Genomic DNA, 57,671 nt, shown 5'->3' on the forward strand with positions numbered 1-57,671 from the left:
GCCCCCGCCTGCCCCACCGCGCCCTTGCAAATCCGGCAATATCGAATGGGGACAGAAGGTATTTATCCCGGAATTATTACCCCAGCCGCAACGATCTTTCGCCGAAATCCACGTTTACCCTAGGGCGGCCGACGCCTACGATGTAATCAACCGCTTACGACATGGTGTCGAACGCGGAAAGCCAAGACAAACATCGGAGGTCATCATGAAATCGCTCGTTTCCGCAGTCGTTGCCGCTGTCGCCCTGTCCGCCTCGTTCGGCGCATTCGCCCAAAGCACCGTGACCCGCGCCCAGGTGCGCGACGAACTGGTCCAGCTCGAAAAAGCCGGCTACACGCCGGGCCTGTCGAGCCCGCACTACCCGGACGGCATCCAGGCCGCACAAGCCCGCGTGCGCGCCGCCGACAATACCGGCTACGGTGCGCAACCGGCCGCGACCGTCCAGGGCGGCGCACCGGCCGCCAAGGCGCAAAGCCCGCGCGACTCGGTCTACTTCGGTCATTAAGCCTGCCGCTGCGCGCCCCGCGCGCAGTCCGCACATGCAACGAGCCCGTCCGTGACGGGCTCGTTGCGTTTGCATCGCGTGTTTTATCGGCCCGCGGTCATCGACGGTCACCGGCTGCCGCCCGATGCGACGCGGCCGGCCTCGGCCGGGTCCGTCGCGGCGGCGCCGCCGACCAGGTCCTGATAGCGCACGTACGCGCACTGCGCGGACGCCTTCGCCGCATACATCGCCGCGTCGGCCTTGACGAGCAGCTCCTCGGCCGACGAGCCGTCGGCCGGAAACTCGCTGACGCCGATGCTCGCACCGACGGCCACACGCCGGTCGCCGAACTCCAGCTCCTCGGCCATCACGATCTGGATGCGCGACGCGACATCGCCGATCATCGCCGGTGACCGCACATCCGCAATCAGCACGATGAATTCGTCGCCGCCGAGCCGCGCGACCATGTCGCCGTTGCGCAGCGCGAGGCTCAGCCGCTTCGCGACCGCGACGAGCGTGCGGTCGCCGGCCGAATGCCCGTGCTGGTCGTTGATCTGCTTGAAGCGGTCGAGATCGACGAACATCACGGCCAGCCCTTCGCGCACCGCAGTGGCATGCCGGATCGCGGCATCGAGATGCTCCATGAACAGCAGGCGGTTCGGCAGCGCGGTCAGCGGATCGTGGCCGGCGAGGTGCGTGAGCTCCTGCTGCTTCGCGCGCAGCATCGCGACCTGCGTGCGGATCTCGACACGCATGCTGTCGAAACAGCGCGCGAGCACGCCGATCTCGTCGGCACGTCCGACCGGCAGCCGTTCGGCGGCCGGATCGTCGAACACGTGCGTCGCGGCACGCGCGAGCGCCTGCAGCGGCCGCGTGATCGCGCTCGCGAACAGGATCGCGAGGATCACCGCCATCAGGCTCGACACGAGCACCATCCGGACGATCCGATCGCCGAGCACGCCGGCCGGCGCCAGCACGTCGGCAAGCGGACGCGCCATCCCGAGCACGACGAAACGGTTGCCCTCGTCGTGCCCGAACGGCGTGCGCGCGAACGCGAACATCTGCCCCGGCGCCGCGTCGGGCTGCTCGAGGCCATTGAGCGTCACGCTCGTGCGCGCGCCGTCGAACAGTTCGCGCGTGACGGCAAAACGGTCCTGCATCAGCACGCGCCGGCCGCGATCGAAGCCGAACGTCTGCGCCGGATCGGGATGCACGAGGAAATCGCCCCACTCGTTCGCGAGATACACCGCATAGTCTTCCGGCAGATCGCGTTCGAGCCGGTCGAACACGCGCGGCAGTTCGACATCGACGACAAGCGCGCCGACCGTCTGGCCCGACGTGTCGACGACCGGCGTGCCCACGCGCACGATCGGCAGCCCTTCGGCCGCGTGCGAACCCGTCTCGTGGTTGATCGCGATCGGCGACACGTAGATATGGCCGGGCGCCGTCGCGAGCGTATCGAATACGTAGGAAAACTGTCCTTTTTCCTGGTACGCGCTTTCCGGCAGCACGACGATGCCGTGCGCATCGCGATCGACGCGAATGCGCTCGAGCCCGAATTGCCCGCTCTCGATCAGGCGAATCTGCAGGTATTCCGGATGATTTTTCATGAAGCTGTAATACACCTGCTCGAGCCGCGTGTGTCGCGCGCTGTCCGGATTGTCGCTGCCCGCGACGAGCGCGGACGACGGCAACTGCGCGAGCACGAGCGCATCGGCGGCGACGTCGGACAGCGCGGTCGTGAAGCGCTGCCCGAGCAGCTGGGTCGACATCAGCAGGCTGTGCTGCGCTTCCTGCACGAGCATCGTGCGGTTCGCGTGATACGCGTAATAGCCGGTCGTGCCGGACGCGATCACGCCGATGCACGCGAACAGCGCCGACAGCTTCGACGTGAGCCCGAGCCGGATCATTTGTCGAACCGCTCCGGCCGGTCGCCCGACACGATGCGGCTCCACAGCGATTCGCGCCGCTCGATGTCCTCGACGGGCTGCAGCCACACGAGATGCTGGCTCCCGGTGTCGAGGCCCGGCGGCCGTTCGAGCGTATTCGCGAGCCCCTGGCGCTCGGTCAGCAGCGCGCCGATCGCCGGTTCGAGCATGTAGTTGATCCACGCGAACGCGAGCTCGTCACGCTGCGCGCCGCGCGTGACGGCCCAGCAGTCGAGCCACGCAAGCGCGCCTTCGTCCGGAATCACGTAGCCGACGTCCGCGCCGGCGCGACGCAACAGCTCGACCTGCTGCGTGCCGTAGTTGCCGAACATCAGCGCCGCGCGATGCCGGACGAACAGCGCGGTCGCCTCTTCGGGGAGCGTGTAGTACGTCAGCAGGTTGCGGCGCAGGTCGATCAGCTTGCGCGCGACGGCGAGCGTCTGCGCGGGCGACAGGCGAAACGGATCGGGATAACCGAGCGCCAGCGCCGCGAACGAGAAATTGTGCTGCGCGCTGTTGAAGTCGAGCACCTTGCCGCGATAGCGCGGATTCCACAGCTCGCGCATCGAGCGCGGCGCGGCCGGAACCTGCTTGCGGTCGTAGATCAACCCCATCGACGAATACGTGAACGGGATCGCATAGGTCGCGCCGTCCTGCACGAGCCCGCCGATCGTCGCGAGCTGCCGGAAGTTCGGCAACTGCCGCCGCCGGTTCGGGATGCGCGCGAGGTCGATCGGCGCGAGCAGGCGTTCGTGCGCATAGCGCTGGATCTCGGCCGTGTTCGCGGCCAGCACGTCGTACGGCGGCGGCGCCGCGCTGTGCATCCGCGCCCACAGCGCTTCGTCGGAATCGACGAACGTCACTTCGACACGCACATGAAACCGCGCCTCGAATGCGCGGACGACGTCGCGATCCGCATAACCGGGCCAGGCCAGCACGCGCAGCACGCTGTCGTTGACGGTTTCGGGAGAGTCGGCGAAAGCCGGCAGGCCGGGCGCCAGCAAGCCCAGCGTCAAGATGACGAGCAGCACGCGCACGGCGCCGCGGGCGCGCGTACGCGCGCCGATTCCCCTGATGAAACGGACCCCGTATGAATCGCCCGGCTGCATTCGACTATCCTTTTTCGAGTCGATGCGATATCCCGCAACAAGACCATAAAAAATATGGGCGCGCAATTGGAAATAGCCGCACGCGGCAGGCGTCGCGCATGCAGACGGCGACGTGCGCGACGCAGCGTCGATCCGATCTCGTTGCGGGCGCAGGAACGCGGCAAGCCGGGCGAGGAATGATCGGAAGAATGTGCGTTGCCGGACGTTGGCCGGTCCGCATCGCGATGACGGTTGCGATGACGACGCCCCGCATGCGTCGCACGAATGCCTGCGACCGTCGACGCCGATTGCGCCGGTCCGCCTCCGTCCGCGGGAATGACCGTCAGCGCCACGCCTGCGTGAACTTCGCGATCTGCTGCTTCGTCACTTGGCTCCCGAGCTACCTGCTGCAGTCGCGCGGCTTCTCGCTCGCGTCGCTCGGCACGTGGCGCATGCTGCCTGCGCTGCTCGCGACTCCCGGCGGCCGGGCTCGGCGGATATGTGCCGGGCAGCTTGTTCCGGTGCGGCCACGGCACCCTCGCCGCGCCGCCCGCGCTTTTCTTTTCGGGCCGTGCATCGGACAATGACCCGCGCCCGCCGGCGCGGCGCCACTCCGGCCCGCGCGCGGCGAAGGCGCCCCCGTCCACGCCGATGAAACGCTACGAAACCCTCGCCCACACGATCGCCGACGACATCCGCAACGGCAACCTCGCGGTCGGCACGCGCCTGCCTTCGCTGCGGCAACTCATCGCGCAGCACGGCGTGAGCCAGTCGACGGTGTTTCGTGCGTACTACCTGCTCGAACAGTGGGGGCTGATCCGTGCGCGCGAACGCTCGGGCTACTACGTCGCGCCGGGCGCAACGCCCGAAGCAGGCCCGGCCGCGAAGCGCCGCGCGAGCCGTGCCGGCGCGTCGCGCAAGGTCGACATCAGCAGCCTCGTGTTCTCCGTCCTCGACGCGGCGACGCAGCCCGGCATCGTGCCGCTCGGCTCCGCGTTCCCGTCGCCGCACCTGTTTCCGCTGCAGCGCCTCGCGAAGTCGCTCGCGCAAGCCACGCGGCTCGTCAGCCCGTGGAGCACGGTCGTCGACCTGCCGCCCGGCAACGAGGCGCTGCGTCAGCAGATCGCGCGGCGCTATCTCGCGACGGGCGTGTCGCAGCCGATCGACGAGATCGTCGTCACGAACGGCGCGCTCGAAGCGCTGAACCTGTGCCTGATGGCCGTCACGCGGCCCGGCGACGTCGTCGCCGTCGAGGCGCCCGGCTTCTATGCGGCGCTGCAGGCGATCGAGCGGCTCGACCTGCGCGCGGTCGAGATTCCCGTGGATCCGCGCACGGGCCTCGATCTCGATGCGCTCGCGAACGCGCTCGACCGGCACGACATCCGCGCGTGCTGGTTCATGACCAATTTCCAGAACCCGACCGGCGTCACGCTGTCCGCCGAAAAAAAGCGCGCGCTCGTCGACCTGCTCGCGGCGCGCGAGGTGCCGCTGATCGAGGACGACGTCTACGGCGAACTGCATTTCGGCCCCGACTATCCGTTGCCGGCGCGCGCGTTCGACCAACAGGACCTCGTGATGCACTGCAGTTCGTTCTCGAAGACACTCGCGCCCGGCTACCGGATCGGCTGGGCCGCCGCCGGCCGGTTCGCGGAGAAGGTGCAGCGGCTCAAGCTGATGACGACGCTGTCGGCAAGCATTCCCGCGCAGGCCGGCATCGCGAACTATCTCGAGCACGGCGGTTACGACCGCCATCTGCGCAAGCTGCGCGGCGCGCTGCACACGCAGCTCGACCGGATGGACGATGCGCTGCGGCGCTGGCTGCCGGCCGGCGTCGAGTGGGCGCGGCCCGAAGGCGGGTATTTCCTGTGGCTCGCGTTCCCCGAAGCGATCGACGCGATGGAACTGCATCGCCAGGCGATCGCGCGCGGCATCAGCTTCGCGCCGGGGCCGCTGTTTTCGGCAACGCACGGCTTCGAACGCTGCGTGCGCGTGAACTTCGGCCATCCGTGGAGCCACGACATCGAGCGCGCGATCCGCGTGCTCGGCGAACTGGTCGCGCAGCCGCCGGTTCGCAAGGCCGGTTGAAGCGCGCGATGGGCACGATGCGCGCCGCCGGCGCGCGGGCCACGGCCATGCAGCCAATCCGCGCGCGGGTTACATTGCCGGTCTCGCCGCTTTTTCAAGAATTCCCATGAGCCAACTGCCCTACCTCGATCATGACGCGCTGTTGAAACTGACGGCCGATGCGGCGCATGTCACGCAGCCTTGCACGTGCACGAAGACCTCGCTCGCCGGATGGACGAGCCTGCCGCTGTCGCTGCCGGAAGCGCAACTGACCGAAGTAGCCACGCTCGCGCCGCCCGGCGATACCGGGCCGACCTATGCGGAATATCATCCGGCCGGTACGCGCTACGCGTCGGACGAGGCACCGATCGCGCTGCGTCATTTCCCGTACAACCGCTGCAACGTCAGCCGCTGCCGCTCGTGCGGCCGCCTGTTCCTGCGCTATCAGGAAGGCGGCGGCTACTTCATCGACCAGCGCATCCGCGCGCTCGATCCGGCGCTCGTCGTCGACGCCGACGCCGACGCATAAGACACATCAACCGGCCATGGGCATGCACGACGCATGCCCGGCCCGCCGCGCTGGCCACGCACCCGCCATCTGCTGCGCCCTTTTCGTCCCTATCTGCTGCTTGTCCCGCCGCACCGCGTTCCCTACGCTGTCTTCCGTTGCCCGACATCCGTCGCAACGCCCCTTCGAGCCATGCGCATGCCGCGCCGCGGCTCCTCTCGCGTATCACGTCATGTATCGATATACCGAATTCGACCGGGCGCTCGTGCTGAGCCGCGCCGCCCAGTTTCGCGACCAGCTCGAACGCTGGCAGCACGGCACGCTGAGCGAAGACGCGTTCCGGCCGCTGCGCCTGCAGAACGGCTGGTATGTGCAGCGCCACGCGCCGATGCTGCGCGTCGCCGTGCCGTACGGCGAGCTGTCGAGCGCGCAGCTTCGCGTGCTCGCACGGATCGCGCGCGACTACGACGTGCCCGACGACGCCACCTACCGCGCCGCGAGCGATGCGCAGGCGCTGCTCGGCACGCTGCGCCTGCCGACCCGCAGCGCGCACTTCACTACGCGCACCAACGTGCAGTTCAACTGGATTCCGCTCGCGAAGGCGGCCGACGTGATGGACCTGCTCGCGACCGTCGACATGCACGGCATCCAGACGAGCGGCAACTGCATCCGCAATATCTCGTGCGACGAGCGCGCGGGTGTCGCGCCTGACGAGATCGCCGATCCGCGCCCGTTCGCCGAAGTGATGCGCCAGTGGACGACGCTGCACCCCGAGTTCGCGTTCCTGCCGCGCAAGTTCAAGATCGCGATCACCGGTGCGACCGAAGACCGCGCGGCGACCGACTGGCACGACGTCGGGCTGAAGCTCGTGCGCGACGACGCGGGCGAACTCGGCTTTCGCGTGAGCGTCGGCGGCGGGATGGGCCGCACGCCGATGATCGCGACGCTGCTGCGCGCGTTCCTGCCGTGGCGGCACGTGATGAACTACATCGAGGCGATCGTCCGCGTGTACAACCGCTACGGGCGGCGCGACAACAAGTACAAGGCGCGGATCAAGATCCTCGTCAAGACCGAGGGGCAGCGCTACATCGACGACGTCGAGGAGGAGTTCCGCCAGATCGTCGACCATGACGGCGGCCCGCACACGATTGCGCAGGCCGAATTCGATCGCGTCGCCGCATCGTTCGTGCCGCCGCGGCTCAAGCCGCGCACGCTCGACCTGCACGACGCGAATGCGCGCTTATCCGCGCAGGCCAGCCGTCATCCGGCATTCGCGCGCTGGCTCGCACGCAATGTCGCCGATCATCGCGATCCGGCGCTGCGCATCGTCACGCTGTCGTTCAAGCGCCGCCTGCAAGCGCCCGGCGACGCGTCGCCGGACCAGCTCGACGCGCTCGCCGATCTCGCCGACCGCTATTCGGCCGGCGAGGCGCGCGTCACGCATACGCAGAACGTCGTGCTGCCGTGGGTACATGTCGACGACCTGTTCCTGCTGTGGGAAAACGCACGCGCGATCGGTCTCGCCAGCGCGAACGTCGGGCTGCTGACCGACATGATCGCCTGCCCGGGCGGCGACTTCTGCGCGCTTGCGAACGCGCGCTCGATCCCGATCGCCGACGCGATCGCCGAGCGCTTCCAGGATCTCGACCTGCTGCACGACGTCGGCGACATCGATCTGCACATCAGCGGCTGCATCAACTCGTGCGGCCACCATCACAGCGGCCACCTCGGCATCCTCGGCGTCGACAAGGACGGCGCGGAGTGGTACCAGGTGACGCTCGGCGGGTCGGACGGTTCGATCGCGAGCGGCCCCGCGCAGCCGGGCAAGGTGATCGGCCCGTCGTTCTCGGCGGACGAAATCGTCGATGTCGTCGACGCGATCGTCAACGCGTATCTCGACGCGCGGATCGAGGCGAACGGCCGCAGCGAACGATTCATCGACACGGTGCGCCGCATCGGCGCGGAACCGTTCAAGGCCGCCGCGAACGACGCGCGCCACCAGGCGGAGCACGCATGAAACCAGCCAGCGACAACGCAAGCACGAACGCACGCATCCGGCTGCTGACGCCGGCCGAACACGCGGGCGATACGCAGGAACACGACGATTCGACGCTGACGATCGGCAACGACGAGGAACTGCCGCCGCTTGCCGCGCGGATCGCACAGGCTTCACGCATCGACCTGCAGTTCCCGTCGTTCACCGACGGCCGTGCGTACAGCCAGGCATACCTGCTGCGCAAGCGCTTCGGCTTTGCCGGCGACCTGCGCGCGACCGGCGACGTGCTGGTCGACCAGTTGCTGCTGATGGAACGCACGGGGTTTTCGAGCGCGGTGCTCGGCGACGACACGGACATCGCGGCCGCGCGGCGGCAGCTCGACCGGTTTCCGGGCTTCTATCAGCGCGATGCGAGAACGGCAACGCCGCCGCACGGCACGGCGACGCAGGCTTCAAAATGAAACGGGCGGCACGCTGGCCGCCCGTACGATGAACCGGAAGCAAACCGGCCGGCGCCCGCCGCGAAGCGCGGGCACCGGCGTTCAGCGCGCCGCCACCGGCTTGCCGAACCCGCCGAGGATCTTCTTCTCGAGCGCGATGTAGTCGCGGCCGAAGTGGTGATCGCCCTGCGTCTTGATCACGTCGGCGCCCGTGTTCACGAGCGCCGGACACATCGTGTCCTTCTCTTCCGCGCCATAGAAGCACTGCACGAGCTGCGGCGGCACCTTCGCGATTTCCGGCGCGACCTTCAGCGCGTTGTCGCTCGCGGGCATGCCGAGCCAGCCCGTCACGCGGATCTGGAAATCGGCGGACGGCGCGAAGCCGAGCAGCGACATCACCGCGACCTTGTCGCGCAGGTCGGCCGGCAGCCGGTTGTACGCGAACGGCATCACGTCGGCGCCGAACGAATAACCGACCAGCGCGACACGGTTCGCATGCCAGCGCGCCATGTACGTGCGCATCACGCGCGCGAGATCGCGGCTCACCTGCGCGGGCGGCTTCTCGCTCCAGAAATAGCGCAGGCTGTCGATGCCGACCACCGACACGCCGTCGCGCTGCAGCGCCTCGGCGATCGTCTTGTCGAGATCGCGCCAGCCGCCGTCGCCCGAGATCACGATCGCGAGCCGATCGCTGCCGCCCTTGGCCGGCAGCTCGACGAGCGGCAGGTCCGACACGTCGAGTTCGTCGCCGCTGCTGCTGTTGTCACGCAGGTGCGACGCGACGAGCGACACGAGTTTCGTGGTATCGCCCGCGGCAGCCGTTTCGACGAAGCCCGGCATCGCGCGGCGCACGATCGTCGGATCGGGCGGGCACGGCTTGAAGCGCGGATCGAGCTTCGGTGCCGGGGCGACCGATACGACGCCGGCGATCGTGCTCTCCGGCGCCATCGCCAGGATCTGCTTCGCGATCGCACCGCCCCGGCCCACGCCCGCGACGATCGGCGTGAAATAGCGCGACGACTGCGCGAGGCGTTCGAGCTGGTGGCTGACCGCCTCGGCGTCGCCGTCGAGGTGATGGCAGGTCTCCTGCTTCGCAGCGAGGTTCGTCGCATAACGCTCGGAATCGACGCCGACCGTCATCGCACCGGCCTTCGCGAGCGCATCGGCGGCCTGCTGATCGGCGGCATTCCAGCCGGCCTCACGCGAGAACAGCACGACGAAGCCGCGCAGCGGCCCGCTCGGCCTGGTCACGGTGACGGGCCCATAGCGGCCGCCCGACACGGTTTCGGCCTTCACCGCGGCCGGTTGCGCAGCGCACACGGCGCCGGCCAGCATCATTCCCGCGCAGGCGGCTGCCGCCCGCGCGATTCTGTTCTTCGACATCATGAACGCCGACCTCCAGCCAGCAATGACAGATCCGCAAGCGTGACGAACACGCCGACCGAGCCCGAGGCCGCGAGGTAACGCGGCTCCCAGTGCGGTTCGAACTTGCTCTTGAAAGCGCGCAAGCCTCGGAAGTTGTAGAAGCGGCCGCCGAAGCGCCAGACCATCAGCCCGAGCCGGTGCCACGGCGACGGCATCTTCGCCGCCCCCATCCCCGAGAACGGCGCGATGCCCAGGCTCAGCTTGCGGAAACCCGCTTCCTTCAGATGCAGCGCGAGCTGCGTAAACAGATATTCCATCGCGTACGGCGACGCGTCCGGCAGATGGCGCATCACGCCGACCGTCGCCTCGGTGTTGAGGTCGGTCGTCATGAACGTGACGAACGCGATCGGCTTGTCGGCCTGCCGCACGAGCATCACCGACTGCGTCGCGAGATAACCGTCGTGGAACGCGGCAACCGAGAAGCTCTTCTCGCGCGCGTCGCGGCTGTCGAGCCAGCCGTCCGAGATGTCGCGCAGCGCCGGCAGCGCGAGCGGCACGTCGCCCGGCGCGATCACCTCGACCGTCAGTGCGTCCTTGTCGCCGCGGCGCAGCGCGTAGCGCAGGTGCGAGCGGTTCGAGCCCTTCAGGTCGAACTGGTCGAGCGCGATATGCGCTTCCTCGCCGAGCTTCATCAGCGTGAGCCCCGCGTCGAGATACAGCGGCAGCGCGTTCGCGCGCACCTGGTAGAACGCCGCGCGGCCGCTGTGCGCGTGCGCGAGCGCAATGAACTTGCCGATCAGCGCCGGCCATTCCTCGCGCGGCCCGACCGGGTCGTGCAGCGCGGCCCACGTGCGGCCGTACTTCGCGTACATCAGGAACGCCTGGCGCGATTCGGAGAACAGAAACGACTTGTCGCCCATCAGCGCGAGGCCCGCATCGCTGCATTCCTGCGCGCGGATGATCCGTTCGGCATCGAACAGATCCTGCGGCGCGGGCTTCACGAAACGGCCGGGCGCCGGGCGCAGCAATTGCCACAGCGCGAACATCGCGACGAACACGCCGGCCGCGAGCGTCGCGCGCAGCGCACGCGGCGCGCGCGCGTCGAACGAGAAATGCGACCACAGCTCGCGTGTGTACGGCACGTCGCGGAACGCGAAGAACAGCACCCACACGGCCAGCATCAGCACCATCGTCACCGACACGAACCAGCTCACCGTGAAGCGCTCGGCGAGCAGCGACGAATGACGGTTGAAGCGGCGGCGGCTGACGAGCAGCAGCACCAGCAGCGTGCCGAGCACGCCGGCCTCGACGAACGCGAGGCCCTTCGCCAGCGACAGCGCGAGGCTCGCGAGCGTCAACGCGAAGGTCATCCACCATGCGCCGTCGAGGCGGCGCAGCAGCCCGCGCGCGACGAACAGCAGCGCGACGCCGAGCACGCTGCAGATCACCTGCGAGCCTTCGAGCACCCACAGCGGCACGAGGTGGCGCAGGATCGCGATCCGGTGCCAGAACGCGGGCGTCGCGCTCGAGATCACCAGCATGCTGCCGACCGCGAACGTCACGAGGCTCAGGAACAGCGGCGCGAGCAGCGACACGCGCGCGGCCTGCCGCGTCACGAGCCGGCGCCTCAGCGCGCGGCCCTCGAAACCGGCCAGCAGGCCGGCCGACAGCACGAGCGGCACGCCGAAATAGATCGCGCGATACGCGATCAGCGCGGCGACCATCGCGTGCGCGGGCACTTCGCGGCCGAGCGTGAAGACCATCGCGGCTTCGAACACGCCGATCCCGCCCGGCGTATGGCCGATCATCCCGAGCAGCAGCGCGGCCGCGTACACGGTGATGAAGGTCGGGAAGCCGACCGGCGCGGCCGGCAGCAACACCCACAGCGTCAGGCCCGCGGCGACCACGTCGAGCACCGCGTAGACGACCTGCGCGACGAGATCGCGCCGCGCCGGCACGTCGAACGACAGCCACTTGAAGCGCGTGACGACCGGGCGCGCGGTGTTGCCGCACATGACGACCAGCGCGGCCAGCACCACGAGCAGCGCCGCGCCGCCCCAGGTGAGCACGCCGGGCGCGACGTGCAGCATCGCGGCGAGCGCCTCCGGCACGCAGACCATGCCGACCGCCGTCATCAGCACCATCGCAAGCGCCAGCGTGCCGCTCGTGAATACCGTCATCCGGCCGATCTGCGCGGGCGTGACGCCCGACACGCCGTACACGCGCGCGCGAACCGCGCCGCCCGTCAGCGCGCCGAAGCCGGTCGCGTTGCCGAGCGCGGATCCGGCGATCGCGCCGATCCACAGCGCGGCGCGCGGCACCTTCGCGCCGACATAACGCAGGCCGACCGCGTCGCGGGCGACGAGCGCGAGATAGCTGAGGGCCGTCGCGGCCAGCGACGCGCCCCATTCGCCGACGGACATGTGGCGCAACTGGCGGATCACCGACCGGTAGTCGACGGATTCCGACAGGTGCTGGAAAACGACGATCAGCAGCAGGCCGATGCCGAACGCGAGCAGCGGCGACAGCACGCGCTCGTTGCGAACCAGCGCCGAGACACGGGCGATCGCCGCCGCGGCACGGCCCGGCGACCCAGGGTGGCGGGAAGACATAGGTTGTTCAGTGGTGGTGCATAGCGAGTCGCGGCGCGGGATGGCCCGGCGGCGACATATCTGGTTGTTCTGCGTGGGCGGTCGGCCGAAGACGGAGGCAGGTGGCGCCTGGATCAGAACTTACGAGTATACGGAATTTATATTACAGAATCTTTCAGGTCCGCATTGTGGGGTTTTGTGGCACGCGGGACGCGTCAACATCGCATCAAAATCATGCGACCGATCAACGCAAGGTGCGCATCATACCGGGAACCGGGGCGGTTTTTTCATCTGATGAATGACGGACCGCGTATTTGGGGGAATTTCTCCCGGCCGGGCTGCGCGGGCGAGCACGAAATCACCGGCGGGCCCCTCGCGCAGCCACGACGCCGGCAACCTCGGCACGACGCACTGCCCGATCCCCATCGTCACGGTCCGGCTCGCCGCTTCGACCCCCGGCGGCGGAAACGCGTTGCAGAACGGCCATCCCGGCAGCCCGGATCGCCGCCGGCTGGCCGGCCACCGTGCCGGGACAGCAAGCCGGCACGGCTGCGTCAAGCCGCTCCGCCTGCGCTCAATACACGTCCCGCATATAGCGCCGCGCCTTCGCGAGCCGCGCGACGTAGTCGTTCGCGTCGTCGTCCGACATCCCGCCGTGCTCGGCGACGACCGCCTTCAGCGCCGTATCGACGTCCTTCGCCATCCGCGACGCGTCGCCGCACACGTAGAAGTGCGCGCCTTCCTCCAGCCATGCGAACAGCTCGGCGCCCTGCTCGCGCATCCGGTCCTGCACGTAGATCTTGTCGGCCTGGTCGCGCGAGAACGCGAGATCGAGCCGCGTCAGGAAGCCGCTGTCGTGCATCGCGCCCAGTTCGTCGCCGTAGTAGAAGTCGGTCTGCGCGTGCTGCTCGCCGAAGAACAGCCAGTTGCGGCCGCGCGCGCCGCGCGCCTGCCGCTCGTGCAGGAAGCTGCGGAACGGCGCGACGCCGGTGCCCGGGCCGACCATCACGATCGGCACGTCGCCGTTCACCGGCGGCCGGAAATGCGCGGACTTCTGCACGAACACGGGCACGCGGCCGTCGTCCGCGCGATCGGCGAGAAACGTCGACGCGACGCCTTTGCGCGCGCGCCGGCCGTTGTGATAACGCACGGCCGACACGGTCAGGTGAATCTCGCCCTGGTGCGCGCTCGGGCTCGATGCGATCGAATAAAGGCGCGGCTGAAGCCGCTTCAGCATCCCGACCAGCTCGGTGCCCGACAGCTCGACCGGAAACTCGTGCAGCACGTCCGCAAGCTGCTGCCCCCACAACCATTGCTTCAGGTCGCCCTTGCGCTCGTCGCCGAGCAGCGACTTCAGCGCGCCGTTCGCGCTGCGCGACGCGATGAACGCGAGCGTATCCGGATGCGGGCGCGTGATGTCGAAGTGGCGCGCGAGCGCATCGCCGAGCCGCACGTCGCCGACACCCGCCACCGACACGGGCGCGTCGGCCTTCAGCGCGGTGACCGACAGCAACTCGTCGACCAGCTCCGGGCAATTGGTCGGCCACACGCCGAGCGCGTCGCCGGTTTCGTATTCGAGGTTCGCGCCTTCGGTCGACAGCGACACATAACGCGTGTCCTTCGCGGCGCCCGGACGGTTCAGCCGCAGGTTCGCGACAAGCTTCGACGGCGCCGGATGCGCCTTCGACGGCAGCAGCCCCGACGGGCTCATTCCGCCGGACGGCACCGCGTGCAGCGCGGCATCGGCCTCCTTGATCCGCGCGACGACGCGTTCGAGCCACTGGTCCGCATCGTTCTGGAATTCGACGTCGCAATCGACCCGCGCGCACAGGCGCGCCGCGCCGAGTTCCGCGAGCCGCGCGTCGAGCCGGCGGCCGTGGCCGCAGAACTGGTCGTAGTTGCGATCGCCGAACGCGAGCACCGCGAAGTGCACGCCGTCGAGGCGCGCGGCGCTGCCGGCCTGCAGCGCGTCCCAGAATTCGCTGCCGTTGTCGGGCGCGTCACCGTCGCCGAACGTGCTCGTCATCAGCAGCACGTATTGCGCGCCCGCGAGCGACGCGACCGGATAGTCGGACATGCACGCGGTGCGGATCTCGAAGCCCGCGTTCATCAGCTGCGTCGCGTAATCCTCGGTCAGCGATTCGATGTTGCCGGTCTGCGACGCCCACAGCAGCACGACCTTCGGGCGCGTGCGCACGATCCGCACGCCGCCGGGTGCGGCGGCATCGGCCGGCAGTGCCGGTGCGGCGGCAACCTGCGAACTCGCGGGCAGCGAACGGCTGAACAGGCCCGCGAGCATCCCGTCGAGCCAGAACCGCACCGGCGGCGTGAGCGGCGCGCCGGCCGGCAGCACCGGCACGCCGCCCTCGCGCCGGCCGGCGCTCGCCTTCAGCCCGCTGACGAGGCCGGCCACGTACAGCCGCTCGGTGTCGGTCAGCGGCGGCGGCCCGAGGTCGGTCACGCCGAGCGCGGCCGCGAAAGTGTCGATGTCTGCCATGTCGGATTCCTGTGAAGCAGTGGCCTGCACCATCGCCGAAGCGGGCCGTGCGTCGGCGGCGCATGCATCGGGTTGCGCCGTCTCGTCGTCGGCGGACGCGAACGCGTCGGTCTCGACGCGCCGCAGCGCGACCGCGCAATATTTCAGTTCGGGTTGCTGCGATTCGGCATCGATCGCATCGTTCGTCACCGCGTTGATGCACAGGTCGTCGCCGTACACATCGTTCCAGTGCATCGGCGCGAAGCAGTTGCCGCGCCGCACGCGCTCGGTCACGACGGCCGGCAGCACCGCGCGGCCGCGCGCCGAACGGACCTCGACGCTGTCCTTCGCGGCGATGCCGAGCGCGCTCGCATCGTCCGGGTGAAGCTCGACGAACGGGCGCGGGTTCAGCTTGTTCAGCATCGCGACCTTGCCCGTCTTCGTCATCGTGTGCCATTGATGCTGCAGCCGCCCGGTGTTCAGCACGATCGGGAACGTGTCGTCGGGCAGCTCGGCCGGCGCGACGTGCGGCCGTGCGAAGAAGCGCGCCTTGCCCGACGGCGTCGGGAACGCGAGATGCGGCGCATCGCGCCCGTCGGCCGCCGTGCGCGGCGTCTGGCTCACGCCGTCGTTCAGGTAGCGGATCGGGTGCCGCTCGCGCGCGGTGCCCGGCGCGACCGGCCACTGCACCGGGCCGTCGCGCAGCGCCGCATGGCTCGCGCCGCGCAGGTCGTAGCCCGTCGCCGGATTCGAGAAACGCACGATCTCGTCGAACACGTCGGCCGCCGACGCATAGTCGAACGCGTCGCCGAAGCCCATCGCGCGCGCGACTTCCGCGACGATGCGCCAGTCGGGCAGCGCATCGCCGGGCGGTGCGACCGCCGCGTGCATCAGCGTCATGTTGCGCTCGGAGTTGACCATCACGCCGTCGCCCTCGGCCCACAGCGCGCCGGGCAGCAGGATGTCCGCGTAGCGGTTGGTCTCGGTGTCGAGGAACGCGTCCTGCGCGATCACGAGTTCCGCGGCCTGCAGCCCGGCGATCACGTTCTGCCGGTTCGGCACGGTCGCGACCGGATTCGTGCAGACGATCCAGCACGCCTTGATGTCGCCGGCCGCCATTCGCGCGAACAGGTCGACGGTGCCTTGCCCCGTCTCCTTGCGCAGCGTGCCGGCCGGCACGCGCCACAGGTGCTCGACGAAGCGCCGGTCGTCGTCGGACAGCACCGAGCGCTGGCCCGGCAGCCCGGCGCCCATGTAGCCCATCTCGCGCCCGCCCATCGCGTTCGGCTGGCCGGTCAGCGAGAACGGCCCGCTGCCGGGGCGGCAGATGCGGCCCGTCGCGAGATGCAGGTTGCAGATCGCGTTGGTGTTCCACACGCCGTGCGTGCTCTGGTTGAGCCCCATCGTCCAGCAGCTCATCCACTCCTGCGCGTCGCCGATCCATTGCGCGGCCGTGCGCAGGTCGGCTTCCGCGAGCCCGGTGATTTCCGCGACGCGCTCGGGCGTGTAGTCGGCGAGGAACGCCGGCATCGCGTCCCAGCCTTCCGTGTACGCGTCGATGAACGCGGCATCGGTGCGGCCGTTCGCATGCAGCAGGTGCAGCAGCCCGTTCGTCAGCGCGAGATCGGTGCCTGGGCGGATCTGCAGGAACAGGTCGGCCTTGTCGGCCGTGCCGGTGCGGCGCGGATCGACGACGATCAGCTTCGCGCCGGCCTTCACGCGATCCATCATCCGCAGGAACAGGATCGGGTGGCAATCGGCCATGTTCGCGCCGATCACGAAGAACAGGTTCGCGCGGTCGAAGTCCTGGTACGACCCGGGCGGGCCGTCCGCGCCGAGCGACTGCTTGTAGCCGGTGCTCGCGCTCGCCATGCAGAGGCGCGAGTTCGACTCGATGTTGTTGGTGCCGACGAAGCCCTTCGCGAGCTTGTTGACGAGGTATTGCGCCTCGATCGACATCTGCCCCGACACGTAGAACGACAGCGCGTCGGGGCCGTGCGCATCGAGCACCGCGCGCAGGCGGCGCGCGGTCTCGGCGATCGCGTCGCGCGCCGGCAGCGGCACGAGGTCGTCCTCGCGCGCACGCCGCACGAACGCGCGGTCGAGCCGCCCGGAGCGGCGCAGCGCGACGTGCGCCGACGATCCCTTCGTGCACAGCCGCCCGAAGTTGGTCGGATGGTCGGAGTCGCCGGATACCTTGACGACTTCGTCATCCTCGACGTGCAGCACCATCCCGCAGCCGACGCCGCAGTACGGGCACACGCTCTTGACGGGGGTGGCGGTCATGCGCGCTCCGGGGCGGTCAGGCCGCGATCCACACGAAGCCGTCCTCGACCCGCGACGGATACGCGCTCACCGACTGCTCGGGCGCTTCGAGACATTCGCCGGTGCGCAGGTCGAAATGCTGCTTGTACAGCGGCGACGCGACGACGACGCGCTCGCCGAGGCTGCCGATCAGCCCGCGCGACATCACGGCCGCCTGCGACACGGGATCGACGTTGTCGATCGCGAACACGCCGCCGTCGGCGTGCGCGACGTGAAATACCGCGACCTGCTCGCCGTTGACGAGAGCGCACACGCCGGTGTTCGGCACGATGTCGTCGAGCGGGCACACGCGGGTCCAGGACAGCGGAAGACGATCGTTCATGATGGGCTCCTTGGAAAAGACGCTGGTGTCGGTCAGGGTCAAACGGTTGCGGATTCGGTCACGGCCTGCGTCGCGCTTTCGGCGACGACGGGAATCGTCACGGGCTTGCCGCGCACGCGCTCGTCGGGCGTCGCGGGGCGAATCTGGCCGCGCGTCTCGACGAACGCGATGTTCGCGTCCGGCGCATCGCTGTTCACGAAGTGGCGGAAGCGCTTGCGCGTGTCGGGATCGGTGACGGCCTTCTTCCATTCGCACTCGTAGGTGTCGACCACGTGCTGCATGTCGGCTTCGAGTTCGGCCGCGATCCCGAGCTTGTCGTGCACGACCACGTCGGCCAGGTAGTCGAGCCCGCCTTCGAGGTTGTCGCGCCATACGCTCGTGCGTTGCAGCCGGTCGGCCGTGCGCACGTAGAACATCAGGAAGCGGTCGATGTAGCGCATCAGCGTGGTGCGATCGAGGTCGGACGCGAGCAGCTCCGCGTGGCGCGGCTTCATCCCGCCGTTGCCGCACACGTACAGGTTCCAGCCCTTCTCGGTCGCGATGATGCCGACGTCCTTGCCCTGCGCTTCCGCGCACTCGCGCGTGCAGCCCGATACGCCGAACTTGATCTTGTGCGGCGCGCGCAGGCCCTTATAGCGGTTCTCGAGCTCGATCGCGAGGCCGACCGAATCGTCGACGCCGTAGCGGCACCACGTCGAGCCGACGCACGACTTCACGGTGCGCAGCGCCTTGCCGTACGCATGCCCCGATTCGAAGCCGGCCGCGATCAGCTCTTCCCAGATCGACGGCAGTTGCTCGACACGCGCGCCGAACAGGTCGACACGCTGGCCGCCGGTGATCTTCGTGTAAAGCCCGTACTTCTGCGCGACCTGCCCGACCGCGATCAGCCCTTCCGGCGTGACCTCGCCGCCCGGCATGCGCGGCACGACCGAGTACGTGCCGTCGCGCTGGATGTTCGCGAGGTAGTAGTCGTTCGAATCCTGCAGCCCCGCATGTTCCTTCTTCAGCACGAACTCGTTGAAGCACGACGCGAGGATGCCCGCGACGGCCGGCTTGCACACGTCGCAGCCGAGCCCGCGGCCGTGTTTCGCGAGCAGTTCGTCGAACGTCGTGATGCGCTCGACGCGGATCAGGTGGAACAGCTCCTGGCGCGAATGCGGGAAGTGCTCGCACAGATGGTTGTTGACCGCGAGGCCCTGCTTCTTCATCTCGGCCTTCATGATCTGCGTGACGAGCGGCACGCAGCCGCCGCACGACGTGCCGGCGCCCGTGCACGACTTCAGCGCACCGAGGCTCGTCGCGCCGTCGGCGACCGCCGTGCAGATCTGCGATTTCGACACGTTGTTGCACGAGCAGATCTGCGCGCCGTCCGGCAGCGCATCGACGCCGATCGCCGGCTTCGCCGCACCGTCCGACGACGGCAGGATCAGGAATTCGGGCGACTCGGGCAACTCGATGCGGTTCAGCATCATCTGCAGCAGCGTGCCGTATTCGGCCGCGTCGCCGACCATTACCGCGCCGTGCAGGAACTTGCCGCAGTCGGACACCACGAGCTTCTTGTAGACCTGCCGGCGCTCGTCCGCATACTGGTACGTGCGGCTGCCGGCCGTCGTGCCGTGCGCGTCGCCGATGCTCGCGACGTCGACGCCCATCAGCTTCAGCTTGGTGCTCATGTCGGCGCCGGCGAACGCGGGTGCCTCGTTCGCGTCGCCGCCGAGCTGCTTCGCGACCACGCGCGCCATGTCGTAGCCGGGGGCAACGAGGCCGTACACCATGCCGTTCCACGCCGCGCATTCGCCGATCGCGTAGATGTCGGCGTCGCTGGTGCGGCATGCGTCGTCGATCGCGACGCCGCCGCGCGGGCCGACGTCGAGCCCGCATGCACGCGCCAGCTCGTCGCGCGCGCGGATGCCGGCCGAGAACACGATCATGTCGGCATCGAGGTGCGTGCCGTCGGCGAACGCCATCCGGTGCGTGCCCGCTTCGCCATCGACGATCTCGAGCGTGTTCTTGCCCGTATGCACGGTCACGCCGAGCGCCTCGATCTTCGCGCGCAGCATCCGGCCGCCGCCGTCGTCGACCTGCACGGCCATCAGCCGCGGCGCGAATTCGACGACGTGCGTGTCGAGCCCCATGTCGCGCAGCGCCTTCGCGCATTCGAGGCCAAGCAGCCCGCCGCCGACCACGACGCCGCGCTTCGCGTGCGTGCCGCACGCCTGCATCGCTTCGAGATCCTCGATCGTCCGGTACACGAAGCAGCCGGCGCGATCGTGCCCCGGCATCGGCGGCACGAACGGGCGCGAGCCCGTCGCGAGCACCAGCTTGTCGTACGCGAGCGTTTCGCCCGATACGAGCGTGACCGTATGCGCGGCACGGTCGATCGATGCGACGCGCGCGTTCAGGCGCAGGTCGAATTGCGGATGGCGCTCGAAGAAGCCGGGTTCGACGAGCGACAGGTCGTCCGCCGACTTGCCCGCGAAGAAATCGGACAGGTGCACGCGATCGTAGGCCGGGCGCGGCTCCTCGCCGAGCACGGTGACCTGCAGCGCCGCCGACGCGCCCGCTTCCGCCGCGACGCACTCGAGCAGCTTGTGGCCGACCATCCCGTGACCGATGACGATGAGTTTCATGATGACGTTTCCTTCGCTCGATCAGTTGGCGGCGTTCGCGGCGGCGGCCAGCGCGCGGTCGCGCAGCTCGGCCTCGCGAGCCTTGTGTTCTTCGGTGAAGCGCACGGCCATCGCGCACAGCGCGGTCGCGGTGACGGCGAGCCCGAGCAGGCTCAGCGTGTGCTGCACGTCGCCGATACCCTTCAGCAGGAAGGCCGCGGCGACCGCGCCGACGTTGCCGCCCGCGCCGACGATCCCCGCAACGCCGCCGAGCGCCTTGCGGTCGATGAACGGCACCAGCGCGTAGGTCGCGCCGCAGGCCATGTGCGTGAACAGGCCGAAGGTCAGCATCGCGACGAGTGCGATGCCGACGCTTTGCGCATGCGAGAACCAGATCAGCCCGAGCCCTTCGCCGACGATCAGCGCGCACAGCAGCGCCGCGCGCACGTCGAGGCTGCGGCGCGCGGCGATCTTGTCGGACAGCCAGCCGCCGAGCGCGCGGGCGAACAGCGCGAGCAGCCCGAACATGCCGGCCGCGAGGCCCGCATCCTTCAGCGACAGGCTGAAGTGATCGACGTAGTACAGCGCGGCGATGTTGTGGATGAACACCTCGACGCCGAAACACGCGCCGTACGTGACGAACAGCATCCACACGCGATAGTTGCCGCATGCAGCGACGAAGCTCGCCCAGCCGCCCTTCTTGCCGCTGTCGACCGTGATGCCCTCCTTGCGCAGCGCGATGAAGTCGCCTTGCGGGCAATCCTGCGTGAAGCGCCAGTACGCCCACGCCATCACGAGCATCGCGACGCCCGGCACGACCAGCGCGACACGCCACGACGAGCTTTCGCCGAAGCCGAGCATCAGGCCGGCGGCGACCAGCAGCGGCATCAGCGCCTGCGTCGCGCCCGCGCCCGCATTGCCCCAGCCGGCCGTCGTCGCGTTCGCGGTACCGACCACGTTCGGCGCGAACATCACCGACGTGTGGTACTGCGTGATCACAAAGCCCGCGCCGATCGCGCCGATGCCGAGCCGGCAGATCAGGAACGTCAGGTAGTCATGCGCGAACGGCACGGCGAACACGGGAATCGCGCCGAGCAGCAGCAGGCCGGCATACACGCGGCGCGGGCCGAAGCGGTCGCACAGCGGGCCGACGAGCAGCCGCACGGCGATCGTCGCGGCCACCGCGGCGATGTTGATGTTGGCGACCTGTGCCGCCGTCAGATGAAATTCGCGTGCGATGAGCGGCATCAGCGGCGCGCAAGCGAACCACGCGAAGAAGCACACGAAAAACGCCATCCACGTCAGGTGGAACGCGCGCATCGGCGCGGTGCGGAGGCTGAAGAGATCGATACGGGTAGCTTTGTCGGTCATGTCATCCGCCAAACGAAAAACGGCGTCCTGCGCACCCGGTCTCGTCGAGACCCGATGCGTAGGACGCCGTTGCCCATGAAGCCCGTTGCCGGGCGCGTATGTATTCGGTACTGCGGACGAATCGCCATTGACGCGTCCGAACCAGCTTACGCAAACGCCGTGCCATGTCGGCCCGAATCGCGCCGGCATCCCCGCTGCGCAAGGCTCGCCAGCCAGCATGCGCCGCGATCCGGCACGCGGCGCACGATGCGTCGTGAAGCAGCGAAGCACAGATGTGGTGCGCTGCAGCACTGTCGCCGTGCGACATCGCGGTGCGCGCTGACGGGGCACGATGCACGCCGATGCGGCATTGCATCTGCCTGCGCGCCGCTGCCGCGCGCACGCGCGCGGCCGTCACACGGTCGTCGCGCCACGCTCCCGCCGTGCATCGCGCCGGTTGGCCCGGATATTGCTGAACCTCGTCCATTACACCGGCAACGGCGCCGGTGGGCAGTTCCCGCAAAACCATGCCCGTCATTCACGGCGGGCCCGTCAGGACAACGGCGTCCCTCCCGTGCGCGGCACGGCCGGATGCCGGACTGTTTCTACCGCCCGCCGCCGCCGCGCAGAAAACGCGCTATCGACGGCCGCACGCACGCGGCACTGGAACACGACATGACGACAGGCAAAGTCACCTTGCTGGGCGCCGGCCCCGGCGATCCCGATCTCCTCACGCTGAAGGCCGTGAAGGCGCTGGCCACCGCCGACGTGCTGCTGCTCGACGACCTCGTCGCGCCCGGCATCGCCGAACTCGCCCCGCGGGCGCGCGTGATCCGCGTCGGCAAGCGCGGCGGCTGCCGCTCCACGCCGCAGGCGTTCATCGAGCGGCTGATGCGCCGCTACGCGTTGCGCGGCGCGCACGTGGTGCGCGTGAAAGGCGGCGACGCGCTGCTGTTCGGGCGCGCCGGCGAAGAACTCGCGACGCTGCGCGCCGCCGCGATTCCCGTGGAGATCGTCAACGGCATCTCGTCGGGATTCGCGGCCGCCGCGAGCCTCGGCATCTCGCTCACGCACCGCGAGCACTGCCAGGGCGTCACGTTCGTCACCGCGCACCGCCAGGACCACGGCGAACCCGACTGGTCGCGGCTCGCGGCGACCGGCACCACGCTCGCGATCTACATGGGGATGAGCCGCGTCGACAGCATCGCGGCGGGCCTGCTCGCCGCGATGCCGGCATCGACGCCGGCCGCGGCCGTGCAATGGGCCGGCACGCCCGACGAGCGCCGCTGGACCGGCACGCTCGGCACTCTCGCGCGCGGCATCGACGACGCGCGGCTCGGCAGCCCGGCCGTGATCCTCGTCGGCGGCGCGATCGGCGAGGCGGCCGTGCAGCACGAGGATGCCGCGCGCGACGCGGCGCTGGTCCGGGCCGCGTAGCATGCGCTGCATCACGCGGCGCCGGCCGCCCGCCTCCTCCGAATCCATTGGTCGCGTTCGCGCCGGCCGCCGGTCGCGCACGCGCGGTATCGGCGCCGCGTCCCGGCTCGGCCGTCACGCGGCGTTCGCGCGTCGCGCCGGCCTTCCGCCGCGCCCGCTCGCCTCATGAGTTCGTCCGCCTTGTCCGCCCGCCTGCGCGTGCTGCTCGTCACCGACACCGACAAGCCGATCGGCGAACTCGGCGACGCGCTCGCGCGCCTCGGCTACGAGATGCTGAACGACGTCGCGACGCCCGCGCGCCTGCCGGCGGCCGTCGAGGAGCAGCGCCCCGACGTCGTGATCATCGATACCGATTCGCCGTCGCGCGACACGCTCGAGCAGCTCGCGGTGATGAACGCGACCGCGCCGCGCCCCGTGCTGATGTTCAGCCACGACGGCGACCAGGCGCTGATCCGCGCGGCGGTCGGCGCGGGCGTCAGCGCGTATCTCGTCGAAGGATTGTCGGCCGAGCGCCTCGCGCCGATTCTCGAAGTCGCGCTCGCGCGCTTCTCGCACGACGATGCGCTGCGCCGCCGGCTCGCCGACGTCGAGCGCGAACTCGCGGAGCGCAAGCTGATCGACCGCGCGAAACGCGTGCTGATGGACCAGCGCAGGCTGTCCGAGCACGATGCGTATGCAGCGCTGCGCAAGCGCGCGATGGATCAGGGCCTGCGCATCGTCGACGTCGCGCGGCAGTTGCTCGATGCGTCACCCCAGCCATGACCGCCATGAATACTTCGCCCCCCGCCGCGCCGGAACGCGCGCATCTTCGCCTCGGGTTCGTCGCGCTGAGCGACGCGGCCCCGCTGATCGTCGCGCAGCACCTGGACCTCGGCGCGGCGCACGGCCTGACGCTCGAACTGAACCGCCAGCCGTCGTGGGCGGCCGTGCGCGACAAGCTGCTGAGCGGCGAGCTCGACGCCGCGCACGCGCTGTACGGGCTCGTCTGCGGGCTGCAGCTCGGCATCGGCGGCCCCCAGGCGGATATGGCCGCGCTGATGGTGCTGAACCGCAACGGCCAGGCCATCTCGTTCTCGCGCCGCCTCGCCGACGCGTACCACGACAGCGGCAGCGTGCGCGACGCGCTCGCGACGCTCGGCCGCAAGCCGCTGCTCGCGCAGACGTTCCCGACCGGCACGCACGCGATGTGGCTGAACCACTGGCTCGCATCGCACGGCGTCGATCCGCTGCGCGACGTGCGCAGCGTCGTGATCCCGCCGCCCGAGATGGTCGCCGCGCTCGCGAACGGCGAGCTCGACGGCTTCTGCGCGGGCGAACCGTGGCATGCGGTCGCCGAAGCGTGCCAGGCAGGCCGCACCGTCGCCGTCACGAGCGAGATCTGGCCCGATCATCCGGAGAAGGTGCTCGCGACCCGCCGCGACTTCGTCTCGTTGTATCCGGCCACCGCACGCGCGCTGATCCGCACGCTGATCGATGCCTGCGCGTGGCTCGACAGCGCCGCGCACCGCCGCGAGGCCGCCGACTGGCTCGCGTCGCCCGACGCGATCGGCGTGCCGGCGCGGCTGATCGCGCCGCGCCTGCTCGGCGACTACGGCGCGGGGCCGTTCGCGGAGCCGCCGCTGCCGATCCGCTTCCACGACGGCGGCGCCGTGAACCGGCCCGATCCGCTCGACGGCCGGTGGTTCCTGGCCCAATACCGGCGCTGGGGCATGCTCGACGGTTCGCACGACGACGCGGGGATCGCCGCGGCGATCGCGCAGACCGCGTTGTATGATGCTGCGGTCGCCGAACGCGGCGCAGCGGGCCCGTCGCAAGCGTGATGCGCGCCATGTGACGCAGTTGGCGCGCGCTCCAGGGCCGCGCCATACCGATCCGGGCCACCCGGCGGCTTTCCGCATGCGCGGCCCGGACGACACCGCATTGCCACTCCGTCCCCGCTCCGAATCGATGCCGAAACGAACGCGCGCGCCGCTCGACGTGCTGCTCACCGAAATCCGCGCGTGCCGTGCATGCGAAGCCGAGCTGCCGCTCGGCCCGCGGCCGGTCGTGCGCGCGCATCGCGACGCGCGGATCCTGATCGTCGGGCAGGCACCGGGCGCGCGTGTCCATGCAAGCGGCATCCCGTGGGACGACGCGAGCGGCAAGCGGCTGCGCGGCTGGCTCGAGGTCGATGCCGATACCTTCTACGACGAGACGCGCTTCGCGATCGTGCCGATGGGTTTCTGCTACCCGGGCCGCGGCGCGAGCGGCGACAACCCGCCGCGCCCCGAATGCGCGCAACTGTGGATCGACCGGCTGCTTGCCGAGTTGCCGTCGGTCCGGCTGACGCTGCTGATCGGCCAGTACGCGCAGCGGCATTTCCTGCGCGACACGCGCAAGGCGACGCTGACCGACACCGTCCACGCATGGCGCGACTACGGCTCCGGCGTGCTGCCGCTGCCGCATCCGTCGCCGCGCAACCAGGCGTGGTTCAAGCACCATCCGTGGTTCGACGCCGACGTCGTGCCCGAACTGCGCCGCCGGGTCGCGCCGCTGGTTGCGGGTTGATCGCCCGGCCCGGCACATCCGCGCCCATCCCCGCCGCGCCCGGTTCGCTGTACCATCGCGGCTCTACCGCGTCACGAACCGCAGAATCCTTCATGCCATCCACCGCCCCGCCGCGCCTGTACGGGATGCCCGAACGCAGCGACCGGCTCGATTTCTACATCCGCGACCAGGCGTCGCGCCAGGCGATCACCGAGCCGCACCGGCACGCGTATTTCCAGATCCAGTTCAACCTCGGCGGCGACACCGAGCAGCGGATCGGCGGCGTCACGCGGCCGTTTCCGCGCGGCGCGCTCGCGTTCGTGCTGCCGCACCGCGAGCACCTGATCCCGCATCCGGAAGGCGCGCACTTCATCGTGATCAACTTCAGCCAGGCGTTCCTGCGCGCCGATCTCGACGTCGATCCGCTCGATCTCGAGGACGTGCCCGCGCACCGCTTTCCCGAGCTGACGCCGTTCCGCTTCCAGGAGCATCTCGACTTCATCCTGACCGGCGACACGTACGACGAAGCGCGCCGCCTCGCGCTGTGCATGCTCGACACCGATCGCGTGCGCACCTTCGGCTCGACCACGCTGCTGCGCGGCTACCTGCTGCAGCTCATCGGGCTCGTCTGCACGCAGTACGCCGGCGCGCTCGACAAGCTCGCGCAGCGCGGCGCCCAGCGCGCGGGCCGGCGCGACGCACTCGCGCGCGTGCTGCGGCACGTGCGCGCGAACCTGACCCGCGAGGACCTGACGCTCGCCGCGACCGCCGAGGCCGCGTTCCTGTCGCCGAACTATCTCGCGCACCTGGTCCGCAAGGAAACCGGCAGCACGTTCACCGATCTCGTGACCGAGCGCCGGATCGCGCTCGCGCAATCGCTGCTGGCTCACACCAGCCGGCGCATCGCGGACATCGCGCGCTCGGTCGGCTTTCGCGACGAAGGATATTTCGCGCGGCGCTTCCGCGCGCGGGTCGGCGTGTCGCCGAAGGCATACCGCGACGCGAACGCCGCATTGCCGGACGGCGACGACGCACCGGCAACCGCCGACGCGTAGTTTTGTCCCGGTAAAACGCAGTTGCGTCGCATCCGGCCGCACGCGCGTCGGGTATCGTTGCACGCATGCCGGCCCGTGCGCCGCACGGGCGCCGGCATCCGTCTACCCACCGAACGAGGCCATCCGATGTCCGCCTATGTCATCGACGCTGCCGAGCGTCCTTCCGTCGAAGTCGAGCAGTCGTCCGCGCGCTTTCCGGTGCGCCGCGTGTTCTGCGTCGGCCGCAACTACGCCGACCACGCCCGCGAAATGGGCGCCGATCCCGACCGCGAGCCGCCGTTCTTCTTCACGAAGCCGGCCGACGCGATCGTCCCGGCAAGCGGCACCGTCCCGTATCCGCCGCTGACGAGCGATCTCCATCACGAAATCGAACTGGTCGTCGCGATCGGCAAGGACGGCCGGTCGATCGACCCGGCCGACGCGCTGTCGCACGTGTGGGGCTACGGCGTAGGCGTCGACCTCACGCGCCGCGACCTGCAGGCCGAAGCGAAGAAGCTGAGCCGCCCGTGGGACTGGGCGAAGGGTTTCGACGCGTCAGGCCCCGTGACCGCGCTGCGCGCGGCGACGGCCACCGGCCACCCGGCCGCCGGCCGCATCTGGCTCGCGGTCAACGGCGAAACGCGCCAGCAAGGCGATCTCACCGACATGATCTGGGCCGTGCCCGACGTCATCGCATATGTGTCGCGCTCGGTCGAGCTGAAGGCCGGCGACCTGATCTTCACCGGCACGCCGGCCGGCGTCGGCGCGCTGCAGCCGGGCGACCGCGTGACGGGCGGCGTCGACGGCGTCGCGACGTTCGAGTTCGTCGTCGGCGCGAAGCCGTAACGGATCTAAAAGGCACGCACGCGGGCCGATGCAGCGCCCGTTGTGCGTTGTGCGTTGTGCGTTGCGGCTCTGGCCGGCCGCACCGGCATTCCGGTTGCTCAGTCGTAGCGGCGCAGGAATGTGTCGGCGACGGCCGGCGGATTCAGCGCTTTCGCCGATTCGTTTTCCAGCGCCTCGGCTGCGTCGTCGTCGCTGATCGACACGAACAGCGTGATGGCGTCCCTTGCTTCGCCCGTGCCGAACAGGCCGTCGCGATCGAGCAGCCGCAACGCCTCGATCATGTCGGCGTGGAGTTGCCGGGAGAACTCCGCGAACCTCGACCGGACAAACGTCGGGCTCAGCACTTCGTCGGCCAGCTTGCCGCAGATCGCGTTGAACGGCGACGCTTCCGCCGCCGCGTACGCCCATTCGGGACAGCCCCACACGTACCACGGATCCGGATCGTCGTCCGCGACCGCCTGTTGCGCGCGGACCCGGCTCAGCCCTTCGACCGAATTGGCCGCCGGCACCACCGTCATCGCGCCGCTGTCCGTATAGAGCGCGAACGCGTAGAAATGCTCGTCCGGGTGCAACGCCCGCAGCGCCTTGAACGTCGCCCTCGCGGCGTCGGCAATTTCCCGCTGGAAATCAGAAAAGTCGATCATCGCATCCTCGTCCAGTCGCCCAGTCGCCCTTCGCGCGTCGGGGAATACGGCTCGCGGATGGTTCGTCGTCTCCCGGCGTTCGATGAATTGTCCGCCAATCGCGCGCGGCGCGGTAGCGGGCCGCATCCGCGTTCACCGTCCGGCGTCCCGCGCGTCGAACACGCGCACGCAGACGGCGGCCGCCAGTGCAATCGCCGCCGACAGCAGCATCATCGCGAGCGGCGCATAACCCGCGTTGCCGGCGGTCAGCACGGCGCCCGTCAGCGACGACAGCGCGGCGCCGCCGGCGATCGTCATCGCACCGGCCAGCCCCGACGCGCCGCCCGCCAGCTCCGGCCGCACCGACACCGCACCGGCATGCGCGCCGGAATTGGTCAGCCCGTTGCCGATGCCGACCAGCACGCACGGCCCGAACCACGCGATCGCATGCGTCGCGCCGCCAAATACCAGCGCGAGGCCGATCAGCGGCCCCGCGCACGCGACGACACGACCGCACAGGATCGTCGTCGCCAGCGCGTAGCGGCGTGCGAAACGCGCGGCCAGAAAGCTGCCGCACACGAAACCGGCGGTGATCGTCCCCATGTAGAAACCGATCTCCGCCGGCGCGATGCCGAACAGCGTTTTCGCGGCGAGCGGCGCGCCGGCCAGGAACGCGTAGAACGAGCCCGTCGAAAACGCCATGCAGAGCGCATAGGCCCAGAAACGGCGGGCGCGGAGCAGCGCCGGATACGCGCGAAGCTGCCGCCCGAGACTCGACGACCGGTTCGTGTGCGTTTCGACGAGATCGAACGCGCACCAGCCGAACAGCGCGATGCCGGCCGCGCCGAGCAACCAGAAGCTCGCGCGCCAGCCCACCGTCTGATCGAGCACGCCGCCGAGCGTCGGGCCGAGCATCGGCGCGAACGCGGCCGCCATCGCCGCATAGCCGATCCGGCTCGCCGCGCGGCTGCCACCGCCGGTGTCGCGGATCGTCGCCATCGACACCGGATAGACCGACGTGATCGCCGCCTGCATCAGCCGGCACGCGAGAAACACGCGGATATCGGTCGCCATCGCGCAGCCGAGCGAGACGAGCGCGAACACGCCGACGCTCGTCAGCACGATCGGCCTTCGCCCGAACCGGTCCGACAGCGGCCCCATCACGAACTCGAGCGATGCCGCCACCGCCGCGTATCCACCGAGCGACAGGGCGACGAGCGCATAGTCGGCGCGCAGGTCGTGCGCGATCGCCGGCAGCGACGGCAGGAACAGGCTCAGCGGCAGCACCGAGAACGCGCACAGCAGGATCAGCGTCGCGTGGTGCGGCGATGCCGCAGCGGAATCGATCGGCAGGTTCGGTTGCAAGCGAATGTCCTCCGCGCACGCGCCGCGTGGGGGTGCGCAATGGAAAAAAGTTCTTCGCGGATTTCTGGGGGGCGTGAGAAAGACCGTCTGCGGTCGGCCACTTTCAGTCGTTCGCTCGCGCCCGCGAATGGACACTCAAATGTCTGCTTCGGGCATAGCAGCGGCCCCTCCAACAGCTGGCTGATCAGTCGCAAGTAAGCAGGCAGGGACGATATCGACGCTTGCAGGCGCTTCGCATTGCGGGGCGCCTGTGCAGCAACCTGTCGATGCGTCGCTCACAAATGCCGCCGCCGGGTCCGGCGTGACTTTCCTCGAGGTGTTGGGGGACTAGAAAAACTTGACAATGAGAGCACATGCTCCTACTCTTTGCCTAAGAGAGCATATGCTCTCACTTTCGAACGGAGAGAAATGATGAACAAGCCTGAGATTCTTGTAAGTGGTGCAACCGGACGCACCGGGGGTATTGCTATTGACGAACTGCTCAAGATGCACAAACGCGTGCGGGCCTATGTGCGCACAGATGACGATCGGGCGGCGGCTTTGAGGCAGCGCGGTGTCGATGTCGCAGTCGGGGACTTCACCGACATCGACGACATTCGGGCTGCGATGGAAGGCATCCGATCAGCGTATTTCCTTCATCCGATCGCGCCGGGAATCATCGGGGCCGCGGCCTATTTCGCGCAGGCAGCAAAGGAAGCGGGCGTTACGGCGATCGTCAACATGTCGCAGATTTCCGCGCGCCGGGAGTCCATGAGCCACGCGGCACAGGATCACTGGGTCTCCGAGCAGGTGTTCGATTGGTCGGGTGTCGCGACTACGCATTTGCGCCCGACCTTCTTTGCCGATTGGCTCGTCTATCCGCATTTTGCACGGGAGATATGGGCCACGAAGAAGATCGAATTTCCGTTTGGCAACGGTCGTCACGCGCCCATCGCCAGCGACGATCAGGGACGCGTGATCGCCCACATCCTCGCCAACCCCGAAGGCCACGAAGGCAAGACCTACACGCTTCACGGCCCCGCCGAGATGAACCACGTCGAGATCGCAGCTGCGATGAGCGAGGTTCTCGGCGCGCGGATCGAATACGCGCCGACTTCCATCGAGGAATTTCGAATCAAGATGGAAACCCTTTACAAGTTTCCGCCGTTCCTCACGCAGCATCTGGTCGAAGTCGCTCAGAACTATCGCGACGGCATCTTCTCGGGCACCAACGACGCCGTCGAGAAGATCACCGGAAAGCCGGCGCTGTCGGTTCAGCAGTTCGTCGAGAAGTATCGGGCCGCATTCGTGTGAACACGTCCTTGACACGAACCGGGAGGTCTAAAAATGTCACGCAGCCAACCTGAGCAGCACCCGTTTCTCGATGATCTGACAGTCGACGCCGAGCTGGTCAGCTCGGTGTTGCGCGCGCCCGTCGTCGGGCGCGACGAAATCCGGCTCGCCGTCGACGCCGTCGGGACCTTTTACGTCTCACAGACACCAACGTTTGCTCAAGCCGTCGGCTCGCGGTCTTTTCTCGAATACGAGGCGGTTCTGACGAGCGGCGAGACGTTGAGCGCAGTCGTGGTCGTCGATCGCAACGCCGACGGCTCGGTGCCGCGAGTCAGTGTGCGGATGAGCCCGCTTGGCGCCGTACTGACTCTCGCGACCCATCTGCGGGAGTCGCTTTCGAAGCAGTTGCCGGAACACGTCTTTCTTTGAATCCGGCACCCGCGCGCTCGTGGATGGAGTCGACACTCCCCCGGCACGCGACTTTTGAAAAAGGAGCTTGTCATGGATATCAAGAACGCCACCGTCTTCATTACCGGTGCCAATCGCGGCCTGGGCCTCGCTTTTGCACGCGAAGCGCTTCGGCGCGGTGCGGCGAAAGTGTACGCAGGTATGCGCAACACGAGCGGTTTCGACGAGCCGGGCATGGTGCCGGTCAGGATCGATGTCACGGATCCGGCGTCGATTGCCGAGGCCGCGAAACTGGCGGCCGACACAACTTTGCTGATCAACAACGCGGGCATTGCCGCTCTGATCGACGGGCCGCTGGCGGCCGACGTGCAAGCGCAGTCCGCCCGCTTGTTCGATACCAACTACTACGGCGTGGTGCGCGTCACGCAGGCCTTCGAACAGATACTGGCGGCCCAGCCGCATGCCGCGATCATCAACGTGCTTTCCGACATCGTGTGGCTTCCGCGGCCCTATCTGACACCGTATGCCGCGTCGAAAGCCGCGGCCTGGAGCTACACGAACCAGCTTCGCTTTCACCTGCGCGAGCGTGCCATCCAGGTTCTGGGCCTGCACGTCGGGTTCGTGGATACCGATCTGACCAACGGCATCGACGTGCCTAAAGCCAGTCCGGAGGACGTCGTGCAACAGACCTATGACGCGCTCGCCGCCGGCAAGAGCGAGGTTATGGCCGACAAGGGGACAGCGGTGCTGAAGAGCACGCTCGCGTCCGAGATACCCGGCTATATCACACCGCCTGCAGGGATTTGAACACCGCAGATGACACGGGTCGGTTTCGGCACCGAGACATGAGGCGCGTAGGTTGCCGCACACCAGCGCTGTCGCGCGCGGCTTTCATTCAAGGATACTGCCGTATCCTTCGCGCGACGCGCGCGTAGTGCGCGACCTTAACCAGAATCAGGAGTAGAACAGATGTTGCCGGTCAACCAGCCACTTGGAATCGATCAATGCAACTGCTTCGCCGTGAGGAAAGCGAGCAGGCAGATCTCCCGACTCTACGATAGCCATCTTGCGCCCGCGGGTCTGCGCATCACGCAATTCCTTACCCTGGCCGCCCTTGACGAGGTGGGAAGTACCCCGGTCAATGCCCTTGCCGAACGGCTCGATATCGAACGAACGGCGATGGGGAAAATGGTTGGCTTCCTGGAGCGCGACGGCTTCGTCACGATCAGGCCTTCGCCCACGGACGGCCGAAGCCGCCTTATCGAGCTCACCGAGGATGGGCGGCGCCTGCACGAAAGGGCCGCCGCTCTCTGGCAGGAAGCGCAACGGGAGTTCGAGCAACTGAACGGTGTGGACAATGTTGCGGCGTTGCGGGAGAGGTTGAAAGGCGTGGTAGTCGGCGACGTGTCGATGCGTTCGTCGGAAGACTAAGCCTTTAGATGCATTGCGACAACAACATGATTCGTGAACCCGGTCCTGATTCGAGGAAGGGCTACGCTTCACGACCTGGATTTCTCCCCGACTGTCCGAGTGGTAGCGATGCTCGCATTTTTGGCCGTCAATGGAAAGTGAGGACGCGATGCAGTTGATCCATGACTGTTTCGTGGTGCATTTGAGTCGTTGATCTTTGACTGCCGTGAGCGGCTCTTGTGGGTCGGCAAGCGACATCCACTGAATTCCACGAAGCCCCCCAAAAGCCCCCGAACGAGTCGGGGGACGCATGGATGCCGGCGCGGCGCCGCTACCAGCCCCTGCGCCTGCATACAACTACGATAAAGAACGCCGCTTTCACACGGGACGGCTCCTGAATGCCTGACCGTCTGCCAGCGATACTGGACGATGCCAGGCGCACGACGCCAGCCACGTCAACACCCTACCGCACCCGCACCGACACGAACTTCCGCGCGTTATTACGCTGGATCAGCAGCGCGATCACGGTGCCGTTCGCTTCGAGCGACTGCACGTCGTCCGGCGTCTCGAGCAGCGTGTCGTTGATCTCGAGCACGACATCGCCCGGCTGGATGCCCGCCCTCGCTGCCGGGCCGTGCACCGCGTCCACCATCATCCCGACCGCGAGCCCCGTCGAGCGGCGCTCGTCGTCACTCAGCGCGTGCATCGTCAGCCCCAGGCGATCGCCGCCTTCGCCCGCCGCCACCCCCGGCCGCACAGCGGTCTTCGGCGCAACCATGCCGACTGTCGTGCCCGCGCTGCCGGCCGCGTCGTCGGCGCCCGTGATCGTCAGCATCACCGGCGCGCGCTTGCGAATCACCCGCAGCGACACCTTCTCGCCGGGCGACAGCGCGGCGGCCAGGTCGTTCAGTTCGGCCGAGCGGCCGATCGGCTTGTCGCCCAGCTTCACGATCACGTCGCCGGGCTTCACGCCGGCCGCGGCGGCCGGCGAACCGGGCACGACGCCGTTGACGAGCGCGCCCGCCGGTCGCGGCAGCCCGAACGCCGCGGCCAGCCCGATGCCGACATCCTGCACGTCGACGCCGAACGCGTTGACGGACGACGCGCCCTGCGCCGGCGCCGGCGCCTGAGCCTGAGCCTGAGCCTGAGCCTGAGCCTGAGCCTGAGCCTGAGCCTGAGCCTGTTGCGCCTGCATCTGCGTCTGTAGCTGCGCGCGCACCTTTGCCGCGAACGCGATCGGGATCGCGAACGTCATGCTCGCGTAGCGGTCGGCGCCCGTATAGACCTGCACCGCGATGCCGATCACGTCGCCCGCGCGATTGAACACGGGGCCGCCCGAGTTGTCGGGATTCGGCGCGATATCGGTTTCGAAGAACGGAAACGCGCTGCCGTCCGGCAGCCGGTGCGACGTCGCGCTGACGATGCCGGCCGTGACCGTGTTGCCCGATCCGTCCGGCGCGCCGATCGTCATCACCGGTTCGCCCGCACGCACCTTCGCCGAATCGCCGATGCGCACGAACGGCAGCTTCGTTGCGCTGACACGCAACACGGCGACGTCGCTTTGCGGATCGACGGCCAGCACCGTCGCCTTGAATTCGCGGCGGTCGGTGAGCCGCACCGTCACGTCGGTCGCATCGTCGACCACGTGCGCGGACGTCAGGATCAGGCCGTCGGCACTGACAATGAAGCCCGAGCCGCTGCCCGATACCGCGCGCAGCGCCGTGTCGGGCGGCGGCGCCTGCGAGCCCTGCGCGGGCGCCGGCGCGCCGCGCCGGAAGAACGCGGCGAGCGGATCGTCGGGATCGAGCATCGCGAAGGACGGCCCGCCGGCCTGCTGGTCGGGCGCGGCGGTCATGATGGTCACGACCGCCGGGCCGTAGCGGTCGACGATCGCCGGAAAATCGACCGGCATCGCGTAAGGCGCGGCGGCCGGCCTTTCCTTCATGGCAGGTTTGACGGGCGGTGCGACGGTCCCCGCAATGGCGGCTGGCGGCGGTAGCAAGAAACCGGCAAACACGCCCCCGATCAACGCAGTGCGAAGCACGGCGCGAGCAAGCGTCTGGCGAACCACGGTGCACCTCCCCCGGCAGTCGCGGCGCCGACTTGCGCGAGACGCGCAGGCACCCGACAAGCACCGGTACACGCATCCATTTATAGTCCACGCGGCCCGATGAAACATACGAATCGAAACCCGCATGCCGGGTGATTCAGCGGCCGCGGAGCCGCGACGGCGTTCGTTTCGAACAAAGCGCGCGATTCGTCAATCCGCACAAGTCCGGCGACCGTTCAATCCCCGCCGACCCGCTCCGCGATCACCGACAACGTCCGCAACATCGGCTCGAATGCATCGGCCGACGTATTGCCGAAACCGAGCACGAGCCCGTTGGCCGCCGACTCCGCATGAATCGAAAAACCCGACAGCGGAAACGGTCCGATGCCATGCGCGCGCGCTGCGTCGACGATCGCGCGGTCGCGGTAGCGCGCCGGCAGCCGCAGCGCGAGATGCAATCCGCACGGCCCGCCCTCGACCTGATGCGGCACGCTCAGGCTGCCGTCGAGCGCGGCGAGCAGCAACCGCCGCCGGTCGCGATACAGCCGGCGCATTCGCCCCAGATGCCGGCCGTATTCGCCGGTCTCGATGAAATCGGCCAGCGCGAGCTGCACGTGGCGCGTGCCGCCGCGCAGCATCTCCGGCAACACCGTCCGCACCGCGGCCAGCAGCGCCTCGGGCAGCACCAGAAAGCCGATCCGCAGCGCCGGAAACATCGTCTTGCTGAACGAGCCGAGGTAGACCACCGGCGAATCGGGCGCGAGCCCGTGCATCGCGCCGATCGGCTCGCCGGTGTGGCGGAATTCGCTGTCGTAGTCGTCCTCGATGATCCACGCGCGATGCCGGCGCGCGGCATCGATCAGCGCGAGCCGGCGCGAGATCGACAGCACGGCGCCGGTCGGGAACTGGTTCGACGGCGTCGTATAGACGAGGCGCGGCGTCCGCTCGCGCCAGTCGTCCTCTTCCGCGCGCAGCCCTTCCGCGTCGACCGGCATCGGCACGACATCGAGGTCGGCCGCCTGCATCGCGGTGCGCGCGCCGCGATAGCCGGGCTCCTCGACCCACACCGTCTCGCCCGGGTTCGTCAGCAACTGCGCGCATAGCGCAATCGCGCCCTGCGCGCCTTCGGTGATCACGATCTGCTCGGGATCGCAGCGCACGCCGCGCGTCACGGCCAGGTGCCGCGCGATCGATTCGCGCAGCGCGCGTTCGCCGAGCGGATCGCCATAGGCGAGCAAGTCGCGGGCGGCACGGCGCAGCGCGCGGTCGATCGCGTGCCGCCACGCATCCACCGGGAAATGCGACAGCGCGGGCACGCCCGGCCGGAAGCCCTCCGATTCGCCGCTGCCGACGAGGCTCGGGCGAATCCGTCCGAGCCGCTGCGCGACGGCCGGCGGCGCGGCACGCCGGCGCGGCGGCGCCGGTCGCGAAAGCCCGACCACGCGCGTTCCGCGGCGGTCGGACTGCAGGAAGCCTTCGGCGACGAGCTGCTCGTAGACGGCGGCCGTCGTGTTGCGCGACACGCCGAGCGTCTCGGCCAGCGCGCGCGTGCCGGGCAGCCGCGTGCCGGCCGGCATCGCGCCGCCGAGAATCGCGTCGCGCACGCGGCGCAGCAACTGGCGCTGCAGCGAAGGCGCGCCCGGCGTGCGCGCCAGCGGCGCGTCGAGCGGCAACAACGGACAGTCGCCGGAAGGCAAGGCAGTCGTCATCGGAACATCGCAGCGTGAAAGTGTCGGAGCACGGCGCACGGCTAGTGGCGCCCGGATCGTGGCACCATAAATTTGCCGATCTGTGGCGCTTTTCATGGTACCTCAGCCCGACTACGATCGTCTGCATGCCGGCATGTCGCCGGCCGCCAACCGAAGCGAGATCGACCTTGTCCACGCTCACCAACGCCTTCCGGCAACCCATCGGCCACCCCGTTCCCGACTGGTCCGCACGCCCGCGCCCCGAGCGCATCGTGCTCGAGGGCCGCTACTGCCGGCTCGAGCCGCTCGACGCCGAGCGCCACGCGGCCGACCTGTATGCGGCCTACGCGCAGGCGCCCGACGGCAGCGACTGGACCTATCTCGCGCACGGGCCGTACGCGGACGAGTCGGGCTACCGCGACTACGCGCGCGGTGCGCAGGCGAGCGCCGATCCGCTGCACTACACGGTGATCGACCTCGCCACGGGCCGTGCGGTCGGCACGCTCGCACTGATGCGCATCGATCCGGCCAACGGCGTGATCGAGGTCGGCTCCGTCACGTTCTCGCCGCTGCTCAAGCGCACGCCCGTGTCGACCGAAGCGCAGTACCTGCTGATGAAGTACGCGTTCGACACGCTCGGCTACCGGCGCTACGAATGGAAGTGCGACGACCTGAACGCGCCGTCGCGCAAGGCGGCCGCGCGGCTCGGCTTCCGCTACGAAGGCACGTTCCGGCAGGCGATCGTCTACAAGGGCCGCAGTCGCGACACCGCGTGGTATTCGATCATCGACGGCGAATGGCCGGCGGTGCGCGCCGCGTTCGACGCGTGGCTCGCGCCGGAGAACTTCGACGCGCAGGGCGAGCAGCGCCGGTCGCTCATCGCGATCCGCCACGCGCAGGCGAACGCGCGCGACGCGGCCGCCCGCACGAACGACGCGACGCGCGTCACGGTGCGCCCGCTCGTCGCCGCCGACGAAGCTGCGTGGCGCCCGCTGTGGCAGGGTTATCAGAAGTTCTACGACACCGCGCTGAGCGATGCCGTATTCGCGAAGACGTGGGCGCGCCTGATGGACCCCGCCGAGCCGATGTTCGTGCTCGGTGCATTCGACGCATCGGGCGCGCTGGTCGGGATCGTGCATTCGATCTACCACCGCTCGTGCTGGACCGAAGGGCCGTACTGCTACCTGCAGGACCTGTACACGGCGCCCGACGCACGCGGGCAAGGCGCGGGCGGCGCGCTGATCGAGGCCGTGTACGAACGCGCCCGAGAAGCCGGCGCGAGCCGCGTGTACTGGCTCACGCATGAAACCAACACGACCGCGCGCGCGCTGTACGACAAGCTCGCGAATAACGCGGGGTTCATCCAGTATCGGCACGATCTGAAGAAGTAACGCGGCTCAGCGGCCGGCCGGCGTTCAGTCGAGAACGCCGGCCGGGTCCCGTGAAGCGTCGTCCTCGGGTGCAACGTCCGCCCGCGCCGCGCCGGCCGCGCCCGGCACCGACGCCGGGCAGATCATCTCGTCGCCGTTCGCGGGCACGGGCCGCCGCACCGGCCGGAACACCGGCTCGCCGGGCTCGATCGGCCGCCCCGAGATCGCACAGCGGCCCGGCTGCGACGCGACGCGCAGGCGCCAGCGCTGCTCGCCGTAATGGCAACGGCCGCTCTCGACCCAACGAATCAGCAACCCGTCGTCGCCGGCCTCCAGCACCGTGACGAACAGTTGCGGGCGCAACGGCGACACCGCGGCCGCGGCATGCTCCGGACCCGGCGCGCGGCCGCTCGTCACGAGCGGATGCGCGACGCCGCCGCCGTGCGGTGGCATCGCATCGCGTTCGCCGAATGCAGGCGCATCGCACGACACATCTTCTTCGCAGATCAGGCTTTCCATGGTGTTCGGCATGCTTGACGGCTCGCCGGCACGACATTCGCGACGGCGGCCCGGCAACTGCGCGCCGGCAGCGTGGCAGCATCGGCCACGACAGGCGATTCGGTCATTTCCCCCTCCGTTGGGGCCGCCGCGTGCAACGGGATGTCCCACGCGGCCGCGATCGGACTGGCGCACATGATACAAATTGAAGTTAACTTCAAGTAAAGGAAAAGTTGCGCAACGATGCGTTTCGCCGATCGCTGTAATGGGCCGGCACGACAGCGACGGCTCCTGATCCAGGCTGTCGGTTGCCGTTCGTCTCGCGATTCGTCTCATTGCGCTGAGACGAACGTCCCAGCGTCTCACCCGGCCCGCGACTTCGCAGTCGCAGCAAACTTCCCGCACGACTCCCGCCATATCGCTTCCTGCAAACGCGTAGCGCAATAGTGCGTCGCACACTTCCAACCCTCTCCGACCACCCCGCACCGCACCGATTCACGCTGGCCCCGTTCCTGCATACCGTTCGATCGCGCAATCGCGCGACGGGCGCACCGGCAGCCATGCCTCACGCCCGACGACAACCTGACGGAGACAGCAACGTGAGTACACCGGCACCGACCACCGCCCGCAGCATGAAAGCCGCCGTCTGGCGCGGCCGCCACGACATCCGCGTCGAAGAGGTTCCCGTTCCGGAGCGCCCGCCGGCAGGCTGGGTCACGATTCGCGTGCACTGGTGCGGGATCTGCGGCTCCGACCTGCACGAATATGTCGCGGGGCCCGTGTTCATCCCGGTCGATGCGCCGCATCCGCTGACGGGCCTGAAGGGCCAGTGCATCCTCGGCCACGAATTCAGCGGCGAGATCGCCGAACTCGGCGCGGGCGTGACGGGCTTCGCGGTCGGCGACCGCGTGACGGCCGACGCATGCCAGCATTGCGGCACATGCTGGTATTGCAGGCACGGGCTGTACAACATCTGCGAGAACCTCGCGTTTACCGGACTGATGAACAACGGCGCGTTCGCCGAATACGTGAACGTGCCGGCCGAACTGCTGTACAAGCTGCCCGACAACTTCCCGACCGAAGCCGGCGCGCTGATCGAACCGCTCGCGGTCGGGCTGCACGCGGTGAAGAAGGCCGGCAACATCGTCGGGCAGACCGTCGTCGTGGTCGGCGCGGGCACGATCGGCCTGTGCACGATCATGTGCGCGAAGGCCGCGGGCGCCGGGCGCGTGATCGCGCTGGAAATGTCGGCCGCGCGCAAGCAGAAGGCGCTGGAAGTCGGCGCGAGCGTCGTCATCGATCCGAAGACGTCCGACGCGATCGCGGAAGTCAAGGCGCTGACGGGCGGCTACGGCGCCGACGTGTCGTTCGAGTGCATCGGGCACACGGCCACCGCGAAGCTCGCGATCGACGTGATCCGCAAGGCCGGCAAGTCGGTGATGGTCGGCATCTTCGAGGAACCGACGTCGTTCAACTTCTTCGACATCGTGTCGACCGAGAAGGAAGTGATCGGCTCGCTCGCGTACAACGGCGAATTCGCGGACGTGATCCGCTTCATCGCGGACGGCCGCATCGACGTGCAGCCGCTCATCACCGGACGCATCGCGCTCGGCGACATCGTCGCGCACGGCTTCGAGGAACTGGTCAACCACAAGGACCGGAACGTGAAGATCATCGTCCGGCCTGCCGTCGCCTGACGGCGCACGCGGCCGCGGCAACGATTCGCGCCGCGGCACGCGTGCCGGTGTTCCTCCCGCAAGCGTCGCCCCGTACATGAGTGACGCAAACGTTTGCCGAACAACTCCCCTCCAGCGCCCTCTTCCCTGCTGTCGTCATCCGAAGCGGATTTCAAGCCGCTCTCCGGTCGCACGCGACGATTCAAAACATTCGCAATCCAAACCATTAGCCGCAACACCCCACCCGTCGAACCGGCGATCAGGGTTTCCTCGGGTCACGCGCGATTCATCCGGTATCGACAGGAAGGTGGCGCAAGGCGATCCTGTGCAACGCGCGATCCGGCTTCCCGGCCGGGATCGTTGCCGCCGCGTGACGGCGAAACACCTGTTGAACCTCACGGCGCAACGGCGCCGACAGGCCGAGAATACGGGCCTCCCCGGGATAGCTTGCAAACATGATGTGTCATGAATCTGTCATTTAATCGGGAATACGCAAACAACGTTCGATCGCTGACGATCCAGCAGAAGACGCATATCGGCTTCGCGCTCGTCACCACGCTACTGGCCTTGCTGTGCGGCACGATCGTCTGGGGAAGTTTCCGGCAATACCGGCAGGAAAACGCCGACCTGCAAGGCTTCGAATTCATCCACGGCGCGATGGTCGCGGCCAACATGATCTCGGCCGAGCGCGGCCCGACGAACGACCTGCTGGTACGCCTGCAGCACGACGAAGCGACGGAAGTGCGCAACCTGCTCGCCGCGCGTGCGCGATCCGACGACGCGCTCGAACACTTTCGCGCCGGCATCGGGCAGGCGAGCGCACTCGACGAGCGCGAGCGCGGCAACCTGCTGCACGCGCTCGACGCGATCCGGGTCACGCTCGCCGACGCGCGCGCGGAAGTCGACGCACTCGACGCGCGGCCGCTCGCATCGCGCACCGTTCACGATATCCAGCACGCGCAGGCGCACCTGTTCCGGGTCGTCGATACGGTATCGTTGCTGATCGACGGCGCGATGACCGATACGGCAATGCGCGACCCGCGCACGTCGGGCGCGATCCTGCTGGCGCGGCTGCTGAGCGATCTACGGGAATACGCGGGGCGCACCGGCTCGCTGCTCATTGCCCCGACGTTCGCGCGGCAGCCGCTCGACCGCGCGCAGTTCGCGGACATCATGCGGATGCGCGGACGCATCGAGCAATTGCGCGCGCTGATCGGCGGCGCGATCGGCACGCAGCTCGACGATGCCGACGTGGCGCACGAGTATGCACAGCTGAACGCGGCGTTCGACACTCATCTTCTCCCGCTCGTCGACACGATCGTCGCGAACGGCCGGACCGGAACCTACCCGATGAGCGCCGCAGATTTTTCCAGGACGATCGTCCCGTATTTCCGGCCGTGCGAACTGCTGCGCGACCGTGTCATCGACGTTGCCCGGCGTCGTGTCATTTCGGACCGGAACACGGCCCGGATCAAGGTTGCGATGTCGGCGTTCGCGACGGCGCTCAGCATCGCGATCCTGTTCTCGCTCGCGCGCGGCACGCAGCGGCTGCTGTCGAAGCCGCTCGATACGCTCGGCCGCCGGATCATCGCGCTCGGCAACGGCGATACGGCGCACGTCGCGATGCCGCGCGGAATCGCGCCCGAGATCACCCGCATCCACGAAGCGCTGGAGACCTTGCGCAACGCTTACGTACGCCGCGACATGCTCGAGCGCCAGCGCAACGACATGCTGACGCTGTTCTCGCACGACATGCGCGCACCGCTGACGTCGCTGATCATCCTGATCGCCACGCAGGAGCAGCATGTGGACGACGCGCAGAAGAAGCGGCAGTTCGCGAGAATCGGCAAACTCGTGCGGCACACGCTGGCGATGGCCGACGGTTTCGCGCAGCTCTCGCGTGCGGAGGCCAGCGAATACGAGCGCGTGCCGGTCAACCTCGCCGACCTGATGAACGAGGCGCGCGACGCGGTGTGGCCGCTCGCGCACCAGAAGCTCATTTCGCTGGACGACGTGCCGCGCCGCGACGACGCGATCGTGCTCGGCGACCCGGCCCTGCTGTCGCGCGCGCTGATCAACCTGCTGGACAACGCGATCAAGTACAGCGCGTCGCGGACGAGCGTCGAATGCCGGGTCGAGCCGAGCGCCGACGGCAAGACCGTGCGCTGCACGATTCGCGACAGCGGATGCGGGATCAGCAGCACGGACCAGACGCGGCTGTTCGAGCGCTACCGGCGCTTTCGCACCGCCGGACAACCGGAAACCGGCGGCGTCGGGCTCGGCATGGCGTTCGTCAAGGCGGTCGTCGAACGGCACGAAGGCGAGATCCACGTGCATAGCGTGCTGCTGCACGGCACCACGGTCACGATCACGCTGCCGGCCGCGGCCACTGCATGACGAACGCGCCGACGGCAAACGGCCGTTGCGACGCCGCAATCCGGCGCGATTCTTCGATATACTGGACCGAACCCTTTTCGGGGCAACCGCGGGCAACCATGCCCGTCACGCGTTCGCCCCAACCTGCGTGGAATTGCGTACCGTGAAACCGCGAGCCGGCCTGATTCTCGAACTCTTCGTCAACCTGTTGCTGCCCTGGGTTGCGTACCGGGTCGCACATCCGTATTTCGGCGAAACCGGCGCGCTGTACGCGTCGGCGGTTCCGCCGATCGTCTGGTCGATCGTCGAATTCGTCCGCTCGCGCCGCGTCGACGCGGTGGCGGCCATCGTGCTGCTCGGCATCGCGCTGTCGATCGTCGGAATGGCGTTCGGCGGCAGCCCGCGCACGCTGCTGATGCGCGAATCGCTCGCGTCGGGCACGATCGGCGTCGTGTTCCTGCTGTCGCTGTTCCGCGAACGCCCGCTGATCTTCTATCTCGCTCGCGCCACCGTGGCCCGCGAGATGGACGGCGGCGCCGCGCACTTCGAATCGGTCTGGGCCGCACAGCCGGGGTTGCGGCAGATGCTGCGGCGGATGACCTTCGTGTGGGGCGCCTTCATGACGCTGGAGATGCTGCTGCGCTGCTGGATGGTCATCACCTGGCCGGTCGAGCGCGTGCTGGTCGTGTCGCCGATCATCGGCTACACCGTGTTCGGCTGCCTGCTGATGTGGACGTTCTGGTACCGGCGGCGGATGCGCGTGCGCAACAGCGTCGACATCCGGTCCGGCGACGGCGTCACCGAGGTCGCCGGACGCTGACGGCCGCGCGGCCGGCGCCGGCCCGGCGGCCTGTCACCGCGACTGCTGTATGATGCGCGGCGTCTTGTCCGACCTATGCCTTTCCTGTCATGTCCCTTTCGCTCCTTCCGTGCGCCACGATCTGGCTCGCCCTGTTCGCGGCCGCCGCTTTCGCGTGGCATCGCCCTCAGCACGGCCTGAGCCTCATCCTGGCCGCGCTCGGCTATGCCGGCGCGCTGGCGTTCGGCAAGCTCGAGCCGGTTGCGCTGGCATCGCTCGCGCTGCTGGCCGCGGCCGCGTGGGGCGTGTCGCCCGCGCGCCCGCTCGCGGTGCGGATCGCCGCGCACGCCGTGTTTGCCGCGCTCGCGATCGCGCTGAGCCTGCACCTGATCCCCGGTTTCCACAATCCGCTCGTGATCGCCCCGACGCGTTTCACGCCGGACGCCGTGCCGTTCACGATGTACCTGAATCTCGACAAGCCGCTGGTCGGCCTGTGGCTGCTGTGGGTGCTGCCGTGGGTCGCCCCCGACGTCGCGCTGTCGCGCGCGCTGCGCACGGGCGCGGTGGCGGCCGTCGCGACGGCCGCCACGTGCCTGGCCGGCGCGCTCGCGTTCGGGATGGTCGGCTGGGCGCCCAAATGGCCGGCGTCGGGCTGGCTGTGGCTCGTGAACAACCTGTTGCTCGTGACGCTCGCCGAGGAAGCGCTGTTCCGCGGCTACGTGCAAGGCGGGCTGACGCGCGCGCTCCGCGCGTTCGCATGGGGCCCGTGGGTCGCGCTCGCGATCGGCGCGGTGCTGTTCGGCGCCGCGCACGCGGCCGGCGGCTGGCAATGGATCGTGCTCGGCACGGTGGCCGGTATCGGTTACGGCCTCGCGTGGCGGCGCGGCGGGTTGCTCGCCTCCGCGCTCGCGCATGCGGGGCTGAACGTCGTTCACTTCGGCCTGTTGACCTACCCGATGCTCGCCGCCGCGCGTTGACCGCGGCGCGCGGCGCCGCCCGGCGAGATACCGCGCTCAGTTGAACCCGGCGATCGCGTGCGGCACGTACGGGCCTTCAAGCGTGGCGATTTCGTCGTCGGTCAGTTTCAATTCGAGCGCGCCGAGCGCATCATCCAGTTGCTGCGGCTTCGAGATGCCGACGATCGGCGCGGTGACGCCGCGCTTTTGCGCGACCCACGCGAGCGCGACCTGCGCGCGCGGCACGTTGCGCGCGGCGGCGATCGCGGCGACGGCGTCGACGACCGCCTTGTCCGCATCGGCCGTCGCGTCGTACAGCCGCTGGCCGACGTCGTCCTTCTGCTGCCGTTCCGACGATTCGTCCCAGTTGCGCGTCAGCCGGCCGCGCGCGAGCGGGCTCCACGGAATCACCGCGATGCCCTCGGCTTCGCACAGCGGCAGCATTTCCCGCTCTTCCTCGCGATACAGCAGGTTCAGATGGTTCTGCATGCTGACGAAGCGGGTCCAGCCGTTCTGCTTCGACGTGTACAGCGCCTTCGCGAACTGCCACGCGAACATCGACGATGCACCGATATAGCGCGCCTTGCCGGCCTTCACCACGTCGTGCAGCGCCTCGAGCGTCTCCTCGATCGGCGTGCCGTAATCCCAGCGATGAATCTGGTAGAGGTCGACGTAATCGGTGCCGAGCCGCTTCAGGCTCTGGTCGATGTCGGTCGTGATCGCCTTGCGCGACAGGCCCGCGCCGTTCGGCCCCGGCCGCATCCGGTAGAACACCTTGGTCGCGATCACGACGTCGTCGCGCTTCGTGAAATCGCGCAGCGCGCGGCCGACGATCTCCTCCGACGTGCCGTCCGAATACATGTTCGCGGTATCGAAGAAGTTGATGCCGGCTTCGACCGCCCGCTGGATGATCGGGCGGCTCTCCGCTTCCGGCAGCGTCCACGGGTGCGTGCCGCGCAACGGCTCGCCGAACGTCATGCAGCCCAGCACCAGTTTCGATACCTCCAGCCCGGTCGACCCGAATTTCACGTATTCCATCGCACGCCTCGTCATTGAAGTTGAGCTTGCGGCCGGAGGCGCGCCACCGTTCGGCGCGCAGGGCGCGAACGGTGCGCCGCGCATCCGCCAGACGTCGCATGTTATCCCGCGCCGCGCAAACGCGCAGGGCGCGCACGCCGGCACGCCGAGCGCCTCGGGCGCCCGGTCGCAACGCGGGAAAGGACGGGCGGGTTACTTGACCTGGTCGGCGATCGGCTGCAGGAACGCGGAGAAGCCGGTCAGCATGATCTGCACGCCGATGCACAGCAGCAGGAACGCCGACACGCGCATCGCGACCTTGGTGCCTTCGGTGCCGAGGTAGCGCGACAGCAGCGCGGCGCGGCTGTAGGTCTGCCAGATCACCACCGCGACGAGCACCGACACGGCGATCGATACGATGCTCGACAGCATGAACTCCGACAGCTTATGCGTGCGGTTCGCATTCAGCGCGATCGCGGTCGAGATCGAGCCGGGGCCGACCGTCAGCGGCACGGTCAGCGGGAAGAACGCGCGCGTCATGATCGCGTTCGCGTCGATCGGCTTGACCGGCGTGTCGCCGCCGCCCGGCACGTCGGGCTCGTTCAGCATCTGCCAGCCCGCCACGGCGACCGCCAGGCCGCCGCCGATCCGCAGCGCCTCCATCGAGATCCCGAAGAAATGCAGCACGGGCGTGCCGGCGAAGAACGCGACCATCAGCACGATGAACGCGTTGAACGCCACCTTCCTCGCGAGCAGGTCGCGCTCGTGCTCGGTGAGCGCCTCGGTCCGTTCGAGAAACAGGAACGCGATGCCGATCGGATTGATGATGCCGATCAGGCCGGTGAAGCCGAACAGGATCTCGGAGATAAGGCGGTTGACGATCATCGGGCGAAGAATCGGTCGGGGCTGGGCCGGCAGCGCGCCGGGGGTCACGCATTGTAGAGCAAGCGCCCGCGCCCGAGACGCAAAATGCGGCCGGGCGCGCTCCGCCGTCGATCGTCGCGATTTGCCCTTACTCGGCGCCCGCTTCCCATGCCGGCGGCCGCTTCGCGAAGAACGCGGCGAAGCCCTCCTTCGCCTCCTGCGTCGCCCGCACGCGGGAGATCGTCTGTGCGGTGAACGCCGCGCGCTCGTCCGACGGCGGATACTCGCCGATCGCATCGAAGAAGCGCTTGATCTCCGTGAGCGCGTTCGGGCCGTTGCGGCCCAGTTCCGCGAGCGTCCGTTCGAGCGCTTCGTCGAGCGCATCGAGCGGCACGGCCTGGTGGATCAGGCCGATCGCGACGGCTTCGCCGGCGGCGAGCTGCGTCGCGGTCAACGCGAGCCGGCGCGCCTGGCGCTGGCCGACCGCCTCGACCAGATACGGGCCGATCACGGCCGGCAGGATTCCGAAACGTGCCTCGCTGACCGAAAAGCGCGCATGGTCGCTCGCGATCACGATGTCGCAGGCCGCGCACAGGCCCACGCCGCCGCCGAACGCGTGGCCCTGCACGCGTGCCACCGTCGGCTTCGGGCACTGCCGGATCGCGCGCATCATCGCGGCGAACCGCTCCGCGTCGCGCAGGTTCGCGGCCGCATCGTTCGCGCTCGCGCGCTGCATCCACTGCAGGTCGGCGCCCGCGCAGAATGCGCGGCCGTCCGAGCGCAGCACGATCGCGCGCACGTCGTCGCGCCGGCCGAGCGCCGTGAATGCGTCGGTCAGCTCGGCGATCATCGTCTCGTCGAACGCGTTGAGCACGTCGCCGCGCTGCAGCACAACGGTCGCAATGCCGCGCGCATCGACCGCGACGGCCAGGGTCTTCAATTCATCCATCGAACAGGTTTCCTCGGGTAGAACGGCAAACATCGGAATCAGGCGGCCTGGCGGCGGTCGATCACGCGCCGGGCCTTGCCGGTCGAGGTAGCCGGAATGCCGCCCGCCGCGAGCACCGTCACGCCGGACGACACGCCGACCATCGTCTTGATCCGGTGCTGCAACTCGCGCGCGAGCGCCGCGCGATCGCTTTCGGTAACCGACGCCGCAGCCTCGGAGCGCAGTTCGACCGCGATGTCGAGCCGGTCCATGTGACCGTCGCGCGACAGCGTGATCTGGAATTGGCCCGACAGCGCCGGCAGCGCGACGACGATCTCCTCGATCTGGCTCGGGAACACGTTCACGCCGCGCACGATCAGCATGTCGTCGGAACGGCCCGTGATTTTGGCGAGACGGCGCATCGCGCGCGCGGTCGGCGGCAGCAGCGCGGTGAGATCGCGCGTGCGATAGCGGATCACCGGCATCGCCTCCTTCGTCAGCGACGTGAACACGAGCTCGCCCTGGCTGCCGTCGGGCAGCACTTCGCCCGTGACGGGATCGATGATCTCCGGATAGAAGTGGTCTTCCCAGATCACCGGGCCGTCCTTCGTCTCGACGCATTCGCACGCAACGCCCGGGCCCATCACTTCCGACAGCCCGTAGATGTCGAGCGCGTCGATGCCCACGCGCGTCTCCACTTCCTCGCGCAACGCCTGCGTCCACGGCTCGGCGCCGAAGATGCCGATCTTCAGCGACGACTCGGCCGGGTCCATCCCCTGCCGCACCATCTCGTCGATCAGGTTCAGCATGTACGACGGCGTGACGAGGATGATCTTCGGCTCGAAATCGCGGATCAGTTGCACCTGCTTCTCGGTCTGCCCGCCCGACATCGGCACGACCATGCAGCCGAGCCGCTCCGCGCCGTAGTGAATCCCGAGGCCGCCCGTGAAGAGGCCATAGCCGAACGCGTTGTGCAGCGTGTCGCCCGGGCGGCCGCCGGCCGCGCGGATCGAACGCGCGGTCACGTTCGCCCACGTGTCGATGTCGCGCGCGGTGTAGCCGACCACGGTCGGCTTGCCCGTCGTGCCGCTCGACGCGTGCACGCGCACGACCTGCTCGCGCGGCACCGCGAAGAGCCCGAACGGATAGTTGTCGCGCAGGTCGTTCTTCGTCGAGAACGGGAATTTCGCGAGATCGGCGAGCGTCTTCAGGTCGTCCGGATGCACGCCCGCCGCATCGAACGTGCGCCGATAGTGCGGGACGTTGTCGTACGCGTGGCGCAGCGACCACTTGAGGCGCTCGAGCTGCAGCGCCTGCAGTTCGTCGCGGCTGGCGGTCTCGATCGGTTCGAGGGCGGCGGCGGGATGCGTCGGGTGAGTCATCGGGGTGCTCCTCCAATGGAGTGATGTCGTTATCGTGTTCGGGGTAATCGGAGTGGCCGGGGCCGGCGGCTACGACCGGAACGTACGGCCGGCCGCATGCAGCGCGGCGATGCGCGGCGACACGCGATAGCGGTCCTCGCCGTAGCTCGCCGCCAGGTTCGACAGCACGCGAAACACGCGGCCGATGCCGATCGCGTCGGCCCACGCGAGCGGGCCGCACGGGTAGTTCACGCCCTTCTCCATCGCGAGATCGAGATCGGCGGGCGAGCACACACCCTGGTTCACCGTGTCGGCCGCCTCGTTCGCGAGCATCGCGACGGTGCGCATCGCGATCATCCCCGGCACGTCCGCGACGCCGACGACGCGAAAGCCCGCCTGCTGGAACAGGCCGACCGCGTCCGCATAGGCGGCATCGCCGCACTGGAGCGCACGCGTCAGCGCGACGAGCCCGGCCTGCGCGTAATCGCGCGCGAGGTCGACGAGCACGAGATCGGCCACGCCCGTTTGCGCGGCGCGCGCGGTCGCCGTGCGGCCGTCGGTCAGCGCGATCGATGCGCGGCCGGCCGTCGCGAGCAGGTCGTCCAGATGCGCGCCGGCCCGCCGCGCGAGTGCGACACGTTCGGCGAAGCGCGCGTGCAGCGCGGCGGCCGGGCCGTCCTGCGCGTACAGCGTGGCATCCGCCGGCGCATCGCGCGGCGGCTCGAGATCGGGTGCGGGCGGCGTCGCGCCGTCCGCATACGAATAGAAGCCGCGCCCCGACTTGCGCCCGAGGAAACCCGCGTTCACGAGTTCCTGCTGGATCAGCGACGGCGTGTAGCGCGGGTCGTTGAAGTACGCGCGGAACACCGATTCGGTCACCGCGAAGTTCACGTCATGGCCGATCAGGTCCATCAGCTCGAACGGCCCCATCCGGAAGCCGCCGGCCTCGCGCATCACCGCATCGATCGACGCCGGCGCGCCGCCCTGCTCGTTCAGCACGCGCAGCGCCTCCGCGTAATACGGCCGCGCGACGCGATTCACGATGAAGCCCGGCGTCGATTTCGCCATCACGGGTTTTTTGCCCCACGCGGCCGCGGTCGCATACAGGACCTGCGCAACCTCGGGCGCGGTGGCAAGCCCGCTGACCACCTCGACGAGCGCCATCAGCGGCGCCGGGTTGAAGAAATGCAGGCCGGCGACGCGCTGCGGCACGCGCAGCCCCGCCGCGATCGACGTGATCGAGATCGACGACGTGTTGGTCGCCAGCAGGCAAGCATCGTCGACATGGCGTTCGAGCGTCGCGAAAATGTCCCGCTTCACGTCGAGCCGCTCGGCCGCTGCCTCGACGATCAACGCGGCGCCCGCCAGATCGGCCAGCGCGCGCACCGCGCGGATCCGGTTGCCGGCCGCGTCGGCCTGTGCCGGTTCGAGCCGGCCTTTCTCCGCGAGCCGCGCGAACTGCGCGCGGATGCCGGCCAGCGCGTTGTCGCACGCCGCTTCGTTCAGGTCGTACAGCAGCACCGTATGACCGGCCGCCGCCGCGACCTGCGCGATGCCCGCGCCCATCGCGCCGGCGCCGATCACGCCGACGACGGCCGACGGCGCCAGCGCGCCCGAGTTCACCGAATGTGCAGAGGAAACAGCCATCGCTTGCGATCCGTCATGAAGTGGAAGTGCGAGCGATTATAAACCGACCGGTCGGTAGATTTATGTCAGGGCGAGCCCGAATTTGTCGTGCAAGAGACCGTTACGGAAACTGCAAAGACAAAAAATTGAAGGGTTGGGGCACTTTTTGCAAACCGAAAGGTCAATGAAAGCGTTCGAATATGAGATTGCGGCCCCCAAACGCCTGATAAAATTCGACAACTCGACGGATTTCAGGGGGAAACCGCGTGTCACGCCGCCACCGATGTCCATCGTCCGGTGCCCTTCCGGGGTCGGAACCGAGCGTCCGGCCGGCGCGCCGTCACGATTATTCGCCCCGCCATCGGCGGCCAGCCGCATCGAACCGTTTCACCCAGCGACGGGCTCCAGCCCGCCCGCGCCCCTCGCCGCCTCATCGCGGCGAACTCGAGGCAGCGCCATTACGCGCGGCCACCCTTCGGTTTCATCATCCTCGTTCGGCGGATAGTACGGCCGGGCTTCGTCACCCCGTGACGGCGCGTCGCGCGCCGCCACTCGCATAAGGAAACCCTCCATGCCGCTCTCGTCCAACCAGCTCCCGCGCTGGACCCTCGTGGCCCCGCTTGCCGCATGGCTGGTCCTCGCGCTGTCGCGCGTCGTGCCGGCCGAAGGCCTCGTCATCGCGGTGTTCGCCGCCGCGCTCGCCGGCGCCGTGTTCGCCGCCGTCCACCATGCGGAAGTCGTCGCGCACCGCGTCGGCGAACCGTTCGGCACGCTCGTGCTCGCGGTTGCCGTGACCGTCATCGAAGTCGCGCTGATCGTGTCGGTGATGCTCGGCGCGGGCCCCGAGAAATCGGGCCTCGCGCGCGACACCGTGTTCGCCGCCGTGATGATCATCTGCAACGGCATCGTCGGCATCTGCCTGCTGGTCGGCGCGTGGAAGCACGGCGAACAGGACTTCCAGGGGCGCGGCGCAAGCAAGGCGCTCGCGGTGCTGGCTTCGCTGTCGGTGCTGTCGCTCGTGATGCCGAATTACCTGAACGCCGCACCGGGCCCGTTCTTTTCGAAATCGCAGCTCGCGTTCGCCGGCGTGTCGTCGCTCGTGCTGTACGGCGCATTCGTGTTCGTGCAGACCGTGCGTCACCGCGACTACTTCCTCACCGAGCACGACAGCGCGAACGAATCGGTGCACGCGGCGCCGCCGAGCAGCCGCACCGCGCTGATCAGCCTGCTGCTGCTGTTCGCGAGCCTCGTCGCGGTCGTGCTGCTCGCGAAGCTGCTGTCGCCGGCCGTCGAGCACGCAGTGATGAAGCTCGGCGCGCCCGAAGCCGCGGTCGGCATCGTGATCGCCGCGCTCGTGCTGCTGCCGGAAGGGCTCGCGGCCGTCACCGCCGCACGTGCGAACCGCCTGCAGACCAGCATGAACCTCGCGCTCGGTTCGGCGCTCGCGAGCATCGGGCTCACGATCCCGACCGTCGCGGCCGTGTTCATCTGGGTCGGCCAGCCGCTCACGCTCGGCATCGGCGCGATGGAAACCGTGCTGCTGGCGCTCACCTTGCTGGTCAGCACGCTGACGCTCAGCCAGGGGCGCACGACGGTGCTGCACGGCGTCGTGCACCTGTCGCTGTTCGCCGCGTACCTGTTCCTGTCGATCACTCACTGACGCCAATATGCGCGCGGCCCGGCGGATCGTCTCCGCCGGGCCGCGCGTTTTTTTACTTCCGTTCACCGACCTTCGTTCACGTCACGCCACCGCTACCGGACCGGAATCACGAGATGCTGGCCCGCCAGGATCAGGTTCGGATTGGCGAGGTTGTTGCGGCGCTGGATCTCGCGATAACGCTGGCCGCTGCCGAGCTTGCTCGCGGCGATCATGTTCAGCGTGTCGCCCGCCTTCACCACATACGTGTGTTCGCCCGACGCGGCCGCGGTCGTCACCGCCTGGTCGCTGACGAAGTACTTGCGCAGCAGGTCGAGATACTGCGGCGACTGCTTGAGCTTCGCGATCGCGGCGTTCAGGTAGATCAGCAGATCCTGGTCGGCGGCGCGCACGCCGATCTTGTACGCGATGTTCGAGCCGTCGAGCTTGGTCACCGCGAACTTCAGGTCGGTGCCCTTGATCGAACTGACCGCGAACGGATAGTCGTAGATGAACGCGTCGACCGCATGACCGTCGATGCTCTTCGCGATGAACGCCGGATCGGAATCGTCGACCTCGACGAACCGGACGTTCGGATACTGGCGCGTGGCGAACGCGCGCACGTCCGGGTCGCCCTTCAGGATGCCGACCGTCTTGCCCGCGAGATCGTCGGTCGAGCGGATCGCAGACCCTTGCCGCACGATCAGCGAATAGCCGAAATCGTCGACGTACGGCACCGAATAGACGACGCCGGCCGGCGTGTTGTCCGGGAACGTCAGCCCGTCCATCGCCACGTCGACGACGTGGTTGCCCTTCGCGTCCGTGTCGAGCAGTTGCTTCGGCACGCCCGGGTACGTGTCGACCTCGTGACGCGTATCGACGGCAACCGGTTTGCCGCCGTGCGAGAACGACGGATCCGCGAACAGCAGCCGCGCGAATTCGACGTTGAAGCCGTGCGGTGCGCCCTTGTCCTCGCCGAAGAACGGCTCGCTCGGGTTCTGCACCGAGATCCGCACGATGCCGTTTTCGGCAATCGATTTCAGCGAGCTGGCCTGCGGCGTGAAGCCGGCCGGCAGCACGTTGGCCGACGGCGACGGCTGCGCGGGCTGGCCGGTGTCGCCATTTTGCGCGGACGTCGAGGCCGGGGCCGCGTCATGCGCGGGAATCAGCGTCGACAGGCCGCCCTGATGCACGATCCATACGCCGACGAGCACCACCAGAAACGCGATTGCGCCGAGAAGTTTTTTCATGGTTGCGTGCCTGCAGGAAGTTATTGTTGTTTCGACGGCAGCACAGCGGGATTCGCCGCATCGGGGCCGGGAACGGGCACGTGGCCGCCGTTCAACGCCTGCTGCTGCGCCTGCTTGACCTCGGGGTTATCCATCAGCGACGTCTCCATTTCGGAGAACGCCTTGTTGACCGAGCGCATCACCGAATCGACGGCCACGTCGGTCTTGATCTGCTCGAACGTGTCGGCCGTCTGCCGGCCCGCGAGCTTGTTCATCTGCTGCGCGGCCTGCGACATGTCCCACATCGCCTTCGCGCGGTCGATCGCCGTCGCGAAATTCTTCAGCTCGGCCTGCACCTGCTTGTAGCGGCCCTCGCGAAACGCGAGCAACTGCTTCATCGTGTCGAGCTGCGACCTGAATCGCGGCGCGTCGTCCGGATACTGCTTCTCGAACAGTTCCGTCTTGTTCTCGAAGTTCTTCACCTCGGTGCGGAACGCAGTGATGCTGTCCGCGAATTTCTGTGCCGCCTGGCGCTTTTCCGCGAGCTGGTTGATCAGCGTCTCGATCGGATTCGACTGCGCCTCCTCGACGATCATCTTCACCTTCTGGTTCGCGAACTTCATCGCGACGACCGGCGCGAAATAGATCGCGCCGAGGCCGATGACGCCCGCCGTGATCAGCGCGACCATCCCCTTCAGGATGAACAGCGCGGCCGGTGCGGCAATCGCGACGCCGGCGATGATGATCGCCCACTTGATCAGCTTTGCCTTGCCACTCCCCGAACTGCCGTTTGCTTCATTCGAAAGCTGCGACATGAGTTTTTCTCCTTGAACCTCGAACCGAACTGCGTGCGTTTGCTTCTTCAAGCTCATTCGAAATGCTTCGGACTCCGGTGCCGCCGGACGGTCGGGAAAGCCGGCGGCGCAATGCAAGGACAGGCGCCGGCGGGCGTCACGAGACGCCGGTGTAGGTGCCGTTCAGGATGCGGTGATCGGAGGCGGCAGGCTGCGGCCCGATGCGACGGGCCGGACCGGCGCCGTTCATCGTCGCGGCCAGCGCGCGGACGGGGAAGTGTACCGAGGCTCGGTACGAAACAGGATGACGGATACGTGACGCGACGGGCGTCGGCAGTATCGTTGTTCCGGCGGGCCGACGGATGCGGCGCCGGGATTCCGGTACGAGTGAGTAAAGGCTCATCGTTGTTCTTTTGCGTATCGCGGGTGCAGGAACCGCGCGGCCGGCGCGTCCCGCTCCAAATGCACGAACGTATCCTGCTCCGACCGGCATGCAGCGTCAAGCGGTTGTCGCAGTGCAGCGAACCGCCGTTGAAACACAGGTATCGACGCGGCTTTCACGATGGTAAGGATTCGCCCGACGCCAGCCCGCCGCGCCCGATCAGGATTGCTTGCCATCGCAGGCGGCAAGCTTCCGGATTGAAAGCTTGTGACGCGGCACGCACGCGCTACGCCGCCGCGCCGCCCTGCTCCTGCGCGAGAAATCGCTCGACCATCGCGTTGAACACCGGCAACGCCGGGTTGTCGTTGTCCGCTCGCCACGCGAGATACAGCTCCGCTGCGGCGTCGACGCCCGCAAGCGGCCGGAACACCACGCCGTCCACATGCAGCTCGCGCGCCGACGCCGGTACGAGCGCCGCGCCGAGCCCCGCACGCACGAGGCCGAGGATCGTATGCGTCTGCCCGACGTAATGCAGGTAGTTCGGCAGCCTGCCTGCGTTCGCGAACAAGCCGGAGATCAAGTCGTGGAAATACTTCCCTTCGTTCGGTGAATACGCGATGAATGGCTGCCGGTCGAGATCGTCGGGGCCGATGCGCTCGCACGCGGCGAGCGGCGCGCCTTGCGCGACCGCGACGAGCATCGGTTCGCGCTGCACGAGCCGGTATTCGAGCGGCTGGCGCGCGGCCCGCTGCCGCACGAAACCCGCGTCGAGCATCCGCGATGCGAGCGCGTCGATCTGCACGGTCGACACCATCTCGCGCAATTCGACATCGACGTCCGGCAGCGCGTGCGCGGCGTGCGCCAGCAGCATCGGGATCATCCGGTACGCGCTGACGGCCGTGAAGCCGAGCGTGATGCGGCCGGCCTCGCCGTGCGCAACGCGCTGCGCGGCCTGCCCGGCCCGCGCGGAGAATTCGAGGATATGGCGCGCGTCGCGCAGGAAACGTTCGCCGGCCGCGGTCAGGCTCACCTGCCGGCTGCTGCGTTCGAGCAGCGCGATGCCGAGCGCGTGCTCGAGCAACTGGATCTGCCGGCTGAGCGGCGGCTGCGTCATGAAGAGCCGCTTGGCCGCGCGGCCGAAATGAAGCTCCTCGGCAACCGCGACGAAGCAGCGAAGCTGGTGCAGTTCAATCATCCAGATCTTGTATCGATTGATGGTCTTTCGAGGTTAGACCGATATCGATACGATTTCCATGCTCGGTTGCACCTGATGCGCGGCCCGCGCCGCGCGCGACGACCGAGACCTTCATGACTCGTCGGCGCATTGCGGTTCGTCGCCGCGCACGGGCTGATCGGCATCGCTTTGTATACGTCGCTCGCCATGGCTCGCAGGCCGCTTCGAGCGGATTCGCAACACGCGGCCGGGCGCATGAACATCGCCACGGCGCACGCGGTTCGGTCGGCGCGCGGCCGCGCCCGACCGTGCCGTCAAGCGCGCTTGCGGCCGCCCGGCATCTGCTCGACCGTCAGGCGGTCGAGCTCACGCAGGTCGTTCTCCAGCGCGGGCGTGAGCGTCGTGCGCAGGTGGTCGAGGAACGTGCGGATCTTCGCGTCGAGATAACGGCGCGTCGCGTAGACGGCGTACACGCTCACCGTCTGCAGCCGGTATTCGGGCAGCACGCGGATCAGCCGCCCTGCGCGGATATCGTCGAGCACCGTATACAGTGCGACGCACGCGATCCCGCGCCCGGCGCGCACCGCGACGCACAGCGCATCCGGCACGTTGACCTGGAACGGCGCCGGCTGCAGTTCGTAGACGGCCACTTCTTCGTCATTGCGCTCGAGCCGCCATTCGCCGGCCGGCGACGCGGGTGTATCGAGGCGCAGGCACACGTGGTTCGGCAAATCGTCGGGCGACTGCGGCGTACCGTGTCGCGCCAGGTATTCGCGCGACGCGACGAGCACGCTGCAGCTCGTGCCGCAGGTCTGCGCGACATAGCCCGAGTCGGGCAACTGCGACGCCGTCACGATCGACACGTCGTAGCCTTCCTCGACGAGATTCGGCATCCGCTGCGCAAGCGTCAGCTCGACCGACACGTCGGGGTTGTCCTCCTGGTAGCGGACGATCGACGACACGACATGACTCTGCCCGAGCCCCGTCATCGCATGGATGCGCATCTTGCCGCTCGGCCGCAGCAGTGCGTTGCGCGCCTCCGCGTTCGCATAGTCGATTTCCGCGAGGATCGATTTCGCGCGCTCGAAATAGCGTTCGCCGCTTTCGGTGAGGCCGAGATGGCGCGTCGTGCGATGCAGCAGGCGCGTCTGTACGTGCGCTTCGAGGTTCGATACCGCGCGGGATACCTGCGCGGTGGTCGCGTCGATTTCCTTCGCGACCGCAGTAAAACTGCCGGCTTCGACAACGCGCACGAACAGGCGCATGTTTTCGAGCATGTCCATTGAATTGGCTTGGGGAGAGTCAGTGGGGAGACGTCGGCGGCGCTCGCGTCAGGTGGGGAACGGAACGCAGTCGCGAACCACGTCGAATCGATCACCGTGCCGGGGGAAAGGCGGGAGGGCGGGCATCGCGTACGTGGTTCTGGGATATCGGGGATTCAGTGGCCCGAATTGTACGCCGCCGCAGACAAATTTGCGCTATTGCCGGCCGCCCAAGCTTTCGTCGGATGAAAGGTTTATGCAAGGCGCGTGCGTCGTGCGCATGCAACGGCTTGATGCAGCGCGACAATTTGTATCACAACGCGATATAATTCCGCGCTTGTCGCCGCGCATACCCGCGCTGTCATTTTTACCGCTTACCCGTCCATGTCGTCAGGCTCATCTTCGTCGCGCCGCACGTTGCGTCAATGGCTGCACAGTTTCATTCCCCATCCGATGTCGCTCGGCTGGCGTGAGCGACTGCGTTCGTGCACGGGCGCGCTCGTCGGCATCGCGACGGTCGGCGTCACGATGCGATGGCTGCCCGGCGTGCCGGGCCTCGTGCCGCTGCTCGTCGCGCCGATGGGGGCATCGGCCGTGCTGCTGTTCGCGGTGCCAGCGAGTCCGCTCGCGCAGCCGTGGTCGATCATCGGCGGCAATCTCGTCGCGGCGACGGTCGGGGTCGCGTGCGCGTTATGGATCGCCGATCCGATCACGGCCGCCGCGGTCGCGATCGCATGCGCGATCGGCGGCATGTTCGCGCTGCGCTGCGTGCATCCGCCGTCGGGCGCCGTCGCGCTCACGGCCGTGGTCGGCGGCCCGGCAATCCATTCGCTCGGTTTCAGTTTCGTGCTCGAGCCGATCGCGCTGCAATCGGCGATCCTGCTGTCGGCCGCGCTCGCGTATCACGCACTGACCGGGCACCGCTACCCGCATGGCGGCACGCGCGCCGAAGCGAAACCGCAGGCAGGCGCCGCACCGGCGCGCGGCGGCTTCGCGCGCGGCGACCTCGACGCGGTGCTGAAGCGTCGCGGCGAATGGCTCGACGTCGATCCGGACGATCTCGAAACGCTGCTGCGCGAAACCGAGATGCAGGCCTATACGCGCACGTTCGGCCAGCTCAAGTGCGCCGACCTGATGACGAAGAATGCGATCGAGGTCGCGCCGTCGACGTCGGTGACGGCCGCGCTCACGCTGCTCGACCGTCACCGCGTGAAGGCACTGCCGGTCGTCGACGGCGAGGGCCGCCTGGCCGGCATCGTCACGCGCGCCGACCTCACGCGCCAGCTGCGCCGCCCGACCCCGCTGTGGCAACGCCTGTCCGCACGGCTGCCGCAATCGTTCGGCGGCCAGCCCGCGAGCGTCGCGTCGGTGATGACGCGCGAGGTCGCGTTCGTGCCGGAAACGATGCCGATCACCGCGCTCGTGCCGCTGTTCGCGCATTCGGGCCACCACCACATTCCGGTTGTCGATGCATCGCGCCGGCTCGTGGGAATCATTACGCAGACGGATCTCGTCACG

At 68.5% G+C, this 57,671-nt stretch carries 45 protein-coding genes (1 of these 45 running past the window's edge); 22 read left to right on the forward strand and 23 right to left on the reverse strand.

What is annotated here, in order from left to right; genetic code table 11:
- The first annotated feature begins 205 nt into the window (after positions 1-205).
- On the forward strand, positions 206-505 hold the full coding sequence (locus GD429_RS11555) for a DUF4148 domain-containing protein (protein WP_152857053.1): 300 nt from the start codon (positions 206-208) through the stop codon (positions 503-505).
- 107 nt (positions 506-612) lie between these two features.
- On the opposite strand, the gene GD429_RS11560 is transcribed toward GD429_RS11555, so the two are convergent.
- Positions 613-2,394: a diguanylate cyclase domain-containing protein gene (locus GD429_RS11560; RefSeq protein ID WP_152857054.1), complete on the reverse strand. Its 1,782-nt coding sequence runs from the start codon at positions 2,392-2,394 to the stop codon at positions 613-615.
- Entirely contained in the window at positions 2,391-3,521 is a 1,131-nt protein-coding gene (locus GD429_RS11565) for an extracellular solute-binding protein (protein WP_152857055.1), read from the reverse strand. Before GD429_RS11565 ends, GD429_RS11560 begins: the two co-directional genes overlap by 4 nt.
- Positions 3,522-4,151: 630 nt before the next feature.
- On the opposite strand from GD429_RS11565, the gene GD429_RS11575 reads away from it, so the two are divergent.
- The 4 genes from GD429_RS11575 (at position 4,152) to GD429_RS11590 (ending at position 8,529) form a co-directional block, all read left to right on the forward strand.
- Positions 4,152-5,585: a PLP-dependent aminotransferase family protein gene (locus GD429_RS11575; protein WP_152857177.1), complete on the forward strand. Its 1,434-nt coding sequence runs from the start codon at positions 4,152-4,154 to the stop codon at positions 5,583-5,585.
- Positions 5,586-5,691: 106 nt separating this feature from the next.
- Positions 5,692-6,093, forward strand: a complete 402-nt coding sequence (locus tag GD429_RS11580; protein ID WP_152857056.1) for a hypothetical protein — start codon at positions 5,692-5,694, stop codon at positions 6,091-6,093.
- A 211-nt stretch (positions 6,094-6,304) separates the two neighbouring features.
- Complete coding sequence (locus GD429_RS11585) at positions 6,305-8,089, forward strand: nitrite/sulfite reductase (protein ID WP_152857057.1); 1,785 nt, start codon at positions 6,305-6,307, stop codon at positions 8,087-8,089.
- Positions 8,086-8,529, forward strand: coding sequence for a DUF934 domain-containing protein (locus tag GD429_RS11590; protein ID WP_152857058.1), 444 nt, complete (start codon positions 8,086-8,088; stop codon positions 8,527-8,529). Before GD429_RS11585 ends, GD429_RS11590 begins: the two co-directional genes overlap by 4 nt.
- A gap of 81 nt (positions 8,530-8,610) precedes the next feature.
- Here the strand turns inward: GD429_RS11590 and GD429_RS11595 are convergent, their stop codons facing one another.
- The 6 genes from GD429_RS11595 to GD429_RS11630 all read right to left on the reverse strand — a co-directional run bounded on the left by GD429_RS11595 (position 8,611) and on the right by GD429_RS11630 (position 21,567).
- A complete protein-coding gene (locus GD429_RS11595; RefSeq protein WP_152857059.1) occupies positions 8,611-9,894 on the reverse strand; it encodes a virulence factor family protein in 1,284 nt (427 codons plus the stop codon).
- Entirely contained in the window at positions 9,891-12,485 is a 2,595-nt protein-coding gene (gene mprF / locus GD429_RS11600) for a bifunctional lysylphosphatidylglycerol flippase/synthetase MprF (protein WP_152857060.1), read from the reverse strand. The genes GD429_RS11595 and mprF overlap by 4 nt, the downstream gene beginning before the upstream one ends.
- Positions 12,486-13,038: 553 nt before the next feature.
- Positions 13,039-17,226 carry a bifunctional nitrate reductase/sulfite reductase flavoprotein subunit alpha gene (locus GD429_RS11615; RefSeq protein ID WP_152857062.1) on the reverse strand — a complete coding sequence of 1,396 codons (4,188 nt, stop codon included), beginning with the start codon at positions 17,224-17,226 and terminating at the stop codon, positions 13,039-13,041.
- Between the two features lie 16 nt (positions 17,227-17,242).
- On the reverse strand, positions 17,243-17,587 hold the full coding sequence (gene nirD, locus GD429_RS11620; RefSeq protein ID WP_047903106.1) for a nitrite reductase small subunit NirD: 345 nt from the start codon (positions 17,585-17,587) through the stop codon (positions 17,243-17,245).
- Positions 17,588-17,625: 38 nt separating this feature from the next.
- Positions 17,626-20,217 (reverse strand): nitrite reductase large subunit NirB, encoded by a 2,592-nt coding sequence (gene nirB, locus GD429_RS11625; RefSeq protein ID WP_152857063.1) that lies wholly within the window; start codon positions 20,215-20,217, stop codon positions 17,626-17,628.
- 21 nt (positions 20,218-20,238) lie between these two features.
- A complete protein-coding gene (locus GD429_RS11630) occupies positions 20,239-21,567 on the reverse strand; it encodes an MFS transporter (protein WP_152857064.1) in 1,329 nt (442 codons plus the stop codon).
- Between the two features lie 654 nt (positions 21,568-22,221).
- On the opposite strand from GD429_RS11630, the gene cobA reads away from it, so the two are divergent.
- From cobA to GD429_RS11665, 6 genes are all read left to right on the forward strand, one after another.
- Positions 22,222-22,983 (forward strand): uroporphyrinogen-III C-methyltransferase, encoded by a 762-nt coding sequence (gene cobA / locus GD429_RS11640; RefSeq protein WP_152857065.1) that lies wholly within the window; start codon positions 22,222-22,224, stop codon positions 22,981-22,983.
- A 165-nt stretch (positions 22,984-23,148) separates the two neighbouring features.
- Entirely contained in the window at positions 23,149-23,745 is a 597-nt protein-coding gene (locus GD429_RS11645; protein WP_152857066.1) for an ANTAR domain-containing response regulator, read from the forward strand.
- Between the two features lie 5 nt (positions 23,746-23,750).
- A complete protein-coding gene (locus GD429_RS11650) occupies positions 23,751-24,803 on the forward strand; it encodes a CmpA/NrtA family ABC transporter substrate-binding protein (protein WP_152857067.1) in 1,053 nt (350 codons plus the stop codon).
- Between the two features lie 127 nt (positions 24,804-24,930).
- Positions 24,931-25,530, forward strand: coding sequence for a uracil-DNA glycosylase family protein (locus GD429_RS11655; RefSeq protein ID WP_152857068.1), 600 nt, complete (start codon positions 24,931-24,933; stop codon positions 25,528-25,530).
- 92 nt (positions 25,531-25,622) lie between these two features.
- Entirely contained in the window at positions 25,623-26,564 is a 942-nt protein-coding gene (locus GD429_RS11660; RefSeq protein WP_089452764.1) for a helix-turn-helix transcriptional regulator, read from the forward strand.
- 126 nt (positions 26,565-26,690) lie between these two features.
- The gene (locus tag GD429_RS11665; RefSeq protein WP_152857069.1) at positions 26,691-27,389 is read left to right on the forward strand and encodes a fumarylacetoacetate hydrolase family protein; all 699 of its coding nucleotides are present in this window, start codon (positions 26,691-26,693) and stop codon (positions 27,387-27,389) included.
- A 98-nt stretch (positions 27,390-27,487) separates the two neighbouring features.
- Here GD429_RS11665 and GD429_RS11670 read toward each other — a convergent pair whose 3' ends face one another.
- Together GD429_RS11670 and GD429_RS11675 are read right to left on the reverse strand one after the other, a co-directional pair.
- Positions 27,488-28,033 carry a DUF4303 domain-containing protein gene (locus GD429_RS11670; RefSeq protein ID WP_152857070.1) on the reverse strand — a complete coding sequence of 182 codons (546 nt, stop codon included), beginning with the start codon at positions 28,031-28,033 and terminating at the stop codon, positions 27,488-27,490.
- A gap of 132 nt (positions 28,034-28,165) precedes the next feature.
- Positions 28,166-29,377, reverse strand: coding sequence for an MFS transporter (locus tag GD429_RS11675; RefSeq protein ID WP_152857071.1), 1,212 nt, complete (start codon positions 29,375-29,377; stop codon positions 28,166-28,168).
- Positions 29,378-29,788: 411 nt separating this feature from the next.
- Here GD429_RS11675 and GD429_RS11680 point away from each other — a divergent pair, with 411 nt between their 5' ends.
- The 4 genes from GD429_RS11680 (at position 29,789) to GD429_RS11695 (ending at position 32,488) form a co-directional block, all read left to right on the forward strand.
- Complete coding sequence (locus GD429_RS11680) at positions 29,789-30,670, forward strand: NmrA family NAD(P)-binding protein (RefSeq protein WP_152857178.1); 882 nt, start codon at positions 29,789-29,791, stop codon at positions 30,668-30,670.
- A 33-nt stretch (positions 30,671-30,703) separates the two neighbouring features.
- Positions 30,704-31,078, forward strand: coding sequence for a hypothetical protein (locus GD429_RS11685; protein WP_152857072.1), 375 nt, complete (start codon positions 30,704-30,706; stop codon positions 31,076-31,078).
- 72 nt (positions 31,079-31,150) lie between these two features.
- On the forward strand, positions 31,151-31,864 hold the full coding sequence (locus GD429_RS11690; RefSeq protein ID WP_152857073.1) for an SDR family oxidoreductase: 714 nt from the start codon (positions 31,151-31,153) through the stop codon (positions 31,862-31,864).
- Positions 31,865-32,026: 162 nt separating this feature from the next.
- Complete coding sequence (locus GD429_RS11695; RefSeq protein WP_152857074.1) at positions 32,027-32,488, forward strand: MarR family winged helix-turn-helix transcriptional regulator; 462 nt, start codon at positions 32,027-32,029, stop codon at positions 32,486-32,488.
- Between the two features lie 442 nt (positions 32,489-32,930).
- On the opposite strand, the gene GD429_RS11700 is transcribed toward GD429_RS11695, so the two are convergent.
- Positions 32,931-34,538 carry a trypsin-like peptidase domain-containing protein gene (locus tag GD429_RS11700; protein ID WP_321574544.1) on the reverse strand — a complete coding sequence of 536 codons (1,608 nt, stop codon included), beginning with the start codon at positions 34,536-34,538 and terminating at the stop codon, positions 32,931-32,933.
- Between the two features lie 215 nt (positions 34,539-34,753).
- Complete coding sequence (locus GD429_RS11705; RefSeq protein WP_152857075.1) at positions 34,754-36,226, reverse strand: PLP-dependent aminotransferase family protein; 1,473 nt, start codon at positions 36,224-36,226, stop codon at positions 34,754-34,756.
- A gap of 167 nt (positions 36,227-36,393) precedes the next feature.
- Between GD429_RS11705 and GD429_RS11710 the strand changes: the two genes are divergently transcribed.
- The gene (locus GD429_RS11710) at positions 36,394-37,596 is read left to right on the forward strand and encodes a GNAT family N-acetyltransferase (protein ID WP_152857076.1); all 1,203 of its coding nucleotides are present in this window, start codon (positions 36,394-36,396) and stop codon (positions 37,594-37,596) included.
- Positions 37,597-37,620: 24 nt separating this feature from the next.
- On the opposite strand, the gene GD429_RS11715 is transcribed toward GD429_RS11710, so the two are convergent.
- Positions 37,621-38,106 carry a DUF3331 domain-containing protein gene (locus GD429_RS11715; RefSeq protein WP_152857077.1) on the reverse strand — a complete coding sequence of 162 codons (486 nt, stop codon included), beginning with the start codon at positions 38,104-38,106 and terminating at the stop codon, positions 37,621-37,623.
- A 599-nt stretch (positions 38,107-38,705) separates the two neighbouring features.
- Here GD429_RS11715 and GD429_RS11725 point away from each other — a divergent pair.
- The gene (locus tag GD429_RS11725) at positions 38,706-39,770 is read left to right on the forward strand and encodes a 2,3-butanediol dehydrogenase (protein WP_096474131.1); all 1,065 of its coding nucleotides are present in this window, start codon (positions 38,706-38,708) and stop codon (positions 39,768-39,770) included.
- A 265-nt stretch (positions 39,771-40,035) separates the two neighbouring features.
- On the opposite strand, the gene GD429_RS40425 is transcribed toward GD429_RS11725, so the two are convergent.
- A complete protein-coding gene (locus GD429_RS40425; protein ID WP_193727102.1) occupies positions 40,036-40,206 on the reverse strand; it encodes a hypothetical protein in 171 nt (56 codons plus the stop codon).
- Positions 40,207-40,214: 8 nt separating this feature from the next.
- On the opposite strand from GD429_RS40425, the gene GD429_RS11730 reads away from it, so the two are divergent.
- The 3 genes from GD429_RS11730 (at position 40,215) to GD429_RS11740 (ending at position 43,901) form a co-directional block, all read left to right on the forward strand.
- Complete coding sequence (locus GD429_RS11730) at positions 40,215-42,146, forward strand: sensor histidine kinase (protein ID WP_152857078.1); 1,932 nt, start codon at positions 40,215-40,217, stop codon at positions 42,144-42,146.
- Between the two features lie 142 nt (positions 42,147-42,288).
- Positions 42,289-42,945 carry a VC0807 family protein gene (locus GD429_RS11735; RefSeq protein WP_175918083.1) on the forward strand — a complete coding sequence of 219 codons (657 nt, stop codon included), beginning with the start codon at positions 42,289-42,291 and terminating at the stop codon, positions 42,943-42,945.
- Between the two features lie 89 nt (positions 42,946-43,034).
- Entirely contained in the window at positions 43,035-43,901 is an 867-nt protein-coding gene (locus tag GD429_RS11740; protein WP_152857079.1) for a CPBP family intramembrane glutamic endopeptidase, read from the forward strand.
- 36 nt (positions 43,902-43,937) lie between these two features.
- On the opposite strand, the gene GD429_RS11745 is transcribed toward GD429_RS11740, so the two are convergent.
- From GD429_RS11745 to GD429_RS11765, 5 genes are all read right to left on the reverse strand, one after another.
- Positions 43,938-44,918, reverse strand: a complete 981-nt coding sequence (locus GD429_RS11745; RefSeq protein WP_152857080.1) for an aldo/keto reductase — start codon at positions 44,916-44,918, stop codon at positions 43,938-43,940.
- Between the two features lie 192 nt (positions 44,919-45,110).
- Complete coding sequence (locus tag GD429_RS11750) at positions 45,111-45,782, reverse strand: MarC family protein (RefSeq protein WP_034180232.1); 672 nt, start codon at positions 45,780-45,782, stop codon at positions 45,111-45,113.
- A gap of 127 nt (positions 45,783-45,909) precedes the next feature.
- Positions 45,910-46,710, reverse strand: coding sequence for an enoyl-CoA hydratase-related protein (locus GD429_RS11755; RefSeq protein WP_152857081.1), 801 nt, complete (start codon positions 46,708-46,710; stop codon positions 45,910-45,912).
- Between the two features lie 38 nt (positions 46,711-46,748).
- Entirely contained in the window at positions 46,749-48,071 is a 1,323-nt protein-coding gene (paaK, locus tag GD429_RS11760) for a phenylacetate--CoA ligase PaaK (RefSeq protein ID WP_152857082.1), read from the reverse strand.
- Positions 48,072-48,140: 69 nt separating this feature from the next.
- Positions 48,141-49,697, reverse strand: coding sequence for a 3-hydroxyacyl-CoA dehydrogenase (locus GD429_RS11765; protein ID WP_152857083.1), 1,557 nt, complete (start codon positions 49,695-49,697; stop codon positions 48,141-48,143).
- A gap of 550 nt (positions 49,698-50,247) precedes the next feature.
- Here GD429_RS11765 and GD429_RS11770 point away from each other — a divergent pair.
- On the forward strand, positions 50,248-51,336 hold the full coding sequence (locus tag GD429_RS11770) for a calcium:proton antiporter (protein WP_152857084.1): 1,089 nt from the start codon (positions 50,248-50,250) through the stop codon (positions 51,334-51,336).
- A gap of 92 nt (positions 51,337-51,428) precedes the next feature.
- On the opposite strand, the gene GD429_RS11775 is transcribed toward GD429_RS11770, so the two are convergent.
- The 4 genes from GD429_RS11775 to GD429_RS11790 form a co-directional block, all read right to left on the reverse strand.
- Positions 51,429-52,562, reverse strand: coding sequence for a LysM peptidoglycan-binding domain-containing protein (locus tag GD429_RS11775; protein ID WP_152857085.1), 1,134 nt, complete (start codon positions 52,560-52,562; stop codon positions 51,429-51,431).
- A gap of 20 nt (positions 52,563-52,582) precedes the next feature.
- Positions 52,583-53,356 (reverse strand): hypothetical protein, encoded by a 774-nt coding sequence (locus GD429_RS11780; protein WP_152857086.1) that lies wholly within the window; start codon positions 53,354-53,356, stop codon positions 52,583-52,585.
- 647 nt (positions 53,357-54,003) lie between these two features.
- Positions 54,004-54,912, reverse strand: a complete 909-nt coding sequence (locus GD429_RS11785; protein ID WP_152857087.1) for a LysR substrate-binding domain-containing protein — start codon at positions 54,910-54,912, stop codon at positions 54,004-54,006.
- 293 nt (positions 54,913-55,205) lie between these two features.
- Complete coding sequence (locus tag GD429_RS11790; protein ID WP_034180238.1) at positions 55,206-56,174, reverse strand: LysR family transcriptional regulator; 969 nt, start codon at positions 56,172-56,174, stop codon at positions 55,206-55,208.
- Positions 56,175-56,537: 363 nt separating this feature from the next.
- Here GD429_RS11790 and GD429_RS11795 point away from each other — a divergent pair, with 363 nt between their 5' ends.
- On the forward strand, positions 56,538-57,671 hold the 5' portion of the coding sequence (locus tag GD429_RS11795) for an HPP family protein (RefSeq protein ID WP_152857088.1). Its footprint extends 39 nt past the window's final position; 1,134 of the gene's 1,173 nt are visible here — the first part of the coding sequence; the start codon lies at positions 56,538-56,540; its stop codon lies off the right edge, out of view.

The sequence above is a fragment of the Burkholderia sp. BE17 genome, assembly GCF_009362305.1.
Classification (GTDB): Bacteria; Pseudomonadota; Gammaproteobacteria; order Burkholderiales; family Burkholderiaceae; genus Burkholderia; species Burkholderia pyrrocinia_C.

What these genes read in the sequence shown, in the direction of transcription:
- GD429_RS11555 (WP_152857053.1), top strand. Translation starts at nt 206, where the DNA reads ATGAAATCGCTCGTTTCCGCAGTCGTTGCCGCTGTCGCCCTGTCCGCC.
- GD429_RS11560 (WP_152857054.1), bottom strand. Translation starts at nt 2,394, where the DNA reads ATGATCCGGCTCGGGCTCACGTCGAAGCTGTCGGCGCTGTTCGCGTGC.
- GD429_RS11565 (WP_152857055.1), bottom strand. Translation starts at nt 3,521, where the DNA reads ATGCAGCCGGGCGATTCATACGGGGTCCGTTTCATCAGGGGAATCGGC.
- GD429_RS11575 (WP_152857177.1), top strand. Translation starts at nt 4,152, where the DNA reads ATGAAACGCTACGAAACCCTCGCCCACACGATCGCCGACGACATCCGC.
- GD429_RS11580 (WP_152857056.1), top strand. Translation starts at nt 5,692, where the DNA reads ATGAGCCAACTGCCCTACCTCGATCATGACGCGCTGTTGAAACTGACG.
- GD429_RS11585 (WP_152857057.1), top strand. Translation starts at nt 6,305, where the DNA reads ATGTATCGATATACCGAATTCGACCGGGCGCTCGTGCTGAGCCGCGCC.
- GD429_RS11590 (WP_152857058.1), top strand. Translation starts at nt 8,086, where the DNA reads ATGAAACCAGCCAGCGACAACGCAAGCACGAACGCACGCATCCGGCTG.
- GD429_RS11595 (WP_152857059.1), bottom strand. Translation starts at nt 9,894, where the DNA reads ATGATGTCGAAGAACAGAATCGCGCGGGCGGCAGCCGCCTGCGCGGGA.
- mprF (WP_152857060.1), bottom strand. Translation starts at nt 12,485, where the DNA reads ATGTCTTCCCGCCACCCTGGGTCGCCGGGCCGTGCCGCGGCGGCGATC.
- GD429_RS11615 (WP_152857062.1), bottom strand. Translation starts at nt 17,226, where the DNA reads ATGACCGCCACCCCCGTCAAGAGCGTGTGCCCGTACTGCGGCGTCGGC.
- nirD (WP_047903106.1), bottom strand. Translation starts at nt 17,587, where the DNA reads ATGAACGATCGTCTTCCGCTGTCCTGGACCCGCGTGTGCCCGCTCGAC.
- nirB (WP_152857063.1), bottom strand. Translation starts at nt 20,217, where the DNA reads ATGAAACTCATCGTCATCGGTCACGGGATGGTCGGCCACAAGCTGCTC.
- GD429_RS11630 (WP_152857064.1), bottom strand. Translation starts at nt 21,567, where the DNA reads ATGACCGACAAAGCTACCCGTATCGATCTCTTCAGCCTCCGCACCGCG.
- cobA (WP_152857065.1), top strand. Translation starts at nt 22,222, where the DNA reads ATGACGACAGGCAAAGTCACCTTGCTGGGCGCCGGCCCCGGCGATCCC.
- GD429_RS11645 (WP_152857066.1), top strand. Translation starts at nt 23,149, where the DNA reads ATGAGTTCGTCCGCCTTGTCCGCCCGCCTGCGCGTGCTGCTCGTCACC.
- GD429_RS11650 (WP_152857067.1), top strand. Translation starts at nt 23,751, where the DNA reads ATGAATACTTCGCCCCCCGCCGCGCCGGAACGCGCGCATCTTCGCCTC.
- GD429_RS11655 (WP_152857068.1), top strand. Translation starts at nt 24,931, where the DNA reads ATGCCGAAACGAACGCGCGCGCCGCTCGACGTGCTGCTCACCGAAATC.
- GD429_RS11660 (WP_089452764.1), top strand. Translation starts at nt 25,623, where the DNA reads ATGCCATCCACCGCCCCGCCGCGCCTGTACGGGATGCCCGAACGCAGC.
- GD429_RS11665 (WP_152857069.1), top strand. Translation starts at nt 26,691, where the DNA reads ATGTCCGCCTATGTCATCGACGCTGCCGAGCGTCCTTCCGTCGAAGTC.
- GD429_RS11670 (WP_152857070.1), bottom strand. Translation starts at nt 28,033, where the DNA reads ATGATCGACTTTTCTGATTTCCAGCGGGAAATTGCCGACGCCGCGAGG.
- GD429_RS11680 (WP_152857178.1), top strand. Translation starts at nt 29,789, where the DNA reads ATGAACAAGCCTGAGATTCTTGTAAGTGGTGCAACCGGACGCACCGGG.
- GD429_RS11685 (WP_152857072.1), top strand. Translation starts at nt 30,704, where the DNA reads ATGTCACGCAGCCAACCTGAGCAGCACCCGTTTCTCGATGATCTGACA.
- GD429_RS11690 (WP_152857073.1), top strand. Translation starts at nt 31,151, where the DNA reads ATGGATATCAAGAACGCCACCGTCTTCATTACCGGTGCCAATCGCGGC.
- GD429_RS11695 (WP_152857074.1), top strand. Translation starts at nt 32,027, where the DNA reads ATGTTGCCGGTCAACCAGCCACTTGGAATCGATCAATGCAACTGCTTC.
- GD429_RS11705 (WP_152857075.1), bottom strand. Translation starts at nt 36,226, where the DNA reads ATGACGACTGCCTTGCCTTCCGGCGACTGTCCGTTGTTGCCGCTCGAC.
- GD429_RS11715 (WP_152857077.1), bottom strand. Translation starts at nt 38,106, where the DNA reads ATGCCGAACACCATGGAAAGCCTGATCTGCGAAGAAGATGTGTCGTGC.
- GD429_RS11725 (WP_096474131.1), top strand. Translation starts at nt 38,706, where the DNA reads ATGAAAGCCGCCGTCTGGCGCGGCCGCCACGACATCCGCGTCGAAGAG.
- GD429_RS40425 (WP_193727102.1), bottom strand. Translation starts at nt 40,206, where the DNA reads ATGTTTGCAAGCTATCCCGGGGAGGCCCGTATTCTCGGCCTGTCGGCG.
- GD429_RS11730 (WP_152857078.1), top strand. Translation starts at nt 40,215, where the DNA reads ATGAATCTGTCATTTAATCGGGAATACGCAAACAACGTTCGATCGCTG.
- GD429_RS11740 (WP_152857079.1), top strand. Translation starts at nt 43,035, where the DNA reads ATGTCCCTTTCGCTCCTTCCGTGCGCCACGATCTGGCTCGCCCTGTTC.
- GD429_RS11745 (WP_152857080.1), bottom strand. Translation starts at nt 44,918, where the DNA reads ATGGAATACGTGAAATTCGGGTCGACCGGGCTGGAGGTATCGAAACTG.
- GD429_RS11750 (WP_034180232.1), bottom strand. Translation starts at nt 45,782, where the DNA reads ATGATCGTCAACCGCCTTATCTCCGAGATCCTGTTCGGCTTCACCGGC.
- GD429_RS11755 (WP_152857081.1), bottom strand. Translation starts at nt 46,710, where the DNA reads ATGGATGAATTGAAGACCCTGGCCGTCGCGGTCGATGCGCGCGGCATT.
- paaK (WP_152857082.1), bottom strand. Translation starts at nt 48,071, where the DNA reads ATGACTCACCCGACGCATCCCGCCGCCGCCCTCGAACCGATCGAGACC.
- GD429_RS11765 (WP_152857083.1), bottom strand. Translation starts at nt 49,697, where the DNA reads ATGGCTGTTTCCTCTGCACATTCGGTGAACTCGGGCGCGCTGGCGCCG.
- GD429_RS11770 (WP_152857084.1), top strand. Translation starts at nt 50,248, where the DNA reads ATGCCGCTCTCGTCCAACCAGCTCCCGCGCTGGACCCTCGTGGCCCCG.
- GD429_RS11775 (WP_152857085.1), bottom strand. Translation starts at nt 52,562, where the DNA reads ATGAAAAAACTTCTCGGCGCAATCGCGTTTCTGGTGGTGCTCGTCGGC.
- GD429_RS11780 (WP_152857086.1), bottom strand. Translation starts at nt 53,356, where the DNA reads ATGTCGCAGCTTTCGAATGAAGCAAACGGCAGTTCGGGGAGTGGCAAG.
- GD429_RS11785 (WP_152857087.1), bottom strand. Translation starts at nt 54,912, where the DNA reads ATGATTGAACTGCACCAGCTTCGCTGCTTCGTCGCGGTTGCCGAGGAG.
- GD429_RS11790 (WP_034180238.1), bottom strand. Translation starts at nt 56,174, where the DNA reads ATGGACATGCTCGAAAACATGCGCCTGTTCGTGCGCGTTGTCGAAGCC.